Genomic DNA, 57,671 nt, shown 5'->3' with positions numbered 1-57,671 from the left:
CTTCGTCCTCGACATACGGAAGGATACGCAGAAGATTGTCGACCAGCGTCTGGTTAGGTCCCATGGCAGATACAGCAAATTAACCCGTTAAACAACGCCCGCATTCTATCTGCAAAATTCGCCAATAATAATTTTCCTCGGGAAAGATAATCAGCCGGCGGCCGCGGGAAGCATTTTTCATAAATAAATTGGGCACATTGGACACACGACAATATGCAGCCGGCGCCGTCAATCGGCCACGATCTCGCTCAGCGGGACGGGCCGGCCGAACAACCAGCCCTGGCCCACGGCGGCGGGTTGGCGGGCCAGCAGGTAGCTGGCCTGCTCCTCGGTTTCGATGCCTTCGATGATCAGGCTGATGCCCAGTTCCCGCGATATGTTGATGACGTGGTCGACGATCAGCGTGCCCGCGTCTTCGGCGCCGATGGCGCCCGTGAAGCTGCGGTCCAGCTTGATCGCGTCCGCCTGCAGTTCGGCCAGGTAATTCAGGTTGGAATGGCCGGTGCCGAAATCGTCGATGAACACCTTGAAGCCTTTGCCGCGCAGCGTCTTGACCATCGAAAGGACGTGGCCGTCGGACAAGGGCGTGCCCTCGGTGATCTCCAGCGCCACGTTGGCGGGCGTCAGGCCGTGCTCGTTCACGGCGTCCATCAGGAAGTTGCGGTAGCCCGCGTCCTTGAGGTCCGCCGCCGACACGTTGATGCTGATGTAGAGCTCGGGGTTGTCGCGCAGGCGCTGGTGCAGGTCGCGCAAGGCCTGCGAGGTCACCCGCCGCGACAGCGCGCGGCCCAGGCCCATGGCCTCGGCCAGCGGCACGAACAGGCTGGGCGACACGTCCCGGCCACGCGCTCGCCAGCGGGCCAGGGCCTCGAAACCTGCCAGGCGCCGCGTGGCGAGCTGGCGCAGCGGCTGGTAGTGGACCTGGATGTCGCCGCCCAGGATCGCCTTGCGCAGCTCGGTCTTGGCGCTGCCCGCATGCAGGCGCCACAGGACGCACAGGCCCGCCAGGAAAGCCAGGGCCAGCGCGCCGGCCACCGACAGGACCCTCGCCGGAAACTGGAACCAGGCGTCGGAACGCAGCCGCGACACGACGCAGATATCCGGGCCACCCTCGGGCGCGCATGCCCAGGCCCGACGCTCCGGCGCAAAGCCCTGGTCTGCGCTGGCCTCCCGCGCCAGGTCCAGGTCCAGGTCGTTGGCGCGGCCAAAGAGCCGGTAGACGTGCACGCCGTCCCGCGTCAAGAGCTTGGCATCGATGCCCGAGCCCGGCTCCGGAAAGCCGTCGAACGCGTCGGGCGCGGTGAACACGATGAGATCGCGGTACGCCGCCATGTCGCCGACGATGCGGCTGTCGACAATGTTGGTGGCGCCTACCCAGAGCTGGCGCCCGTTCGCCAGCGTGAACGCGGGCGGCGGCAGCAGCAGGGGCTGCGGCAGTCTGCCCCAGGCCGCGGAGCAGCGCAGCATGCCGCCCAGCGTGCGGCCGATGTCTCGGATGTAGGTGGCATTGAAAAGCAGGACGCGCAGGGTCGCGACGTCAGCTTCCGAACACGGCACGCCCCGGTCCGCGGCCGCGGCGATCAGCCGGTTGCCCTCCTGGGCCACGCGCAGCGCGTGCGCCAGCAGCCGGGCGTTGTGCCCGGCAAGTTCGTCGTCGACCTGTCCCAGTTCGATATGGCGTCCAGCCATTACCCCCGCCAGGAATCCAAACGCCGACATCAACAACACGAAAGCCGCAATTCTGGAACGTGACATGGGGACCGGTGACACTTGAGCGGCGCGTTGCGAGGAAATTCTGCGCGTAAGGCAATGTAACCGGAACTGAAACATCCCAAAAGCGCAAAGTCGCCTGCTGAATCGTGCCAATTGTTGCTTTCCCGGTCCGCCCGTCCAGCCCCGGCCACGGGCGCGGGAAGCGCAGCGGGGCGCGATCTACGGGGAAACCCGATATAAAACTTTGCACCACGCCCATGATCCCGCGTTATGCACAGGCGCCGCCGCCAGCGTCGCCCGCGCGGGGATTGTCCATGCAGATCAGCGCCTTAGCGTCGCGGGACGCGCCGGCGCGCCGCGGCGCGCCCCGTCCGTGCCGCCATATCGGATTTGCCCCCGCCCGGGCATGCTTGCGCCTTCGGCCTGGCCTGCGCACCGCGCGCCCGGCCACGCAACATTGTTCCGCACGCGACCGGGCGGCGGCGCTGGCGCGCCGCTCGCCCGGTTCCGGCGATTCGCACTCCTGGAGACCCCTGTGACCCCTTCTTCCCCCTCCCGCAAAATGGGCCTGGCCGTCGCCCAGATGGGCGCCGTCAATCTGGCCGACTCCCGCGCCGCGGTCGTGCGCCGCCTGGTCGAGATGATGCGCGAAGCCGCCGCCCGCAAGGCCGAGTTCGTCGTGTTTCCCGAGCTGGCGCTGACGACCTTTTTTCCCCGCTACTGGATGGACAATGCCGAGGCGGTGGAGCGCTATTTCGAAAAAACCATGCCCAACGCCGACGTGCAGCCCCTGTTCGACACGGCGCGCGAACTGGGCATCGGCTTTTACCTGGGCTATGCCGAACTGACGCCGGAAGGCCGCCAGTTCAACACGGCCATCCTGGTGGACCGCAGCGCCAGGATCATCGGCAAATACCGCAAGATCCACCTGCCGGGCCATTCGGACCACAAGGTGGATGCCCCGTTCCAGCATCTGGAAAAGAAGTTCTTCGAAGTGGGCGACCTGGGCTTCGGCGTCTGGGAGACCGACGACGTCAAGATCGGCATGTGCCTGTGCAATGACCGCCGCTGGCCCGAGACCTACCGCGTCATGTCGCTGCAAAGCGCCGAGCTGATCGTGCTGGGCTACAACACGCCGTCGTTGAACATCCACTGGAACGAGCCCGCGCACCTGCGCACCACCACGCACGAAATCGTGCTGCAGGCCAGCGCCTACCAGAACGCCGTGTGGATCGGCGCGGCCGCCAAATGCGGCCACGAGGACGGCCATCACATGATCGGCAGCTCGATGATCGTGGCGCCTTCGGGCGAGATCGTGGCCCGCGCCAGCGGCGAGGAAGACGAAGTGATCACGGCGCGCATCGACCTGGGCATGGGCCAGACCTTCCGCGACCACGTCTTCAATTTCGCCAAGCACCGCAGCCCGCAGCACTACCGGCTGATCGTCGAGCGCACCGGCGCGGGCGAGCCGCTGCCCCGGCCGGACGCCGACTGATGCCGCACGCTGCCTGAATCCGCCCAGTTGCCCGCGTCGTCGCGGGCATTTTTTTGGGTGCCGCCCCCTGCGCGCTGCTAGACTGCCCGTGGCTCCCTGATTGACCACCCCGCAGTTGACCACTCCGCAGGCAACGATCCGATGCGCTTAATCGACACCGACCAGACCCGCAACGCCCTGTCCTTCGACGCCGTCATCCCCGCATTGCGGGACGCCTTCCGCGAGGGCGCCACGGTGCCCGCCCGCCACGTCCACGCCATCCAGTGCGGCAACGCCCACGGCACCTCGCTGATCATGCCCGCGTGGAGCGAGCGCGGGTACTTCGGCGTCAAGATCATCAACATCTTCCCGGACAACACCCACCAGGGCCTGCCCGGCCTGCACGCCACCTACAACCTGTACAGCGCCGCCACCGGCGTGCCGATCGCGCAGGTAGACGGCGACATCGTGACCGTGTACCGGACGGCCGGCGCAGCGGCGCTGGGCGCGGACTACCTGGCGCGCGCCGATGCCCGCACGCTGCTGATCGTCGGGTCCGGCCGCATCGCCGGACTGGTCGCGCAGGCCATGCGCACGGTGCGGCCCATCGAGCGCGTGCTGGTGTGGAATGTGCGGCCGGCGGGCGCCGAGGCGCTGGCGGCCAGCCTGCGCGAACAGGGCTTGGACGCCCGGGCCGTGACGGACCTGCAGGCCTCCGCCGGGCAGGCCGACATCGTCAGTTGCGCCACCTTGTCCACCGAACCGCTGATCCACGGCGCATGGCTGCGTCCGGGCACGCACCTGGACCTGATCGGCAGCTTCAAGCCCGAGATGCGCGAGACCGACCCCGCGTGCTTTGACGGCACCACCGTCTACGTGGACACCGACGAAGCGCCCACCAAGGCGGGCGACCTGTTGTCGGCGTTCGACGCCGGCGTGCTGACCCGTCAGGACATCCAGGGCAACCTGCACCAGCTCACCGCGGGCGAACGCCCCGGCCGCCGCGACGAGCGCGAGATCACAGTGTTCAAGGCCGTGGGCAGCGCGCTGGAAGACCTGACGCTGGCCACCCTGGTCTACGAATCGGTCAGGGACGCGGACCGGCAGCCTGGCTGACCGGCGGTGCCTGCCCCCCCACGGATCACCCGCAATCACCTGGAGACACCGCATGACGCAAGCGCGTTCCATCGTCCTGACTGAATTCGGCGGCCCGGAAGTCATGCGGCTGGCCAGTACCGATCTTGCGCCCCCGGGGCCGGGCGACGTGCAGCTGCGCCAGACGGCCATCGGCTTTAACTACATCGATATCTACCAGCGCGCCGGCAAGTATCCGCTGCCCACGCCCACCGGCCTGGGCCACGAGGCGGCGGGCGTGGTGGAGGCGCTGGGCGCGGGCGTGACGGACCTGCGCGTCGGCGACCGCGTGGTGTATATGAACGCCGGGGTCGGCGCCTACGCCGACCGGCGCAATGTCGCGGCCGCCAAGCTGGTGCGGATCCCGCCGGGCATCGCCGACGAGGAGGCCGCCGCGGTCTTCTTCAAGGCAATGACGGCGCAATACCTCGTCAAGAAAACCCACGCGGTCCAGCCCGGCGACATCGTGCTGGTGCATGCCGCCGCGGGCGGCGTCGGGCAGATCCTCTGCGGCTGGGCCAAGGCGCTCGGCGCCACCGTCATCGGCACGGCGGGTTCCGCCGCGAAATGCGACGTCGCCCGGGCGGCCGGCTGCGCGGCTGCCATCGACTACACGCAGGAAGATTGGGTGGAGCAGGTCGTCGCGGCCACCGGCGGCAAGAAGGCGCGCGTGGTCTACGACTCGGTCGCCCGCCACACGTTCATGGGCTCCCTCGATTGCGCGGCGCCGTTCGGGCTGGTGGTGCTGTTTGGCGCCGCGTCGGGCCCGGCGCCCGCCATCGACCCCGAATTGCTCAACAAAAAGGGCTGCCTGTTCCTCACGCGTCCGTCGGTGTTTCCGCACAATGCGGATCCCGCGACGTTCCGCGCCAATGCGGCCGACGTCTTCGAGGCCATGCGCAGCGGCGCGGTGCGCGCGGCCATCGGCGCGCGCTACCGCCTTGAGCAGGTCCAGGACGCGCATCGCGCCGCGCAGGACCGGACCGTCACAGGCGCCATCGTCATCATCCCCTGACCGGCTGGCCGCCCCCCGCCAGGCCGGCCTCCAGCTCGGCCGGCAGGTGTTCGCGCATGATCTCGATGAAGCGGCGCAAGCGGGCAGGCTGAAAACGCGACGGCGCATACACCAGATAGACGGGCAGGGCGTCCGCCCGCCACTGCGGCGCCAGGTGCACGAGCCGTCCGGCGGCCAGGTCCGCCTGCATGGCCCAGGCCGATCCCAGCGCCGCCCCCAGGCCCTGGATCGCCGCGTTGCGCAGCGCGTGCAGGCCGTCGGTGGACAGGCGGGGATGGATGTCAAAGCCCTGCACGTCGCCGCTTTCGCAATGCGTCAGGCTCACTTCGGTGCGGTAGAAGGTGCGCAGCGCCAGCCACGGCAGGCGCGCCAGTTCCGAGGGATCCTGCGGCACCGGCCCGCCCTGCAGCAGGTCCGGCGAGGCGACGACGATGCGCGGCACCTCGCCCAGCTTCACGGCGACCACCGACGGGTCCGTCACGGCGCCCACGCGGATGGCGCAGTCGACGTTCTCGGCGATCAGGTCCGGCATGCGGTCGTGCAACAGCCATTCCACCCGCATGTTCGGATACCGCTTCAGGTAACGGGCCAGCGGCTCGACGAACTGGTCCTGGCCGAACACGTGCGGCGCCACCACGCGCAGCATCCCGGCCGGCTCATCGCCCGCGCCCCGCACCTCGCTTTCGAATGACTGCCAGGTGGCCAGCAATTCCTTGCCCCGTTCGTAGCAGCGCTGGCCGTCTTCGGTCAGGCGGATGGCATGGGTGGACCGCTTCAGGAGCCGCACGCCCATCGTGCGTTCCAGCAATTGCAGGCGGCGGCTGACGGTGGGCTGGGTGCCGCCCATCTGGGCGGCCGCGGCGGACAGGCTGCCGGCTTCGACGATGCGCACGAAGGTCTCGATCAGCAGCATGCGGTCGGTGCCGGCCGGGGCGGGAAGGGCGGGGATGGCGGGGATGGCGCGTGTGGTCATACGACCATCGTATAACCGATGTACCCGAAGGTCGGCTACCAAAACCGCGGCGGCAAGCCCAGAATCTGCCCCGTACCTCAAGCCACCGGACACCACCATGTCATCCCCCACTTCCCACCCCTCCCTCTCGCGCGGCCTGGTCTTCCTGCTGGCCGTGGGCGCCGGCCTGGGCGTCGCCTCGCTTTACTACAGCCAGCCGATGCTCGGCGTGCTGGGCGCGGACATCCATGCCAGCGCCGAAACGCTGGGCTGGATACCCACGCTGACCCAACTGGGCTACGCCTTCGGCATCCTGCTGCTGGCGCCGCTGGGCGACCGCTACGACCGCAAGCGCATCATCCTGGTCAAGGCCGCCGTATTGAGCCTGGCGCTGCTGCTGGCCGGCGCGTCCCCGACCATCGGCCTGCTGCTGGCCGCCAGCTTTGCGATCGGCCTGTCGGCCACCCTGGCGCAGGACATCGTGCCGGCCGCCGCCCACCTGGCGCCGGCCGACCAGCGCGGCAAGATCGTCGGCACCGTCATGACGGGCCTGTTGCTGGGCATCCTGCTGTCGCGGGTGGTCAGCGGCTTCGTGGCCGAGCAGTTCGGCTGGCGCATGATGTTCGCGGCCGCCGCCGTGAGCATCCTGGGGCTGGGCGCGGCGCTGTGGCGCGGCCTGCCGCGTTTCGAGCCGACCACGCGGCTGGCGTACCGCGCGCTGCTGGGCTCGCTGCTGACCCTGTGGCGCCAGCATCCGGGCCTGCGCCGCGCCGCTACCGCGCAGGGCCTGCTGTCGCTAGGCTTCAGCGCCTTCTGGTCCACGCTGGCGGTGATGCTGCACGAGGCCCCGTTTCATCTGGGCGCGGGCGCGGCCGGCGCATTCGGACTGGCCGGCGCCGCGGGCGCCCTGGCCGCGCCGCTGGCCGGCCGGGTGGCCGATACGCGGGGGCCCCTGGCCGTCGCCAGCCTGGGCGCGGGCCTGACCATGGTGTCGTTCGCGGCCATGTTCTTCCTGCCGCTGCTGCCCGCGCACGCCGCGCTGTGGCTGATCGGCGGCGCCGCGATCGGCTTCGACCTGGGCATCCAGACCTCGCTGATCGCGCACCAGAGCATCGTCTACGGCATCGATCCGGCCGCCCGCAGCCGCCTGAATGCCATCCTGATGACGGGCGTGTTCGTCGGCATGGCCGCCGGCGGTGCGCTGGGCAGCCTAGCGCTGGCGCACTGGGGCTGGACCGGCGTGACGGTGACGGCGGCGGGCGCGGCGGCCGCGGCCCTGGCCCTGCGCCTGTGGCCGACGGCCAACCGCAACGGCGAAGCCGGCCGCTACGCGGCGTGACGCCTGGGGCCGGCGGCGCCCCCCGCCGCCGGCCTGTCCTGTCTAGCGGGACACCGGCGCCGGCACGGAAACCGTTTGCGTGTTGGTGTATTCCAGCAGTCCGTCCAGGGCGTTCTCCACGCCCACGCCGGACTGCTTGTGACCGCCAAAGGGCACGTCCGGGGACATGACGTGGATGTGGTTGATCCACACCGTGCCGGTCTCCAGCCGCCGCGCTATCGACTGCGCCAGCGCCACGTCCCGCGACCACACCGATCCGCCCAGGCCGTATTCCGTGTCGTTGGCCCGGCGGACCACCTCGTCGATGTCGCGGTACTTCAGCAGCGGCAGCACCGGGCCAAATGCCTCTTCCACCACGCTGCGCGCGTCGTCGGGCGGATTGTCCAGAATGGTGACGGGCACGAAATAGCCCTTGCCCTCCGGCACTTCGCCGCCCGTCAGAAAGCGCACGCCGGTGCGGTGCGCATCGGCGATCAGGTCCTTGACGCGTTCGAACTGCGCGCGGTTCTGGATCGGGCCGAGCCCCGTGCCGGGCTGCGACCCGTCGCCCACCACCACGCCCGCCGCCACGCCCGCCAGCGCGTCCGCGAAGGCATCGTAGATGGACTCGTGCACATACAGCCGCTTGGTCGCCAGGCAATACTGCGACGAATTGCGGAACGCGCCCCAGAACAGCCGGGCGGCCGTTTCCTTCACATCGACGTCGGGCAGCACGATGGCCGCGTCATTGCCGCCCAGCTCCAGCGTCACCCGCTTGAGCCGGCCCGAGGCGCTCTGCATGACACGCCGGCCGGTCGCGGTGGACCCGGTGAAAGCGATCTTGTCGATGCCCGGATGCTCGGTCAGCCAGGGCCCCAGCCGGTCGCCGCCGCTGATCACGTTCAGCACGCCGGGCGGCAGCAGGTCGCGAAACAGCTCGCCCATTTTCAGGGAGGTGAGCGGCGTGTAGGGGGAGGGTTTGAGCACCACCGTGTTGCCGGCCAGCAGCGCCGGCGCGATCTTCCAGATGGCGAGCGTCATTGGGAAATTCCACGGCGCGATCGCCGCCACCACGCCGATCGGCACCCGCCGCGTCTCGAACAGATGGCCCGCGCCGTCATCGTGGCGCTCCACGGGCAGGTCGCGGGCGGCGAAGGCGCGCAGCCACGTCACGCAGCGGCCAACCTCGGCCCGCGCGTCCGCATGCGGCTTGCCCTGCTCGCGCGTCAAGAGGCGCATGAAGCCGTCGGCATGCTGCTCCAGCCGCTCGGCCATGGCGCGCAGCGCCGCCTGGCGCTCGCCGATGGGCCGGCTGCGCCACGGGCCGAAGGCGGCCCGGGCCGCCGCGATGGCGGCATTCAATTGGTCCAGCGACGCGTCGGGCGCGGCCGCGATGCGTTCCTCGGTGGCGGGATTGAGCACGTCGAAGGTCTGCGGCGAGACTTCCGCCCGGCCATTCAGCGTCATCGTGTAATCGGAGTCCGGATTCAATTGCATGGTGGGGATGCCTGTTCAAGGGTGGCCGGGACGGCGCGGGAAGAAGGGTCGGCATCGGGGCCGAGGATCAGTCGCCCCACCACGCGGCCCGCCGCCAGGTCCGCCAGCGCGGACTGCGCGCCGTCCAGGCAGCGGCACGTGGTGGGAATGGCGCGGGGCTTGCGTTCGCGCACCAGCGCCATCAACGCCTTCAGTTCGTCCAGGTTGCCGATGTACGCGCCTTCGATGCTGATGGCGCGCATCGGCACGAGGGCCGGCGACAGCGACAGCTCGCCGCCAAAAAGACCCACCAGGATGAGCTGGCCGCCCTTGGTCAGCAGGTCCATGCCCCGCTGCACCGTGCTGGCGGCGCCCACGCAATCGATCACCGCCCACACCGCGCCGGCCGCCTGCCGCACCTGCGCGGCGGCGTCGGGCGCGCCGGCATCGACCGCCGCGTGCGCGCCCGCGGCCAGCGCCGCGCCGCGGCGCGCGCCATCCGGTTCCACCACGACGACATTGCCGCAGCCCAGCGCGCGCAGCAGCGTCACGCACATCAGGCCCAGCCCGCCCGCGCCGATCACCACCACCGATTCCTCGGCCAGCACGTCCTGCGGGATCCGGCAGATGGCGCTGTAGGTCGTGAGCCCCGAACACGCATACGGGGCGGCCTGTTCGGGCCGCAGGTCGCCGATGTCCACGAGATAGCGCGCATGCGGCGCCACCACGTGATCGCTGTAGCCGCCGGGCCGGAAAATGCCCAGGAAGCGCGGCGCCGCGCACAGGTTTTCGCGGCCGCGGCGGCACACCTTGCATTCGCCGCAGCCGATCCACGGATACACGAGATAACGCTGGCCGGAGCGCACGTGCTCGGGGACGTCCGGCCCAGTGGCCACGACCTCGCCCACGATCTCGTGGCCCAGCGTGAGCGGCAGCGTGACGCCGCGCTGCTGCATGCTCAGCCGCTTGTCCCCGCCCAGGTCGTACGACCCTTCCCAGGTGTGGATGTCGGTGTGGCACACGCCCGCGGCCAGCACCCGCAGCAGCACCTGCCCGCCCTCGGGCGCCGGGGTGGGGGTCTGCGCGCGCGCCAGCGGTTCGCCGAAGGCCCTGACCTGATAGCTGATCATCCCGCGCCCCCGGTCTTGGCGAGCGGGCAGCCGCCCTGGTCGAGCGGCCGGAACGCCACGTTGCCCGGGATCACCGCCACCTGCCGGTACAGGTCCCATTCGCCCTTGGAGTCCGCGGGCTTCTTCACTTCAAAGAGGTACATGTCGCGCACCACGCGCCCGTCCACGCGCAGCTTGCCGTCCCGGGTCATGAAGTCGTTGATCGGCATGGCGCGCATCTTGGCCATGACGGCATCGGCGTCCTTGGTGCCGGCGGCCTTCACCGCGTTCAGGTAATGCGTGACGGCGCCGTAGGTGCCGGCCTGCGTCATGGTGGGCTTGCGGCCGACCTTGTCCTGGAAGCGCTGCGACCACGCGCGCGTGGCGTCGTTCTGGTCCCAATAAAAGGCCTCGGTCAGCAGCAGTCCCTGGCCCAGTTGCAGGCCGATGGACTTCACGTCCGACAGGAAGGCCAGCAGCGCCACCAGCCGCTGCGGGCCGCCGGGACGGCCGATGCCGAAGTCGGCCGCCTGCTTGATGGCGCTGATGACGTCGTTGCCGCCCAGCGCCAGGCCGATGATGGCGGCCTTGGAGCTTTGCGCCTGCAACAGGTACGAGCTGAAGTCGGGCGTGTTCAGCGGCGAGCGCACCGCGCCCAGCACCTTGCCGCCATTGCGTTCGATCACCGCCGACGCATCGCCCTGCAGCGCGTAGCCGAAGGAATAATCCGCGGTCATGAAGAACCAGTTCTTGCCGCCCTGTTCCGTGACCGCCGCGCCGGTGCCGTTGGCGAGCGCGTAGGTGTCGTAGGTCCAGTGCACCGTGTAGGGCGAACACGCCTTGCCCGTCAGTTCTGACGTGGAGGCGCTGGTCACCATGATGACCCGCTTCTTTTCGCGTCCCAGTTCGCTCAGGGCCAGCGCGATCGCCGACGTGGGCAGGTCGGTCACCATATCCACGCCGTCCTGGTCGAACCAGCGGCGCGCGGCGGCGCTGGCCACGTCGACCTTGTTCTGGCCGTCCACGAAGACCAGCTCGATCGGCTTGCCCAGCACCGAGCCGCCGAAGTCCTGCACCGCCATCCGGGCGGCCTCGACCAGTCCCTTGCCGCCGATGTCGGAATACGCCGAACTCATGTCGGCCATGATGCCTATCTTCACGGGGCCCGCCGCGTTCTGGGCGTGCGCGCCGCCCGCGGCGAGGATCGCGCCCGCCAGCGCGAGCGTCAGTTTCGGGATTGCCATGGACTCGTCTCCGTTATCGGTTTACGCCGTCTTTGCGGCGGTGAGCGTATTGCTCCGGGGAGCGTCCTTTTGTATCGTAGGCACGCGTTTTCGCCGTCGTCCAAAGCGACGATTTTCCAGCGCGCCGCGGGTTTTCCCGCGCCGATCCACGCAAGACCGCACTCTTCAGACAGGCAGCTCATGCGTCATTCGTTCTCGATGGAACACGCGCTGGCCAGCGGCAAGCTCAATGCGCCCACCGCACATGGCGACCAGATCGCCCGGCAGGACCTGTGCGAGCAGATCTGCCGCCCGGACGGACCCAAGGTGGTGGTGGCGCGCGGGCCGGCCGGCTACGGCAAGACCACGCTGCTGGCGCAGTGCCAGGCAAGGCTGGAGGCGCTGCCGATGCGTACGGCCTGGCTGACGCTGGACCGCGCCGACAATGACCTCTCCCGTTTCCTGCGCTGCCTGACGGCCGCGCTGGGCGCGCTGTCCGGCCGCGCCAGCCTGCGCCCGGACGCCCATGATTCCGAGGACACGCTGGCGCTGGCGCTAGTCCAGGCCGTGGCCTCGCACGGCGCGCCCTTTGCGCTGGTGCTCGACGAATTCGAAGCCATCACGGCCCCCGCCGTGCTGGACCTGGTGCAGGACCTCATCGGCAGCCTGCCCGCGCACGGCCGGCTGCTGATCGGCTCGCGCCACACGCCGGGGCTGGCGTTGGGGCGGCTGCGCGCGGCCGGCCAGCTGCTGGAGATCGACGCCTCGCAGCTGTGCTTTTCCGTGGACGAGGCGACCCGCTTTTTCGCGCGGCGCCAACCCGCGCTGACGCCCGCCGAGGTCGAACTGCTGCATCGCAAGACCGAAGGCTGGGTCGCGGCGCTGTGCCTAGCATCCGCATCGCTCGCGCGGCAACCCAGCGCCGCGGCCTTCATCGAACGCTTCTCCGGCAGCGACCAGTCCGTCGCCGACTACCTGGCGCAGGACGTGCTGGCCAGCCAGACGCCGGCGCTGCGCCAGTTCCTGTTGCGCACCAGCATCCTCAAGCAGCTCAGCGCGCCGCTCTGCCAGGCCCTGCTGCCCGACATGGATTGCGCCGGCCTGCTGCAACAGCTGGAGAACGGCCACGTCCTGCTCACGCGCACCGCGGCCGACGAGCGCCACTACCGCTACCACAGTCTGTTCGCCAGCTACCTGCAGTCGCAGCTGCGGGCCCAGGCGCCCGGCGACGTCGCCCGCCTGCACCTGGCCGCCTCGCGCTGGTACGAAGACGAAGGCAGGCCGGTGCCCGCCATCGACCACGCCATCGACGGCGGCGACTTCGGGCGCGCGCTGGCGCTGCTGCAGGCGCACGCGGAAACGCTGCTGGCCGAAGGCCGCATGCGCCTGCTGGCGCGCTGGCTGGGCCAGTTGCCCGCGGCGGTGCTCGCCACCCGGCCGCTGCTGCAGGCCATGCAGGTGTGGGCGACGTGTTTCACGCGCGGCCCCAGCGAGGCGTCCCTGCTGATGGCGGACCTGAAGCTGGCGGGCAGTGCCGACCCCGCCGTGCGCGCCCACGTGCGGGCGCTGCAGCCGTTGCTGCTGTCGATGATGGACCGGCAGGAAGAGGCCTACGCCGCCGGCATGCCCAGCATCGCGGCGCTGGGCGATGCGCTGTCGTTCACCGACACCGCGCTCGCCAACGCCATGGCCAACATCACCGCCGTGCTGGGCCGCTACCACGAGGCGCGCGCCCTGCTGGACACCGCCCGGCGCGCGCAGAGCCGCAGCGCCAGCAGCTTCAACCTGATGTACTCCGAAGCGGTCGAGGGCATCATCGACCTGCAGGAAGGGCGCATGCGCCAGGCGGGCGCGCGCTTTCGCATGGCGGTGCGTTCCACGCGCAAGGGGGCCTATGGGCAGGCCAACGGCAATGCCTGGGCGGGCGTGCTGTACGCCGCGTGGGTCTACGAGACCGGCGACCTCGCGCTGGCCTCGCGCCTGCTCCAGGTGTACGTGCCGCTGGGCCGCGATGTCGGGCTGCCGGACCACCTGATCCTGGGCTACGTGACGCTGGCGCGCGTGGCCTTCCACGAGGGCGATCCCGAACAGACCTTCTACCTGCTGGGCGAACTGGAATATCTGGGCCACCAGCGCCGCCTGCCGCGCATCGCGGCCAGCGCCCGGGTGGAGCGCGCGCGCGTGCTGCTGATGCAGGGCCATCCGCAGGCCGCGCGCGACGAACTGGGCCGCGCCGACGATGCGGATCTCTGGCGCCGCGTGGAAGGGCTGCGCCTGCCCGCCAACGATCTGCTGACGCCGCGGCTGGGACGCCTGCGCTGGCTGGCGTATGACGGCGACCCCGCCGCCGCGCTGCGCGAGCTGGACGCCGACATCGCGCAGGCGCTGGCGGCGCGGCGCGTGCGGCGCGCGTACATGCTGCAGCTATTGCGCGCCGTCGCGCTGGCCCGCAACCGCGACGACGCTGGCGCCTGCGCGCAGCTCGCGCCGCTGCTGCACACGGCGCAATCCGAAGGACTGTGCCGTGTGCTGGCGGACGAGGGCGCGGCCGTGGCCGGGCTGCTGCAGCGCCATGCCGCCTGCGAGACCGGCCGCGCATGGCTGGCCGCGGACGGCGCGCAGGACTGGTGGCGGCGCTACATGGCGCAGGCCCGCATCGGTCCCGCATCGCCGCCGCAGGCCCCCGTCGCCGGCGACGCCGCCGGCGCGGAAGGGCTCACGCCCAAAGAGCTGCGCGTGCTGCGCCTGCTGGCCGAAGGCCATTCCAACAGCGCCATCGCGCGGCAGCTCTTTGTCTCGGAGAGCACGGTGCGCACGCACCTGCGTCACTTGAACGTCAAGCTCAGCGCCGACAGCCGCACGCAGGCCGTGGCGCGGGCCCGCAGCGCGGGCCTGCTGTGACTTATCCGGGGGTGTTGATCTGGTCGGCCGCGATGATCTCGACCACCAGCACGCGCCCCGGACCGTCCAGGTAATACTCCGCCTCGGCCGGCTCGCGCAGCTTCATGTAGGCGTCCTCGCCGATCTGCATGGTGTGCCCGGCGGCCAGTTCGGCGCCGCTTTCCAGCATGTAGCCCATGATGTTGTTGAACATCGTCGAATAGGTCTCGCCCTCGTCATGCCCCGTCGCCAGCGCGGCGAAGTCCGGCAGCCCGAAGGCATCGGCGCCATAGGTGCGCATCCACACCCCCTGCACGCCCTCGACCTCATACTTCACGAAGCCGCAATACAGCATGTTCAGCGGCAACGTGCGCAGCAGGTCCATGCTTTCCTCGCCCAGCGACTCCGCCGCGAATACGCCCGCGGGCAGCGAGGTGTGCGCATGCTCGTTCAGCACCGCCATCGCCCCAAAACCGGTCAGCGCGCCCGCCACCGCGGCCAGCGCCACGTACTGTTCCAGCGGATCCGTTTCAAAGCCCGCGTAGTACAGGAGGATATGGCTGGCGTGCCCGCGGACTTCGTCCTTCACCGTGGCGGGATAGTGCGACGGGGCCACGCAGGCCTCCAGCGCATCCTTCGGATAGGGCGCATCGAAGCCCACCAGCCGCACGACGTGCTTGTCCCAACCGGCCAGGCCCAGAAACTCCGGCATGTCCGTCGCAAGCTCCGCGCGCGCCTGCTGCATGGACGGGTGATAGGCCCGCAACGCATCGCCCAGCGCGGCCTCGGTGATCGCCAGCGGTCCCGCAAAGAGGACCTGCAGGCTCAGCGGCTGCGCGATGTCGGGGTTGGCCGACAGGGCGGCCGTGTCGGCGGAAACTTCCTTGCGGCCGAAGAAACGGGAAAAAATGCTCATGCGTGTCCGGGGGGGAAATAGTGGAAATAGTGGCAATAAAACGGGGACAGTATAAAGACGGTATCGGCCCACGCGCGGACGGGGTCGCCATTGGATACATCTTTACCCGCCGGCTATTCCTCGAATCCGCGCGGCCCCAGCGTCTCGACCACGTAGTCGATGAAGGACTTGATGCGCGACGAGATGGCCGTGTTGCGGTAGTACACCGCGTTGATCGGCTGCCTGACTTCCAGCAACTGCTTGACGAACAGCGGCTGCAGCGCGCCGCGCCGGCGGTCCTCGCGCGTCATGAAATCCGACAGGCAGACAATGCCCCCATCGTTGAGCGCAAGCTGGCGCAGCGTCTCGCCGCTGTAGGCGCGAATCCGCGGCTTGATGTGCACCGCCTGCCCGTCCGCATCCCGCAGCGGCCACTCGTTCAGCGACTCAAGCTGGCTGAAGCCCAGCAGCACGTGCGACGCCAGGTCCGCGGCGCGGCGGGGCGTGCCGTACTGCGCCAGATACCCCGGGCTGGCCAGCACGCGCACGCGGCTGGTGCCCAGCGCCACCGCGTGCAGCGACGAGTCCTTCAGCCGGCCGATGCGAAAGGCCAGGTCGGTGCGCCGCTCCAGCAGATCGATATTGCCTTCATTGCTGGTGAGCTCCAGCTCCACCTGCGGATAGCGCTTGCGATAGCCCGGCACCAGCGGCGCGATCACATGCAGCATGAACGGCGAGGCGGCGTCCACCCGCAGCAGCCCGGCGGGCTGGTTGCGGCGCAGGTTCATGAGTTCTTCGGCTTCTTCCACCGACGCGATGATGCGGCGCGCCTGCTCCAGATAGGCCTTGCCCTCTTCGGTCAGCGCCAGGCGCCGCGTCGTGCGCCGCATCAGGGTGGTCTGCAGCTTTTCCTCCAGCCGGCTCATGGTGCGGCTGGTGGCGGAAACGGTCTGCCCCAGCACATCGGCCGCCGCGGTGATCGAGCCGCTGTCCACGATGGCGATGAAGACCTGCATTTCGTCGAGGGTGGTTTTCATATTTGCATTTTTATCAAAAGTATTTCGCCCATACCTATCTTTTTCCGCAAGGATGCGGCGGCGACACTACGCCCATCCCCGGACACCGCCCGTCCGGCCAAGCCCATTCCCCAGGAGTTTTACATGAGCATTCCCGCCTTTGGCGTCGGCACCTTCCGCCTGAAGGGTCAGGCCGCCGTCGATTCCGTGCGCAACGCGCTGGACGTCGGCTACCGCGCCATCGACACCGCCCAGATCTACGAGAACGAGGCCGACGTCGGCCAGGCCATCGCCGAATCGGGCGTGGCCCGCGAAGACCTGTTCATCACCACCAAGATCTGGGTGCCCAACACCGCCCGCGACAAGCTCGTCCCCAGCCTGAAGGACAGCCTCGCCCGGTTGCGCACCGATTATGTCGACCTGACGCTGATCCACTGGCCCGCGCCGGACAACGGCGTTTCCGTCGACGAATTCATGACGGCGCTGGCCGAGGCCAAGGCGCAGGGCCTGACGCGCCAGATCGGCATTTCCAACTTTCCCATCGCGCAGACGCGGGCCGCCATTGCCGCCGTGGGCCGCGAGCAGATCGCCACCAACCAGATCGAGCTCAGCCCCTACCTGCAGAACCGCACGCTCACCGCGTTTCTGAAGGAACAGGGCATCCACGCCACCTCGTACATGACGCTGGCCTACGGCAAGGTGCTCAAGGATCCGGTCATCGGCCAGATCGCACAGCGCCGCGCGGCCACGCCCGCGCAGGTCGCGCTGGCCTGGGCGCTGCAACTGGGCTATGCCGTGATCCCGTCGTCCACCCGCCGCGACAACCTGGCCAGCAACCTGCTCGCCCAGGACCTGCGCCTGACGGACGACGACATGGCGCAGATCGCCGCGCTGGAACGCAACGGCCGTGAAGTCAGCCCGCAAGGCCTGGCGGCCGAGTGGGACTGAACCCGGCAGTCTCCGATCCGCCGCTCCCCGCGCCGGGGGTGTCGGATCTGGCAGGGGAATTCGGGATGAGCGCCTAACCAATAGGTATGGTTTCGGCCCGCCGGGCATTCCTCGGGGCGCAAACGCGCCCTACACTGCCCCATCGCAGCGCGCCGATGCTCGGGCGCGCCCACCGACGGGAGCCGACCTGGCATGCACGAACCCACGCCCGATGATCCGTCCTGGCTGCGCCCCCGGCTGTTTGCCGCGGTGGCCCTGACCGGCCTGGTCGCCGGCCTGGGCGGCATGCTGCTCGGCATGCTGCTGCACACGGTCCAGCACCTGGCCTACGGCTATGGCGGCGGGCACGTCATCAGCCACGAATCCTTCCTGATGGGTGTAGAGGCCGCCAGCGGGCCGCGCCGCGTACTCGCCCTGGTGCTGTGCGGGCTGGCGGCCGGCGCGGGCTGGTGGCTCATCCACCGCTATGGCCGTCCCCTGGTCAGCGTCGATCAGGCCGTGGCCGATCCCGACCGGCGCATGCCGTCCGCGACGACGATGGCGCACGCGGTCCTGCAGATCGTGACCGTCGGGCTGGGCTCGCCGCTGGGACGCGAGGTGGCGCCGCGCGAAGTCGGCGCGCTCGCGGGCGGCCGGCTGGCGGCGCGGCTGCGCCTGCCGCCGGAACAGTGCCGGCTCGTCATCGCCTGTGGCGCCGGCGCGGGCCTGGCCGCCGTGTACAACGTGCCGCTGGGCGCGGCGCTTTTCGTCCTGGAAGGGCTGCTGGGGTCGTTTGCCTGGCCTGCGGTCGTCGCCGCGCTGGTGGCCTGCTGCCTCGGCGCCGCGGTGGCCTGGGCCGGACTGGGCAACGAGATTCAGTATGCCGTGCCCGCCCTGCAGATCAGTCCCGGCCTGGTGGTCTGGGCCATCGCCGCGGGACCGGTGTTCGGGTGGGCCGCCCACGGCTTCCGGCGGCTGACCGGCGCGGCGCGCGCCCAGGCCGCCCGGGGCTGGCGCCTGGCGGTGTCCTGCCTGCTGAATTTCACGCTGCTCGGCCTGCTGGCGATCACCCTGCCCGCCTTGCTGGGCAATGGCAAGGGACCCGCGCAACTGGCGTTCGACAATGAACTGACCATCGCCCTGGCGGCGACGCTGGCGGTGCTGAAGACGGCCGTCGTCGCCAGCAGCCTGCGCGCGGGCGCGGCGGGCGGCCTGCTCACGCCCGCGATCGCCGTGGGCGCCTCGCTGGCGGTCGCGCTGGGCGGGCTGTGGAGCATGGCCTGGCCGGACGCGCCGCCCGGCGCATTTGCCGTCGTCGGCGCGGCCGCGTTCCTGGCCTCGTCGATGCGCATGCCGCTGACCGCCGTCGTGCTGATCCTGGAGTTCACGCGCGTGGACCCTGCCTTTCTCATCCCCATGGTCCTCGCGGTGGCGGGCTCCGTCCTGGCGAGCCGCCATTGCGCCGCCCGCGGCGCCGCCCCGCGTACCGCATCCTGAATTCCGGAGACCCTCATGACCCAACGCAAACCCACCGGCATCCACCGCTACGACGCGCCCGCGGGCGGATGGGGCGCGCTGAAGGCCACGGCGCAGGCCGTGGCCACGCAGATGCGCATCGCCGAAGCGCCCGCGCTGCTGCTGCGCACCAACAAGCCCGACGGGTTCGACTGTCCCGGCTGCGCCTGGCCCGACAAGGCGCATACCTCCACATTCCAGTTCTGCGAGAACGGCGCCAAGGCCGTCACCTGGGAAGCGACCCGTAAACGCGTGACCCCGGAGTTCTTCGCCGCGCACCCGGTTGCCGAACTGCTGACCTGGAGCGACCACGACCTGGAGAACGCAGGCCGGCTCACGCATCCGCTGGCCTACGACGCCGCCAGCGACACCTACCAGGCCATCGAATGGGACGACGCGTTCGCGCGCATCGGCCAGACGCTTGCCAGCCTGCCCGATCCGGACATGGTTGAGTTCTACACCTCGGGCCGCGCGTCCAACGAGGCCGCGTTCCTCTTCAGCCTGTACGCCCGCGAATTCGGCACGAACAATTTTCCCGACTGCTCCAACCTGTGCCACGAGGCCACCAGCGTCGGACTGCCCAAGGCCATCGGCATCGGCAAGGGCACGGTATCGCTGGACGACTTCGACGCTTGCGATCTCATCATCTCGATGGGCCACAACCCCGGCACGAACCACCCGCGCATGATGGGGACGCTGCACGAATGCGCGCGCCGCGGCGTGCCCATCATCGTGTTCAACCCACTGCGCGAACGCGCGCTGGAGCGCTTTGCCGATCCGCAGGACCCGATCGAGATGGGCACGTTCGGCGCCACGCGCATCGCCTCCACCTATTTCCAGGTCAAGGTGGGCGGCGACGCCGCCGCGCTCAAGGGCATCATGAAGGCGCTGATGGAGGCGGACCGGGACGGCCGCGCCACGCTGGAGCACGAATTCATCGCGCGCCACACGCACGGCTACGAGGCCTTCGCGCAGGACCTGGACGCCACGGCCTGGGCCGACATCGAGCAGGCCAGCGGCCTGCGCCGGCGCGACCTGGAGCAGGTAGCCCAGGCGTATGCCCGGGCCAACGCCACCATCGTCACCTATGGCATGGGCATCACGCAGCACGAAAGAGGCACGCGCAACGTGCAGCAGATCGCCGCGCTGCTGCTGATGCGCGGCAACATCGGCAAGCCGGGCGCCGGCATCTGCCCCTTGCGCGGGCACTCCAACGTGCAAGGCAACCGCACGGTCGGCATCACCGAGAAGATCGACGACGCCATGTTCGATCGCGTCGAACAGACCTTCGGCTTCCGGCCGCCGGCGCGGCCCGGCCACGACGCGGTGGACGCCATGAAGGCGATGGCCGCCGGACGCGCCAAGGCGCTGATCTGCCTGGGCGGCAATTTCGCGATCGCGCTGCCCGACGCCGAGCAATGCGAGCGCGGCATGCGGCAGCTGGACCTGGCCGTCCACCTGAACACCAAGCTGAACCGCTCGCACCTGCTGGTCGGCAAGCAGTCGATCATCCTGCCGGTGCTGGGCCGCACGGAAAGCGACGTGCAGGCAGGCGGCGCGCAATCGATCACGGTCGAGGATTCGATGTCGATGGTGCATGCCTCGCGCGGCAAGCTCCTGCCCGCCTCAAAGCAGCTGCGCTCGGAACCGGCCATCATTGCCGGCATGGCGCAGGCGACGCTGCCGCACAGCCGCGTGCCGTGGGCGCACCTGATCGAGGACTACGACCGCATCCGCGACCTGATCGAAAAGATCTATCCGGATTTCCGCGATTACAACGCGCGCATCCGCAAACCCGGCGGCTTTCGCCTGCCGCTGCCGCCCACGGAGCGCATCTGGAAGACGCCCTCGGGCAAGGCGGAGTTCATCCCGTTCGCGGGGCTGCGCGAAGATCCCGACATCGTCGAAGGCAACATCCTGCGACTCACCACGCTGCGCAGCCACGACCAGTACAACACCACCATCTATGGCCTGGACGACCGCTATCGCGGCGTGTTCGGCCGCCGCGACGTGCTGTTCATGAATGCGTCCGATCTGGCGCGCCATGGCATCGCGCACGGCGACGAGGTCGACATCGTCACCAGCCTGCCCGGCCAGGGGCACCGGCGGCTGCGGCTGACGGCGATCCGGCACGACATTGCGGCGGGGTCGGTCGGCGCCTACTACCCGGAAGCGAACAACCTGTGCCCGCTGGACTATCAGGACACGGAAAGCGGCACGCCCGGCTACAAGTCGATTCCCGTCCGGATACAAAAAGCGGCCTGAAGCCGGATCTCATCCAACAGGATGAGAACAAGCGGGGCCGAATGGTGCATAAGCACCATTGCAGATTCAAGGATTAATACTTTCGGCTACTAGCAAGGCGGATGAGGTCCGCCTATATATCGAAGCATGGGCGCAGCGTCACCGTCGTCATGTCGTCTTTCCAAGCATATCGGCGCCCGTTCCGATAAGAAGGCCAAGCTGTCCGCCGATGCGTCCCGCGCCATCGCCAGCCTGAAACTGGCCTCCTGACCCGGGCGGGAAAAAGGGGAAACGATATGGCAACCAGGAAAACGGCGGCGCGGCCGTCCAGGACATCGGCTTCTTCCAAACGGACCCCGCGCAAGAATGCGCCGGCGGCGTCGGCAGCCTCTGCGTCGGCTGCATCTGCAACTGCCACTGCGGCGGCCGCGATCGCATCGTCGGCGCCCCGCCCCAAGCCCAGCAAGCCCGGAAAGCCCAAGAAAGAAACGCCCCGCATCGCCTTCGGCCGGTCCGCCAAGCCCGACGCCTTTGACGCGCGCGACATCCTGTTCCGCCCCAATATCTCTGTCACGCCCAAGGCGGAAATGATTCCCGTGATGGGCCTGACGGTGAAGCACCAGGGCGAGACCTCGGCCTGCACGGGCTTTGCGCTGTCCACGGTGGTCGAGTACCTGCTGCGCAAATCCGAACGCGACACGCGCCCGGCGATCTCGCCCTACATGCTGTATTCGATGGCCCGGCGCTACGACGAATTCCCCGGATCGGTCGATGACAGCGGCTCCAGCCTGCGCGGCGCGCTCAAGGGCTGGTTCCGGCACGGCGCCTGCGCCCAGGCCCTGTTCCCGTCCATCGACATGCCGCCCGCGGCCCAGCGCCCGGAAGACGACTGGTGGCTGGACGCCGTCAAGCGGCCGCTCGGCGCGTACTACCGCATCGACACGCGCAGCATCGTGGAGATGCATGCGGCGCTGAATGAAGTGGGCATCCTCTACGCCAGCGCGGGCTGCCACGAGGGCTGGGACCAAGGCCACGGCGTCACGCCGCGCGAGGACGAAGCCACGCCCGTCACGCGGCCATTCTGGGTCATTCCGGGCAGCCAGGAAACCGCCGTGCTGGGCCACGCCTTCGTCATCGTGGGCTATACGCAGGACGGCTTTCTGATCCAGAACTCCTGGGGCGAGGAATGGGGCACGCACGGCATGGCCGTGCTGACCTACGACGACTGGATGCGCAACGCGATGGACTGCTGGGTCGTGCAGCTGGGCGTAGTCACGCACGAGCACGAAAGCATCTCCAACAGCATCAGCCTGCGCACCGAGGGAAAGCAGGTGACGCTTGCCGCCGGCAAGATACTGCGCGACCGCGAGCTCTCGCCCTTCATCGTCAACGTGGGCAACAACGGCAAGCTCAGCAACAGCGGCGCCTTCCGCACCACGCCGGACGACCTGCGCGCGATCGTCGACGTGCACATGGTCGCCGCGCGCGAGCGCTGGAACCTGAAGGACAAGCCGATGGACGTCTGCGTGTACAACCACGGCGGCCTGGTCGGCGAGAACGACGCCGCCGAGGCCGCCGCCGAATGGATCCCGCTGCTCTACGAGCACCAGATATTCCCCGTCTTCCTGATGTGGGAGACGGACTTCATCACCACCGTCAGGAACATCATCCAGGACGCCGCGCACGACGTGCCGCGCACCACCGGCGGCATCGGCGAACGCCTGGAACGCTGGTGGAACCAGCGGCTTGAACGCTGGCTGGCGCGTCCCGGCACGGTCATCTGGGGCGAAATGAAGCAGAACGCCGAGGCCATGAGCGAGCCGGCCACGCACGGCGAAGACGAAGCCGCCATGATCCTGCTCTACCGGCACTTCAAGTCGCACGTCGCGCGCGGCCGCGTGCGCCTGCACATCGTGGGGCATTCGGCCGGCGCGATCGTCGCCAGCCATTTCGCGCGGCGCCTGGCCGCGGACGGCGGAGAACTCGAATCGCTGAGCCTCATGGCGCCGGCCGTGACCCTGAAGACCTTCAGGGAACTGGTCGTGCCGCTGCTGGGAAACCGGATCAAGCGCTATCAGCAGTTCCACCTGTCGGATCGCGCCGAAGAGGACGACCCCACCTGCGGGCCGTACCGGCGCTCGCTGCTGTACCTGGTCAGCGAATCGTTCGAGGGCGGCACCACCACGCCGCTGCTGGGCATGGAGCGCTACTTCCGGGACGCCGGCATCCCCTGCGACGCGGTCCACGTGTCGCCGGCCGGCAGTCCTTCCGGCGCCTCCCGCGTCGTGCCCGTGGCCTCCAGCACGCACGGGGGCTTTGACAACGACAAAGGCACGCAGCAGCAGGTCATTGCCTTCATCAAGCGCTGACCGCGGGTGGAGGGTCTTGTCATGCCAGAGATACTGCCAGAACCCTACAGCGAGGCGCCGGAGCTGCCCAGGCAGCCGGCCCCGCGGCCCGACGTGCCGACGCCGGCGGCCCATGCCGGCGAGGAGGGCGCGCGCGCCGCCGTCCCCACAGCCCCCGTCGCCCCCGCGCCGCCATCGCCCCCCGCGCGCGAATTCTCCCTCTACGGCGAGGCCGACGAGGTCGCGGGGGTCCTGTCGCGCGTCGGCGTGCCCTGCCTGCTGGTGGCGGGGTCCGGCGACATCGTGGCGGCCAGCACCGTCCTGCCGCTGGCGCACGCCAGCCTTGTGGGCCGCCGCCTGAGCGAGATCTGCGGCCTCACCCGGCCCTTGCGCATGGGCGACGGCGCGGTCGACGTGGTGTACTGCGGCGACGACGGCGCCCGCGTGCCCGCGCAGCTGATCCCGCTGTGCACGCTGGACAGCGGCGAGCTCATCGTGCTGGTCAACGACGGCGCGCCCTTTCGGCAGGCCGAGTCCCGCCGGTTCGAGCGCACGCCCTACGCGGTATTCCGGCTGGACATGCAGGGCGTCATCCGCTTCGCCAATCCCGAAGCGGCCCGCACGCTGGGCCTGCCGCGCGACGCCCTGTGCGGCAGCCGGCTCGCCGCGCATTTCCGCCCCGCGGATGTCGGGCCGGTGCAGCGCGCCATCCTGCGCTGCGTGCAGGACACGGACGGCGACGCCATGGTGTCGGTCACCATCGCCATTCCCGTGCCGGACGACGCGGACCGGCAATTCGAACTGGTCATGACGCCCGACCCCGCGCCCAACGGCGAGCTCCTGGGCGTGATCGCCGTCATCCAGTCGCGCACGCTGGAATCGGCCCGCGACGAGATCCGCCGCATCGCGCTGGACCCCGCGATCGGCGGCTGGCGGCTCAAGCTGGATCGCATCCTGGAGCAGATCCGGCGCCTGGTGCCGTTCGAACACGCGGTCTTCGGCATCTATGGCAACGATGTGTCGCTGTTCCGCGCGATCGCAGTGCGGCCAGAGGGCGTGGAGCTGTGGCCCGCGCGCTGGATGGATCTGCCGCCGACGATACGCGCCTTCCTGGACTCGGGCCGCACCTGGGTCGAGGAGGTCGGCGCATTCGTCAAGGCGAACATGCCCGAACCGGGCAACGAGATCGTGCGCTGTTATCAGGACCTGGGCATACAGTCCTCCGTCACGCTGCCAGTCACGCGTCCCGGGGGCTACAGTTCGGCGCTGAGCCTGTGCTCGCGCGACCCCGGCGCCTACGATGCCCGCCATCTGGAGATTCTGCGCGCCCTGGACCTGGAACCGGTGCTGATGCGCTTCGAAAAGGAGCGCGACGATGAGCGGGCCGAGTTCGCGGACTCGCTGCGGCGCAAGGTGATGACCGCCGCGTCGCTGCGCCAGGCCGCCGACGACATCATCGCGCAGCTGGCGCAGCATTTCTCGTGGGATCACGTGGCGCTGTTTCGCGTGAACCGGCAAGAGAACCGCTTTGAAGTGGTCACGCAGCACAGCCTGGCGCCCGGCTACGCGCTGCCGGACGGTTTCCAGCAGCCGACGGGCCAGGGCATGCTGGGCGCCACGCTGTCGCTGGGCTGCCTGCTGGCGGTGGACGACATCGGCAATCCCGCCTACGCGCAGCACGGCTACACGGGCCCCAAGCGGCCGCTGCGCTCGGCCATGACCGTTCCCGTCCACCTGAACGGCCGGATACGCTGGCTGCTGGACGTGGAATCCTCGGTGTCCCACGCCTTTAAGGGCCCCGACATCGACGACCTGCTCCAGATCATCGCCTCGCTGGAGGAAGGCCTGGCCCAGCACCTGCTCAGCCAGACCAAGCAGAGCCTGATGGCGGAAACCGAACAGGCCGTCGTGTTTGTGGGACGCGAGGGCGGCGTCATCGAAATGAACCGCGTGGCCACCGACATGCTGGGCGCCGAGGTCCGGCGCACGCGCGATGGCGCCGAGGCGCCGTCGATCACGGACTACGCCATCGCGGGCGACGAGGCCACGCTGGGCGTCCTGACGTCGGCGTTCACGGTCAAGCGCGAGCGCATCGAACTGCTCGACGCCAGCGGCCAGCCGCGGTCCGTGCTGGCCACCCGCACCGACCTGGACCCGAGCCTGGACATGTCGATCTGGTTCTTCACCGACATCGCGGACCTGGATTGGGCGCGCGACCTGCGCTATCTGCGCGAAACCGTGGCCGAGGTGGCGCGGCAGACGCGCACCTCGCTGTCGCTGGCGTGCAGCCTGACGTCGCAGACCGTGCTGCTGCATGAAGACGCGCGCCAGGGCACGCCCCCGGAAGTCGTCGCGGCCCAGGCGCAGGATCTTAGCCAGCGCATCGTCGCCGAGATCGGCAAGGCCGACATCACCTTCGAGCGCCTGGCCGGCGCCAGCGAGTCGCGGCGGCGCGCCCGCGCGACGCATGGCGACGTCGAACTGGGCGCGCGCCTTCGCGACGTGATCGCCGCCTTGCCCGCGCGCGACCAGCGCCGCATCGCGTTGTCCAACCATACGGCCTCGCACGACGGCCCCACGGTGTCCGGCGACGCGCAGGCGCTGAGCGCGGCATTCCGCTCGATGATCGATTACCTCCTGCGCTGCCGCAACGCCGACGATGCGCGCGTGACCATCGACCTGGACGCCGGCCCGGACGGCTGCACCCTGCGCTTCGGCCTTAGCGAAGAACAGGTGTGGGACATGGACCCGCCGGTCCACGCGGTGCCCGACGACGCCCTGCTGAGCGCCGAGCGCGCCGCGCACGACGGCGCCAGCATCGCCATCGCCCAGATCCAGGACACGATGATCGATCACGGCGGCGCGCTCGTCACCGACCCGCCGCTCCCGGATGCGCCGCTGCTGCCGCCGCAGGCCTACGAGTCCGTCACGCCGCCGTGGCGCGCGTTCACGCTGATCCTGCCGCTGCGGGCCGGCTAGGCCATCCGGATCATGGGACAGCCATCATGGAACACGACGCCGACGGACCGAATTTCATCCTGCTGGCCAGCATGAACGACGAGCACGAGGACGACTGGGCCAACAACCTCGCCCAACTGCACCGCCACGTTCAGCAGTACCCGGCGATCGCGCCGTTCGTGGGCGCGGAGCTGCGCCGGCGCACGTCGCTGGAAAGCGCCAAGACCCAGATCGAATCCTGGGAACTGGCCACGCCGCGCATCGAGCCGCGGCTGGTCATCATCGACGCCCGGCTCGGGTCCACCGCCAGCAAGCGCGCCAAGCCCGGCGCGGCCGCGGTCGAACTGCTGGAATGGATCGCCAAGCGATCCGCCGTGCCCTTGCTGGTGCTGGCGGTCGACCCGCCGGAACTGGTGCAACGCTACGTGCTGGAACGCCCCGAAGTCTTCATGTGGACGAGCGATGCGAAGAGCGCCGGCAACAGCGGCACGGAGGTCGCCACCGTTCTCACCTGCCTCACCCCGCTGGCGCCCAAGCGCCGGCGGCGGCTGATCATCCGCGTGGGCGAGCACTCGATCACGTATCGCATCCAGATGGGACGGCACGAGTATTCGTCGCAGGACATGCCCTACAAGGAACGCGACCGGATCTCGGCCCTGGTGGGGCGCATCGAGACCTTCAGCCCTTATATGGGGGAGACGAAGGCGCCGCAGTGGCTCAAGGACCTGAGCGGGGTGGGCGAAGACGTCTTCAGCGCCATGGTCACGCACAGCCTGGGCGCGCCGATCGCCAAGCTGATCCAGCGCGCGCGCGACGAGGAGTTGTCGCCGGGGGCCGGCGCGTTCGCGGGACTGGACCTGCGCTTCGAGTTCAACCTGGCCAGCCAGGAAGTCTCGCGCCTGTTCAACCTGCCTTTCGAGATGGGGCGCGAGTTCGGCGCCGACAGCGGCCGCTATCTGTGCCTGGAACTGCCGATGGCGCGGCGGCTGCACCTGGAGGGCACCGCCCCCGCGCCGCGCTGGGAGACGGACTCGCGCGCGCCCGGCCAGCCGGTGCGGATGCTGTTCATGGATGCCAGCGCGGTATACGGCACCGTCACGTTCCGACGCGAAGACGGCGGGCCGACCCTGCCCGCGATGGAATTCGGCCCGCTGCAGTCGGTCGCCAAAGAGCGCGAGCATCTTGCCGAACTGGCCGCGCGCGCGCCCGGCCATCTCATTATCGACCACGTGCGCGGCGCGGACGAGCCCGGCCTGGTGGGCGCGGCGCTGCAGCGCCGCATCGAAGAGCGGCTCAAGACCGGCAACTACGACATCTTCCATTTCGCCGGCCACTCCGTCTCCGCGGGCGAAACCACGATGCTGGTGCTGCCGGGCGAGGACGGCGAAGCCTGGCAACTGTCCATCCGGCTGATCGGGCAGTGGATGGAGGCGGGCAAGTGCAAGCTGCTGGTGCTGTCGTCGTGCAGCGGCGCGTCGGTGCGCACGGCGCTGGAAGTCATGCGCGCGGGCGCGGCCGGCGTGCTGGCCTTCCGCTGGCAGGTCGAAGAGGAATCCTGCGCGCGCTACATCCAGCGCTTTTACGACGTGTACCTGGACGCCGCCCAGCCCAAAGGGCTGGCCGAAGCCTACCGCTACGCCTGCAAGGCCGCGCAGGGCGATGCCGGCGATCTGCCGACCTGGGCGTCGGCGGTGGCCATCGTGCGCGACTGAGCGCGCGGCCGCCGGCCCCTGTGCGCAACCTGCGCGGCGGGCGGCCGAAAACAAGGAGCTGACATGGATTCGCTAATCGGCATGTTGCGCGGCATCGGCGGGAAGGCGGCCAGCGGCGACGGCGCGGGCGCCCTGCTGCCCACCGTGCCCGCGGGCCGCAACTTCTATGCGGAGATCGAACCGCCCGGCGGCAGCCCGGCGCTGGCCGCGGGCCTGGACGGGGCCGCCTTCGTGCCCGGGCAGTGCTACTTCAGTCTCCGGCTGGTGGAGATGCGCCTGTGCGACGCCAGCAACTATCTCAGCCAGTTCCTGCCGCTGTGCACGTTCTTTCTGCGCTATGGCGCGGACGGCGCGCGGCGCGAGATCCCGTACATCGTGGGCTACGACCTCATCCAGCAGGCGCTGGGCGCCGCCGCGCCCCAGGCCGGCGCCAGCCGCGTGGCCTTTCGCGACGTCTACGTGGCGCGCAACGTGCCCTACGCCAGCGACGGACTGGAGATGTACGCCGCCCTGTGCCGGTTCGCCGACAGCAGCCTCAGCCGAGGCATCCTGGACTTTGTCTCCACCGCCGTGACGATGCTGGGCGGCCCCGTGGGCGGGGCCATCGTCAAGACGGGCGAAAGCCTGCTCACGCCCCTGGCCAAGCTGTTCGGCACCGACGGCGTCAGCGTGCGCTTCGGCGTCTATGACGGCGACGCGCTGCGCCGCAGCGGCTACCGCGTGCTGGCGGGCGCGGACTCGCAGGACCGGCTATCCGGTCTGCAGCTCGTGGACGGCGTGCTGCATCGCCAGAAAGACGGGGGCAAGCCCGAGCCGGTCAATGACGTCGACTACCTGGTCCTGGCGTTCGAGCAGCGCACGACGCTGGGCGCGGACATGTTCGCCGCGGCGACGGCGCTGCCGTTCCATCATCTGTGGAAGGACGTGTCCAAGGCCCTGATCGGCAACGACGCCACGGCCGCCAGCGCGGCCTACCAATCCCTGCTGATCGCGGTCGCCGAATCGCCGATGCTCATCGACGCGGACCGCTTCGCGCTGCTCACGGCCTATGCCGCCCAGCGCGGCGCATGGGAAGCCGCGAGCGAGCGCTCCGGCCTGCGGACGCGCAGCGGCGGCAAAAGCCTGGCGACGGCCATGACCGACCGGGTCAACGCGCGGGGCAAGACCGATCCGGTGGCCGATCTGCTCAAGGCGGCGAAAAAGCACATCACGCCGCCGCCGGGACCGGCCGGGCCGGCGCAGGCGGCGCTGGAAGACGCCGCCGTCGCCCAGACGGTGTCGGACCTGACGCGCACCCTGGGCGAGAAAGGCAGCGCGCCGCCGCCGGGCGCCTTGTCCCGCGCCACGCGCGAGCTGCTGTCCGTCATGCTCAGCGATCCGGCATAGCGGGCAGGGCAGTGCCGACTACCGCAGTTCCAGCGTCGCCCCGATGACGCGCATCGTGGGCATCAACTGGCGCCATGCATCCTTGGGCATCGACGGCGGCCGCGTCAGCTGCGCCGCCGCCGGGTCATCCAGCAAGTTGCCTTTGCAGGCGAACACGATGCTGTTGGTCATGTCGTCGTCGACCACCTCGAACATCGACGAGCCGAAGGATTCGCGCACGCGCTCCAGGTAGGTGTGGTGCATGGGGTGGTTGACGTGGAAGTTGATCACCAGGATGCCGTCATCGCGCAGGGCGCGATGGCAGTCGGCGTAGAACGCGGCGCTGCACAGCGCGTCCGGGATGCCGCCCGCCACGAATCCATCCAGGAAGATCACGTCCGCATGATCGGACAGGCCGCGCATATGCTGCGCCGCGTCCGCCTTGATCACCTGAAAGCGCTCGCCGTCCGGCGGCACCAGGAAGGCGTCGCGCAGCGCGATCACGGCCGGGTCGATCTCCACCACCGAAATCCGCGCCCCCGCCAGATAGCGGTGGCAGAACTTGGGCAGCGATCCGCCGCCCAGGCCCACCATCAGGATGTGATCGGGCGCCGGCTTGAACAGCACGAAGCCCATCATCATCCGGGTGTATTCGATCTCCAGCGCGTCCGGGTTGAGCAGCGACATGCTGCTCTGGATTTCCTGCTGCGTGAAGTGCAGGGTTCGCCGGGCGCCGGCATTCTGGATGAAAGGCCTGTGCAGGGCCGCCGGCTCGTCGGAAAGCGGCGAATCGGCGGAAGCGGGGACGTCGGACATGGGCGCAAGCGGTAGCGGTAAGCGGAGAATCCGCAGAAGATACCACTCCCGCGCCCGCACACCCGGTCAGACCAGCATCACCGGACAAGGCGCATGCGCCAGAATGCGTCCGCTCACCGACCCCCGGATCGCGTTGAGCAGCGGGCTGTGGTGATGCGAGCCGATGACGATCGCGGCCGCGCCCACCTGCTTCGCATAGTCGACGATCTTCTCCGGCGTGAAACCCACGAACTCATGGCACTCGTGGCTGACGTTGGCCGCGCTCAGGATGTCCACCGCCGATTTCATCGCCTTGCCGCTTTCTTCGTGGTGCCAGGCATCGATGTCCGACTTGGCGATGAAGGACTTCACGTCTCCGCCCACGTCCGGCTCGCAATGCACCACATGCACCACGAAATCGCGGCTCAGCAAGGGGCTTTCCACCAGGAATCGGGCCGCCGCGTCGCTGTATTTCGACCCATCGGTGGCAAGAATGATCGTGTTCATGGCAGACCTCCGTTTTGTGACTTCTTGGCCTCGGGACGCGCGGACGGGTCCGCGGCCCTTGCGGGCAACACCCAACTTGCGCCGACCGACGCCAGCAGGATCACGCCCACCACCCCAAGCGACCAGTGCACCGGCACGTGCACCCAGTGCTCGGCCAGCATCTTGGCGCCGATGATGACCAGCACCATCGCCAGGCCATACTTGAGATAGTGAAACCGCGCCACCATGTCCGCCAGCAGGAAGTACAGCGCCCGCAGGCCCATGATGGCGAAAATGTTGGACGTAAAGACGATAAAGGGGTCGGTCGTCACCGCAAAGATGGCGGGTATGCTGTCCACGGCAAACACCACGTCCGTCGCCTCGATCACCAGCAGCACCACGAACATCGGCGTCGCGTACCGCAGCCCGTCGATGCGCACGAAAAACGACTGCCCGTGATAATCCCGCGTGATCCGCATGGTCGACCGCAGGAAGACCACCAGCGGGTTGCGGGCGATGTCCGGCTGGCGGCCCGCGGTGAACAGCATCTTCAAGCCGGTGAAGATCAGGAACGCGCCCAGCACATAGAACATCCACACGAACTTGGACAGCAGCCAGACCCCAGCCAGGATCATGCCGATGCGCATCACGATGGCGCCCAGCACGCCGTATAGCAGCACCCGGCGCTGCAATTCGAGGGGCACGGCGAAATAGGTGAAGATCAGCGAGAACACGAACATGTTGTCCACGGACAGGGACAGTTCGATCAGGTAGCCGGTGTAGAACTCCAGCGTCTTCTGGTGCGCGACGGCGCGCCCCAGCGTGCCGTCCAGATACCACCACATCAGGCCGCCGAACAGCGTGGCCAGCGACATCCATGCAAGCACCCAGCACAGGGCTTCGCGCGACGAAACGCGGTGCGCCCGCCGCCCGCCGAACGCATACAGGTCCAGCGCCAGCACAAGCAGCACGAATCCCACGAACCCCACCCACATCGGCAGCGTCGCAAAGGTTTCGACCCGGTTCATCACGCGCCTCCTTCCACCGCGCCACGTGCGCCACGCGATGGACAATGCCGCCCGGCAGCAGCATGGGGCCAGTCTAGATCAGCGCGATTCCTCCAACAATTCGCATATGATGAATCGATAGTCAGATTTTTTGGATTGATCAGCCATGGTCACTCTCAACTACAAGCATCTGCGCTATTTCTGGATGGTCGCCAAGGCCGGCAGCATCGCCCGCGCCGCGCAGCAGCTCCAACGCACGCCGCAATCCATCAGCGGCCAGCTCCAGGAGCTGGAATCCACGCTGGGCACCGAACTGTTCCGGCGCGCGGGCCGCGGACTGGAACTGACCGATGTCGGCCGCCACGCGCTGCTGTACGCGGACCGCATCTTCACCATGGGCGACGAACTGCTCGACGACCTGCGCGAGCGTCCGGCGCGGCGGGCCATGGAGTTCAAGGTGGGAGTGGCCGAAGGCATGCCCAAGGCCATGGTGTACAGGATGATCGAGCCCGCGCTTCATCTGGACGAAGACGTGCGGCTCATCTGCCGCGAAGGGCGCCTGCCTTTCCTGTTGGCCGACCTGGCCGTGCACCGCTTCGACATGGTCATCGCCGATCGCCCCATGCCCAGCAACCTGAACGTACGGGGGTTCAGCCATCTGCTCGGCGAATGCGGGGTGACCTTCTTCGGATCGCCGCCGCTCTTGGCAAGCTTGCCCGGCAAGTTCCCGGCGCTGCTCGACCAGGCGCCGTTCCTCTTGCCCGGCGAGGACGCCGCCATCCGGCCGCGGTTGCTGCAATGGCTGGACGAACACAACGTGCGCCCGCGCATCGTGGGCGAATTCGACGACAGCGCGCTGATGAATTCATTCGGCCAGACCGGCACCGGCCTCTTTGTCGCGCCAACCGCGACGGCGGCCTATCTGTGCAAGCAGTATCGGGTCCGCGCCATCGGCCACGCGGCGGCCGTCAAGGAGCAGTTCTACGCCATCACCACCGAACAGCGGCTGGAGCATCCCGCCGTGGTGGCGCTGAGCCGGGCGGCGCGGGAGGATATTTTCGGGCCGGCGCGCAAGGCCTAGCGCGGCCCGGCCCCAGCCCGGCGGATTACAGGAACGACTTGGCGTGCTTGAGCACCTGGTCGCACGCCTTCTTGGTGAGCTCTTCCTTCAGCCCGCCACCGCTCAGGTCCACCGACTTGCCGTCGCTGCCATTGAGCATGCCCTGCACGCCGGCCAGATAGCCGGAATCCGACTTGGCCTGCTGGGTCGAGCCGCCGGAGATCTTGCCCATCAGCTTGTCTTTCATGGCCTGCGCGTCGCCGCCGGCGAGATAGTTGTTCTTCATGCAGAACTCAATCACGCCCGCCGCATTGCCGGCCGAGGCCGGGCTCAGCGAGGACAGGGGCAGGCTGCCGGTCAGACCCTGCATGGCGCCACTCTGGCCCGAACCGCCCATCTGCCCTTTCACGGCATCCAGCAGCTGCGCGCTGGCGGCGCCCGCGTAACACTGCGCCGCGATGAGGGCGGCGGCGCCGGCGAGGCGGCGGACATTGATTTTCATGGCTTGCTCCTGGTGCGAAATTGAACAGCGGCCATCGTAGCGGCGCGCCACAGCAGCGCGGCGCGCAGGGCCGGCGCGTAATGCGACAAATCATGTGCGTGCGGTCCACATGCGCCGTGGGGCCGTAGCAATTGCATTCGTAACGTCACCGGTCTGATACGAGCACGCAAGGCGCCCCGGCCACGACGGGCGCCGGCCGCACGCCCGCGCGCCTACGCTACTATTGCCGACTGTCCCCGGGGAGGCGGCCGCGCTGCGCCGCCGTATCCGCAGGCGTCCCGAGCCATCTATTCCGTGAGAACCCGCGATGTCGTCCGTGCAATCCCAAGATGTCTTCGTTCCCGCCGCTGGCGGCCAGCTTTTCGTGCGGCGCTGGACGCCCGACGCGCCCGGCGCGAACGACGTCCCCCTCGTGCTGATGCATGACTCGCTGGGCTGCGTGGAACTGTGGCGCGACTTTCCGCAACAGCTTGCCCTCGCGACCGGCCGCGCCGTCATCGCCTACGACCGGCTGGGCTTCGGGCGTTCCGACCCGCATTCGGGCACCTTGGGACCGGACTTCGTGGTCCGCGAAGCCATCGAAGGCTTTCGCGCCGTGCGCGAGGCCCTGGACCTGGACCAGTTCGCGGCGTTCGGCCACAGCGTGGGCGGGGGCATGGCCATTGCCAGCGCCGCCGCGTATCCGCAGTCCTGCCGCGCGCTCGTGACCGAATCCGCGCAGGTCTTCGCCGAAGACCGCACGCTGGAAGGCATCCGCCAGGCGCGCGAGTCGTTCGCGCAGCCGGGCCAGCTCGACCGCCTGAAGAAGTACCACGGCGAGAAAGCGGCCTGGGTGCTGGGCGCATGGATCGACACCTGGCTCTCGCCCGACTTCGCGGACTGGACGCTGGACGCGCAACTGGCCCAGGTGACGTGTCCCGCGCTGGCCCTGCACGGGGACAACGACGAATACGGCTCCACCGTGCACGCCGAGCGGATCGCGCAATTGGCGGGCGCGCAGCCGGTCATCTTCAAGCAATGCGGCCATGTGCCGCACCGCGAGCTGCCCGGCCAGGTGCTGGAGACGGTGGCCGCGTGGCTGAAGACGGCCGCCTGAACGGCCGGGCTTTCAGCGCCGCGGGCCGCCGCCGGCTTTCCTTGCCCGGCGCCGGGCAAGCCGCCACCGGATACACAAGGACATAAAAAATCCGCTGGCAGGGCCTGGAGGCGCCGCCGCGCGCGACTTACTATCGAATCCAGACCGGCGATCCCCTGTGCCGGGCGCGGAGTTCCATGAGCATCCCATCAAGCCCGACAGGCGCCGCGCCGGCAGCCGCCCCCACCCGCTCGCGCCATCTGCTGCCGTGGGCCGTGGTGGTGCTGGTGGCTGTGGGGCTGGCGCTGGCCGGGCCAATCGCGCAACCCGAGCACTACCATGACTTCGCGGACAAGCGGGCCTGGCTCGGCATTCCCCATGCCGCCGATGTGCTGTCCAACCTGGGTTTCGCGGTGGTGGGCTGGTATGGCCTGGCGCTGGTGCTGCAGTCGCGCCAGCGCCCCTCGCTGGACGCGATCCGTCCGGGCTATGCGCTGTTCTTCTTTGCGCTGATGCTCACCGCGTTCGGGTCCGGCTGGTATCACCTGGTGCCCGACAACGCCCGTCTCATCTGGGACCGCCTGCCGATTGCGCTGCTGTGCGCCGGCATCCTGTCGGCCGTCTGGCGCGACACGCTGGGCGATGGGCGCTGGGTCGACGTGCTGTGGACCGTTCTGGCCGTGGCCAGCGTCGGGTGGTGGTGGGTCACGGACAGTCGCGGCGCGGGCGACCTGCGGCCCTACCTTTTCGTGCAGTTCATGCCGCTGCTGCTGGTGCCATTGCTGCAATGGCGCAACGGCACGCCCCGGCGCGAACGCCTGTATTTCGCCGCCGCGATCGGCTGCTATGTGCTGGCCAAGGTTTCCGAAGTGCTGGACCACCAGATTTTCCAGCACGTCGCGTATCTCAGCGGGCACACGATCAAGCACCTTTTTTCCGTGGCCGCGGGCCTGATCGTGACGCTCAATTTCGCGCACCGCAAGCGCGAGGCCGACCGGCCGTAACGCCGGGCGCCGGTCAGCGCTTTCTCGGCGGCACCACCATGAACCCCTGCTCAAATTGCCGGACCGCTTTCGCGTCGTCCTGGCGGCTCCACATGGCAGACGCCGCGCCCGTATTGTCCGCCACCGCGATCGCGGCTTTCGGGGCTCCCGGCTGGTAGGCGGCCATGATCCGGCTCACGTAGTTGCGCGTCTCGGCATAGTCCGGCACGCGGTTGCCGGCGCGCTGCACCGCGCCTTCGCCGGCGTTGTAGGCCGCCAGCGCCAGCTCCAGGTTGCCGTCATAGCGGTCCAGCAAAGCGCGCAGATAGCGGCTGCCGGCATTGACGTTCAGGTCGAGCTTGCGCAGGTTTGCCTGCAGCGCCTCGTCCGTGCCCGGCACGCCGTACTGGCTGGCGGTGGCCGGCATGAGCTGCATCACGCCCACGGCGCCCTTGGGCGACACCGCATGCGTGTCAAAGCCCGATTCCGCCTGCGCGACCGCATGGAGGAGGGCGTAGTCCAGCCCGTGGCGTTGCGCGGCCTGTTCCAGCGCCTGACGGATTTCCGGGCTGGGCTCGACGGCGCGGCGCGCGCCGCGCGCGCCCGAGGACAGGTCGCGGAACAACAGGCGGTAGCTGTCGTCGATGGCCGTGGGCGCGAAGTGCGCCATGCCCTGATCGTCGAAGGACACATAGACGTCCGCTGCAAGACTGGCCGAGCAAGACAGCAACAAAGCCGCGCCCAGCCAGTGGCGGCTTCGAAGGAGGAAAGTGGACATGGCAAAGAGGACGTCGCGGCAGCCGCCACGTCCTTGAAGTCAGGATATAGGCCCGAATTCTACAAGAATAACAATCATTCTTATTTACAATAAGATTAAATCTTGTTAAGTTTTAGCCCGTTGCTGTTGCGATATGAATCGTGATCCCATAGGCGCCTGGCCTGAAGACGCAAGCCAGACGGCTTGCCGGGATGAATTTCTGATGCATGCGGCATGAGGGGTTCGGCGACAAACGCTGGCGGAATGAAGTGACACGCGGGCGAGGACATGCATGCGGATACTGCTAATCGAGGACGACAGCAAAGTGAGCTACTGGCTGGCCAGCAAGTTCCAGGCCAGCGGCCATCAGTGCGTGCCGGTCGATTCGGGCGAGCAGGCGCTCGTTGCGCTGGACCGGCAGGTGTTCGACATCGCCGTGCTCGACCGCATGCTGCCCGGCATCGACGGCATCGAGGTGCTGCGGCGCCTGCAAGGCCGCCCGCACCCGCCCGTCATCATCCTGTCCGCCGTCGACCAGGCGTCGGACCGCGTCGAAGGCCTGCGCGCGGGCGCGCAGGACCACATCGGCAAGCCCTTCGACTTTCTTGAACTGATGGTGCGCATGGAGCTGCTGGTGCAGCGCCATGACGCCACGCCGCCCAACACGGCGCGCCTGTGCGTGCAGGATCTGCAGATCGACCTGCTGCGCCGCAAGGTCACGCGGTCGGGCCGCGAGATCAGCCTGACCGACAAGGAATTCCTGCTGCTGCGCACGCTGGCCGAACACGCCGGCCAGACGGTGCCCCGCGGCATGCTGCTGGAAAAGGTGTGGGGCCTGCAGTTCGATCCCCAGACCAACCTGATCGACGTCCACGTCTCGAAGCTGCGCTCGAAGATCGACAAGGACTTTTCGCAACCGTTGCTCAAGACCGTGCGGGCCATGGGATACGTGCTGAGCTGACCCGATGAACACCGTGCAGTTCGACATTCCTGAGACCCTGCGGGCGCTCAGGCAGGGGCCGCTGTCCGGCCTGTTCGGCTCGTGGCAGTCGTTCTGGCGCGACGCGCGCGCGCCGTCGGCCACGGCCGTGCCCCCGCCCACGCGCACGACCAGCCATTTCCGCTACACGGCCTGCTTCGCGTTCATCTTCCTGCTCGTGACGCTGGGTTCGATTGCGTGGGGGCAGAACCTGCTCGAGCACGTCATGGTGCGCCACGTGAAGGACATGGTCGCGGCCGAAATCCGGGCGCACCAGACGCTGAGCAGCCGCGACAGCGCGTCCGAACTGGCGCGCGCGCTGAAGCTGCGCGAAGCCGCGGTGGCGCGGCGCGAGCGCGCGATCTCCGTGCAGGCCGCCGACGGACGCCTGCTGTACGGCGCGGCCGAGCTGCTCTCGCCGCTGATGTGCCAGGGCGGCCAGCAGCCTTGCCGCGGCTGGCTACGGGCATCGCTGAACACGGGCGAGGGCGCCAGCGAATGGCTGGGCCACGCCTCCCTGCTGCCCGACGGCGGCCGCTATGTCATCGCCTACGACATCCTGCCGATGCTCAACCGCATCTACCCCGTGCCGCTGGTCGTGGGCCTGAGCGTGTTCACGGCCCTGCTGCTCAGCCTGGGCGCGGGCCTGCTCTTTAGCATTGGCGCGGCCAACCGGGTCACGCGCATCCGCCAGACCATGGCGCGCTTCGCCCGCGGGGACCAGGACGCGCGCGTGGCGCTGCATGGCAGCCAGGACGAGTTCGACGAGTTGGGCCACGACGTGAACCAGGCGCTCGAACGCATCGATTTCCTGATGGAAGAGGTGCGCAACGCCACCAATCACATCGCGCACGAGCTGCGCACCCCGCTGACGCGCCTGCAGCAGCGCCTGAGCAACGCGGCCGACTCGATGCGCGACAACCCCGCGGCGGAAGCGGAGATGGCGCTGGCGGAAGAAGAAGTGCGGCGCATCCTGTACCTGTTCCGCACCGTCATGCGCATCAGCGAGATCGAGACCGGGCGCTGCCATCACGAACCCGTCGACCTCGATGCGCGGGCCCTGCTGGCCGACCTGCACGATTACTACGATGTCCTGGCCGATCAGCGCGGCGTGGTCCTGCAGATCCGCGTCGAGGACGACCTGCCCCTGATGGGCGACCGCGCGCTGCTGTTCCAGGCGCTGGTGAACCTGATCGACAACGCAATCAAATATGCGCCGCCCGGCTCGGCCATCACGCTGCTGGCGCGGCGCCGCGGCCCCTGGATCGAGCTGGGCACCGCCGACCAGGGCCCCGGCATCGACGCCGACCAGCGCAGCCAGGCCGTGCAGCGCTTTCGCCGGCTTACGCGCGACCGGACGATCTCCGGCCACGGCCTGGGCCTGGCCCTGGTGCATGCCGTGGCGGCGCTGCACGGCGGGTCGCTGGCGCTGGCCGACAACGATCCCGGCCCGCCGCAAGGCGCCGCGTCCGGCGCGCCGCGCGGCCTGCTGGCCATCCTGCGCCTGCCCTGTAAAAGCGCGGCCGGCGGACGTTCCTGAACGACTCTTAATGATTCGCAGGTTGATCGCTAGCTGCAAATGAATCCTAATATCGTCTGTGTAGTGACGGCTTTCGCAGCCTTCGTTTTTTCCCTTCACGACGATTCTTTCTTGGACCTTCCCGTGACCTCCCGCATCCAACAATTCCTTCGTGACGAAAGCGGCGTGACCGCAATTGAATACGGCATCCTCGCCGCCGCCATGGCCGCCGCGGTCGGCGTGATCTTCGGCTCCGACGGCGCCTTCATCACCGCGCTGCGCGACAAGTTCGGCGCCATCGCCAACGACATCACCGAAGCCGGCACCGACGCCCGCTCGGGCGGCTGATCCGCAGGCGTTTCGTGGCGCACTCCCTGCCCAGCATCATCCTCGTGCCGGCCCTGGCCTGGGTGGTGGTGTCCGACCTGCTGTATCGCCGCATCAGCAACCGCCTGGTGCTGGCGTTGCTGCTGGCATGGGTCGCCTATGCCGGATGGACGCTGGCGCAGGGCAATCCCGCGCTGCGCGCTTCGCTGACGACCGGCATCCTGGCCGGCGCCGGCGTGCTGGTGGCGGGATATTGCCTCTTTGCCATGCGCTGGATGGGCGCCGGTGACGCCAAGCTGATGGCCGTGCTGTGCCTGTGGCTGGGCGAACACACCTTCGTCTTTCTCATCGTCACCGCCCTGGCCGGCGGCGTCATGGCCCTGGCGCTGCCGCTCTTGCGCGCGCTGGAACGCGCCCTGGCGCTGAGCCTGATGCGCCTGAACATCTGGCTGTCCGGCCTGGTCATCCCCACGCCGCACGCGCTGCGCGACGAGCCCATGCAAGGCATTCCGTACGGACTTGCGATTGCCTGCGGCGCCGTCTTCGTGCTCTGGAGCGCCAGCTAGCTTTCGACCAGGCACGACCCCCCACGACCCAGCACCACCCGGCATGACCCAGCGCCCATGGCGCGCCATCAGGGGCTGACACTCGCCCCTGATGCAATTGAAAAGACAAATCACTCCTATTTGCTATGAAGACCCGATCATTGATCCTGCTTGCCTCGGCGATCGCGCTGGCCGCGGGAGCGGCCCTGGTGGGCCGCGCGCTCATGCGCCCGCCGCCACCCGTGACCATCGTCAAGCAGGTCGAAGCGCAGCGCGCGCCCGTGCGCCAGGTGCTGGTGGCGGCCGGGCCGCTGGTCCCCGGCGACTTCGTCGCGGGACGCGCGCTGGCATGGCGCGAACTGCCCGCCAGCGAGATCCGGGCCGACCACTACACCGCTGACACCGACGAGGAACGCCGCAAGATCGAACGCGCCGTCGCCGGGGCCACGCCCCGCCGCACGCTGCAGGACGGCCAGCCGCTGACCCGCGACGGGCTGGTGTTCAGCGGCGACCACGGCTTCGTCGCGTCGGTGCTCAAGCCCGAGATGCGCGCCGTGTCGATTCCGACCAGCGCGGTGACGAGCAACTCGGGGCTGGTGTCCGCAGGCGACCGGGTGGACGTCATCCTGCATCTGGAACGCGACAAAGACCAGCCGCCGATGCCGGGCCAGACCGCCGTCTCTTTTGCCTCGCTGGCGTCGCAGACGATCGTGCGCAACGTGCGCGTGCTGGCATTGAACGGCAATCCGGCGGGCATCGCGCCCGCCAGCAATGCCCCAACGACCCCGGGCGCCGTGGACAAGAAGGCCGTGCCCCTGCGCAATTACTACGAAAGCCTGACGCTCGAAGTCACCCCTCGCGATTCGGAGCGCCTGGCGCTCGCGCAAGAGGTCGGCCCGCTGCAACTGGCGCTGCGCAGCGTGCAGGCGGACACCGTCGAACAGCCTCACGACGCCATGCGGTCGGTGACGCGCATCAACGATGCGACGGACATGTTCAATCAGCCGGCCCGGCAGACGGTCGTCGTGCAGAAGTTCCACGGCGAGCGGCAGAGTACGCAGTCCTTCACGCAGTCCGTCAGTCAGGCGGCGGAGCCGGACGAACCCGCCTCGTCACCCTCCATCCCCTAACCGATGCGCCCCCACCGCCAGCCCGCGGCGACGTCCGCGCTTCCTCATGCCCCTTCATCCCTTCACGCCATGATTCACAAGCAGCCCCGCCGCGGCGCGGCCCTCCTGATGCCCCGGCTGTGCCTGGCCGCGCCGCTGTGCCTGGCTGGCGCAAGCGCCCTGGCCGCCCCCTCCACGGAGCCGCGCCCCCGTCCGGCGGTCGACGTCATGAACACGCCGTCGGCCTTGCCCGCCAGCCTGCAGAAGATCGCGCCCACCGGCGAGATCACGCTGCACGTGCGCGAAGGCCAGTTGCTCAAGCTGAAGTCCGATGCGGCCAAAGTGCTGGTGGCCGACCCGCGCGTGGCCAGTTTCCAGGTTCCCTCGCCCAACAACATCTTCGTCTTCGCGCAGTCCGTCGGCACGACGACGCTGTACGCGCTGGATGCGCAGGACAAGGTCATCGCCGCGATCCGCGTCGTGGCCGAGCACGACCTGTCCACGCTGCGCACGCAGATCCTGCGGTCCGTGCCCGGCGCCGACATCGAGCTGGAGCCCTCGCTGAACAACCGCATCATCGTGCGCGGCAACGTGCGCACGCCCATCGAGGCGCGCCAGATCGTCGACCAGGTGCAGGCCTATCTGGACGGCGTGTCGGCAGGCACGCAGGGCGGCGGCGCGCGCGGCGCCGGCAACACCCGCGACGGCGTGATCAACCAGCTCAAGGTGGAGCTGTCCTCGCAGATCAACATCCAGGTGCGCGTCGTCGAGGTGTCTCGCACGCTGTCGCACGAGCTGGGCTTTGACTGGGCGGCGACGCTCAATTCGGGCAGCGGCGCGTGGGGGATCATGACGGGCAGCGCGGCCGGCGGCTTCGCGCCCGCCACCGAGACCATCAATCCGTCGCTGTTCGATTCCGTCACGGGCAAGAACTTCTCCAGCCTGATACCGGGCCGCACCACGTCCACCTTCGCGGCGGGCGGCATGACCACGCGCGGCCGCTTCACCATGGGCGGCCTGATCTCGGCGCTGTCGGCGGAGGGCTTCGCCTCGGTCCTGGCCGAACCCAACCTCACCGCGATGTCGGGCGAAAGCGCGGCCTTCGCCGCGGGCGGCGAGGTGCCCATCGTCATCATCACCAACAACAACGTGCAGATCGACTTCAAGTCGTACGGCGTGATCCTGCGCATGACGCCGACCCTGCTGTCCGCCAACCGCATCAGCCTGCACATCGCGCCCGAAGTGAGCGAGCTGACGGAAGACGGCGCGGTCACGCTGCAGGGCATCTCCATCCCCGCGCTGAAGGTGCGCCGCGCCGACACCACGGTGGAACTGGCCAGCGGCCAGAGTTTTGCGCTGGCCGGCATGCTGCGGTCGACGCAGGCCCAGACCGTGTCCGGCGTGCCGGGGCTGAGCAGCATTCCGCTGCTGGGCCGGCTCTTCGAGCACGAAGTGTCCGCCAAGGACGAAACCGAGCTGGTCATCCTGGTCACCGCGAACGTGGTCGATCCGGTCGCGGCCGGCGAGCTGCAGGTGCCGGGCCAGGGCCTGGCCGGCATCGACGACCTGCTGCCGCCGCAAGCCCCCATCGGCTACCTGTACTGAACGCGGACGAGAGACACGCCATGGACTACGACAAGACCCTTACCACGCGCCGCCTGCTGCCGCTGGCCCCGCTGTTGCTGGCCCTGCTGCTGAGCGGCTGCGGCACGCAGTTGAACGACCTGCGCGCCCAGCGCTTCGGCGCCGGCGAAGCCGCCAAGGCGCCCACCGTGGCGCCGCGCGCCGTCGCGCTGGCGCTCCAGGCCGCGCCGGACGGCAACGGCCTGACGGCCGAATCGCTGAACGCGGCCAACGAGCTGCTGACGCGCCAGGGCCGCATCGACGCGCAGGTGCTGACGCTTACGCCCTTCAACGCCCGCGGCGAGGCGCTGGCGCAGCGCCTGGCGCAAGCGCTGGCCCGCAGCGGCGCCCGCGCGCCCCGGGTCGAATCGCTGCCCCGCGACGCGCAGCGCCTGCAAGAGGCGGCGCAGGCCGGCTGGGACCTGGAGCTGCAATCCGAGGCGATGACGGTGCAGGCCACGCGCTGCAGCATCGCCAAGCCGGACGACTGGACCATCCATCCCTACTACGGCGTCGGCACGCTGGGCTGCGCGAACCGCGCCAACCTGGCGCGCATGGTGAGCGATCCGCGCGACCTGGCGCGCCCGCGCACGCTGGAAGGCGCGGACGGCAAGGCGGCGGCCGGCGCCGTGGACCGCTACCAGACCGGCGAAACCCGCGACCTGATCGACATCGACTTCGACAACTGACGGCCATGAGCAACACGACACCGACCCGCAACGGCGCGCCCACCCAAGGCCCGGCCGTCTTCGCCGCCCCGGCCGACCTGCCCGTCATCGGCGAGCAGCTCGTCCGCCTGCAGCGTCCCGCCTGCGCCCTGCAGGCAGGCGGCCCCGCGGCGGCCGCCGCCTGGTGCGCCGCGAATCCGCTGCCCGGCGTGCTGCTGGCGGACATCACGGGCGAAGCCCATCCGATCGCGGCCCTGCTCGAACTGGCGGCCCTCGCGGGCCCGGCCTGCCGCATCGTGGCGCTGGGCGACAAGCAGGACGTGGACCTGTACCGCCAGCTTCTGCAAGCCGGCATCTTCGACTACCTGATCAAGCCGCCGCGCCTGGACCTGCTGGCCGACACGCTGGCCCGCGCCGACGACGACACGCCGCTTGGCCAGGGCGGCAGCGCGCGCGCCGGCCGCTCCGCGGCCATCGTGGGCGCGGCGGGCGGGCTGGGCGTCAGCACGCTGACCGCCGCGCTGGGGCTATGGCTCGCGCACGCGCGCCAGACCCCGACTGTGCTGGTGGACTTCGACCGGCGCAAGGGCGACCTGCCGCTGCTGCTGGGCCTGGAAGCCGATGCAGGCCTGGCCAGCCTGCTGTCCGCGCCCGATATCGATCCGCGCCTGCTGCAACGCACGCTGTTGGCGGCCGGTCAGGTGCCGCCGCCCGCGGGCGGCGAGCCGTCCGCCCGCCTGCAACTGCTGGCGCAGCGCCCCGGCCCGGAAACCCCCTTCGACCCCGAGCGCGCGCTGGAAATCGGCGGCGCGCTGTGCCAGTGGTTCTCGCTGTCGCTGTGGGACCTGCCGTCGCACCGGCCAGCCGGCGCCGATGAAGTGCTTGCCCATGCCGACATCCGCGTCGTGCTGACCGAACTGACGGTGCAGGGCGCGCGCAACACCCATCGCCTGCTGGCCGAGCTGGGCGAGGGCGGTCCCGGCCAGCGGCTGGTCCTGGTGGCCAGCGATGCGCGCCAGGCCCAGGGCGCCGCGCTGACCCCGGCGCAGTTCGAGGAGTTCATCGGACGGCGCATCGACCAGCACCTGCCCTACGCGGGCCAGGCGCTGGCGGCCAGCCTGTTGAAAGGGCCGCTGTCGCCGCACGCGGCGCCCGCGTATGCGCAGGCCGTCGCCCAGTTGGGCGCGCGCGTCCTGGGCCTGCCGCTGGCCGCGCCCGCCGTCCACGAGGGCCCCGTGCAGCGGCTGCGTGCCTGGCTGAACCGGTCCGCGCCCGCGCGCCGCGCGGCGCGCGCCTGATTCCACCGCGCCCCCCACCGGACGACCTCATGCTGCCCCGCCGCAAGCCCGCACCTTCCATCCCCCACGCGCCCGCTGCCCCCGCGCCGGCGCCGGTTGCCGCGCTGCCCGACGCCGCGCCCATGCCTGCCGCCGCGCCCGCGGCCCGCACGCCGCCGCCCGCACCGCGTCCCGTCGCCGCCGCCACCCCGCCCAGCGCGGAGAGCAGCGCCCAACGCCGCGTGATCCGCAACGAGCTCTTCGAACTGATCGACCCGCTCAAGGCCGCGGCCATGCCGCGCGACCGGCTGCAGGCGCAGATCGACGCGCTGATCCGCCGCATCTGCGACGAGCAGCGCCTGCAGCTTTCAGGCCAGGAAGAAGAGCTGATCGCGCGCCAGATGCTGGATGAAATGGTGGGCGTGGGTCCCATCGAGCCCCTGCTGGCCGACGACACGGTCAACGACATCCTGGTCAACGGCGCGAACCAGATCTTCGTCGAACGCTTCGGCAAGCTGGAGCTGTCGTCCATCACCTTCATCGACGAAGAGCACGTCTTCAATACCGCGCAGCGCATCGCCGCCCGCGTGGGCCGCCGCATCGACGAAGCCAACCCCATGGTCGACGCGCGCCTGCCCGACGGCAGCCGCGTCAACGTCATCACCCATCCGCTGGCGCTGGACGGCACCACGATCTCGATCCGCAAATTCATGCGGCGCGATCTGTCGCTGGAATCGCTGGCCCAGCGCGGCGCCATGTCCATGGACATGGCCGTGCTGCTGCGCCGCGCGATGGAAGCGCGACTGAACATCGTGGTGTCCGGCGGCACCGGCGCCGGCAAGACCACGCTGCTCAACGCGCTGTCGCAGAACATCAGTCCGCTCGAACGCATCATCACCATCGAGGACGCGGCCGAACTGCAATTGCAGCAGGAGCACGTCATCCGCCTGGAGACCCGGCCCGAAAGCGCCGAAGGCGGCGGCCGCGTGGACCAGCGCGACCTCATGAAGAACGCGCTGCGGATGCGCCCCGACCGCATCATCCTGGGCGAAGTGCGCGGCGGCGAGTGCTTCGACATGCTCCAGGCCATGAACACCGGCCACGACGGGTCGCTGTGCACCGTCCACGCCAACACGCCGCGCGACGCCCTGATGCGCCTGGAAAACATGGTGATGATGGCCAACATGCAGCTCCCGCTGGCCGCCATCCGCCGCCAGATCGCCAGCGCCGTCGACCTCATCGTGCAGATCGAACGCATGCGCGACGGCGCGCGGCGCGTGGTGTCGATCATGGAAATCTGCGGCATGGAAGAAGAGGTGATCCAGACGCAGGAACTGTTCATCTTCCGCTCGCGCGCCGGCTCGACGGCCACGCAGGTGCTGGGCGAACACACGGGCAGCGGCCTGCGGCCGAACTTCTACACCGAGAAGTCGCACCTGTTCGACCAGGACATCGCCTGACGGCGGCAAGGCAGCCCGGACATGCTCGATCTCTTTACCCTGCTCATCTTCCTGCTGGTGTTCGTCGGCTTTTTCGCCGTGCGCGCCAACAGCCGGCGCCAGCGCCGCGAAGACGCCATGGCGGCCCGCCTGGCGGCGCTGCGCTTGCAGATGCAGCGCGAAAGCGGCCTGGCCGCGGCCGTGCTGCAATCGCCCGACTCCATCGCGCTGCCGGGCCAGGACGACCTGATGCCGCGCTGGCCGTGGCTGGGACTGCGCCTGGCGCGCCTGCGCGACGGCCTGCGCGCCCTGGGCTGGCTGCCCACGCTGCGCCAGCGCGTCCTGGTCTCGGCCGCCGCCGCGCTGATCGGCGGCCTGGCGCTGGTGCGCATGACGGGCACGCCGATCTTCCTGGCCTTGCTGGCCGCGCCCGTGCTGTGGACCGCGCTGTGCGGCGTGCTGTATCAGCAGGCCATGACCAAGCACCTGGCGGCGCTGGCGCGCAGCCTGCCCGAAGCCATCGACGGCATCACGCGCATCTGCCGGTCCGGCGTGCCGCTGCACAGCGCGTTCGGGATCGCCGCGGACCACCTGCACGGCCCGCTCGCGCCCGAACTGCGCGAGATCGAAAACTGGCTCAAGCTCGGCGTGCCGCTCAAGCAGGCGATGCAATCGTCTGCGCAGCGCGTGCCGCTGCCCGAGTACCGCTTCTTCGCCGTCATCCTCATCATCAGCCAGGAATCGGGCGGCCGCCTGGGCGACACGCTGGAGCGCCTGTCGGCCACGCTGCGCGCGCGCGCCGAACTGGGCATGAAGGTGCAGGCCAAGACCTCCGAGGCGCGCGCCTCGGCCAAGATCGTCGCCCTGCTGGTGCCGGGCGTGCTGCTCTACATGTACCTGAATTCCCCGGAAGATTTCCGCTTCATGTTCAACGACGCGGCGGGCGTCAAAGTGATGATCTACGCCGCCGCCAGCGTTGGGCTGGGCCTGTTCATCACCCACCTGATGGTCAAGCGCATCCGCTGACCCGCCCGCGACCTAGCTGCCATGCCCCTGCTTTCCGATCCCCTGGCGCCCCTGCTGCTGCTGGCCTTCATTGCCGGCATCGCGCTGGCCGCCTGGCTGCTGCGCGCCGAAGCGCGCCGCAACCCCCTGCACGACCGGCTGGGCCGCCGCGGCCGCGGCGCCGCCCAGGCCACCGCCTCCATCGCGCTGGACGCCAGTTCGCCGCTGCCGCCGCTGGCGCAAGGCATCGCGGCCTTCGGCATGAAGCTCGCCGGCACCGAACAGGACCGGCTCGCCACCGAGCGCCTCCTGGCCCAGGCCGGATGGCGCCGGGCCGAGGCCTGCGGCCTCTTCATGGCCGCCAAGTACGGCAGCGGCGTCGTGCTGTGCGCGCTGGCGCTGTGGCTGCTGACCAGCCCGCAGACGCGCTTCGGCCTGACCGGCCTGGCGGTCGGCCTGATTTCGCTGTTCGTCGGCACCACGCTGCCGGAACTCCTGGTCAAGCTGCGCGCCGGCCGGCGCCACGAAGCCCTGGCGCGCAGCATGCCCGACGCGCTGGACCTGATGGTGATCTGCGCCGAGGCCGGCCTGCCGTTCCCGCGCATCCTGAAGGTGGTCTCGCGCGAGCTGGCCTTCAGCGCGCCCGCCATGGCCGATGAACTCGCCTTCACCAGCGCCGAGCTTCAACTGCTGCCCGACCGCTCGGCCGCGCTGCGCCACCTGGCCGACCGCACCCGCGTGCCCACGATCGAAAGCATGGTCGGCTCGCTGGTGCAGGCCGAACGCTATGGCACGCCGCTGGCGCAGGCGCTGCGCACCATCGCCGAGGAAAGCCGCAGCCGTCTCATCCTGGAACTGGAAGAGAAGGCCGGCAAGCTGCCCGCGCAGCTCAGCGTGCCCCTCATGACCCTGATCCTGCCGCCGGTGGTCGCCATCGTCGCCACGCCCGCGCTCATGCGCGTTATCCGGACCCTGATGCAATGAACGCAACCCTTCCCCTGTTCCCGCTGCCCGCCGCGCGCCTTGGCCGCGCCGGCGCCGTGTTGCTGCTGGCCCTCATGTTGAGCGCATGCAGCACCTTCACCAAGACCGACTCGGCCTCCGCGCCCAGCAGCCGCAATCTGCTGACCCAGTCCAACGCAGGCGGCGCCTCGCCCCGTCCGCTCGCCAGCAGCGACGACCCAGCGGCCGAGGGCCTGAAACTCGCGCGGCTGCTGCGCGACCAGGGCCGCTACGAAGGCGCGGCCGGCGTCTACGCCCAGCTGGAACAGCGCGGCAGCCTGAAGCCGCTGGAACTGCTGGAATACGCCAGCGTGGCCGCGCCCACCCAATCGCCGCGCGACAACCTGGCGCTCTTCGGCCGGGCGCGCCGCGCCTTGAACGAATCCGGCGTGACCCTCACTCCCGCCGCCACGGTCACCCTGTGCAACGGCCTGGGCCGCGCGCGCATGGCGCTGGGACAACGCGACGCGGCGATGCAGGATTTCGACTGCACCCTGGCCGCGGACGCCAACAACGTCGCGGCGCTCAATGCCAAGGGCGTGCTGCTCGACGCCAGCGGCGACCACGAGCAGGCGCGCAAGCTGCTCGCCCACGCCTGGGAACTGGACCCGTCGGACTTTCGCGTGCTGAACAATCTGGCGCTGTCGCACTTAGCCGGCGGCGACGCGCAGGAGGCCATCCGCCTGCTGTCGCAGGCCGACGCGGTCCAGCTTCCGACGCTCAAGCTGAACCTCGCCTTTGCCCAGGTCCTGCAGGGCGACGAGGGCGCGGCCCGCAAGACGCTGGAAGGCATCATGGCGCCGGCGCTGGTGCCGCAGGCGCTGGCCGACTTCGCGCAGCGCCGCCAGCGCATCCGCGACGGCGCACCGGTCGGCAGCGAGCTGATGGCCGCCAGCCGCCACGTGCTGCAGCTGCGCGAGAAGGAGGCCAACGGCCATGGCTGACCAGACGCCCGGCGTGCGCCGCGTCCCACGCCGCCAGCGCGGCTCCCTGTCGGTCGAAGCGGCCTATGTGCTGCCCGTCGTCATCGCCGCCGCGATGATGTTCATGGAGCTGGCCAACATCGGACTGACCATCAACATGGGCGCCAGCGCGCTGGAACGCGCCGTGCAGCAGTTCCGCCAGGACGGCGCGGCGGGGATGCAGGACGGCGGCGCCATCGAATCGCTGGTGCGCGCGCGCATGGTGGCCGCCTCGCACAACTACCTGGACGACGAGAACATCGCCACCGTCGAAGTCGAACGCTTCGCCTCGCTGGATGCGATGGGCGGCGGCGCCACCGAGGATGAGGCCGAGAACGCCGCCTTGACCCAGGTGCCGGCCTGGCGCATCGAGGTCGACGTGCGCAAGGACTTCATCACGCCCTTGCCCCGCCTGCTTGGCGTGGACAGCGGCGCCTTCCGATACCGCTATCAACAGGTGCTGGCCTATCTGCCGCAGCGCGCGGAAGGATCGCAGCCGTGACCGCCGCCCCGCGCCCGCCGCGCCGCCCCCCCGCCGCGCGCCGCCGCCAGCGGGGCGCGCTGGCCGTGGAGGCCGCCCTCGTCCTGCCCATCCTCTTGGGCGTCGGGATGATCGGCGCCGACATGCAGCGCATCCACAGCGAGCGCATCCGCGTCGAGAACGCGGCCGGCGCCATGGCCTTGAACCTGGCCGCGCAACGGTCGCTCACGGCCGGCGGCGTCGACGCGCTCGCCCGCATCGCCATGCAGGGTCACGAGGACATGCAGCAGCTCATCATCCTGCACGTCCTGCAGTCCGGCCGCATTGAATGGGCGCTGCGCCGCGGCGGCGCGGACGATCTCTGCCAGGCGCCGGCCTCGGGCGGCCGCTACACCGGCGCCTTGCCCCAGGATCCGCCCGAGGCGGCCCAAGGCGCGGCGGACAACAGCACCCTGTCGATGATCGTGGTGAAGGCCTGCCGCGGCACCGGCGACATCTCCCTGTGGGCCGGCCTGCCGCTGCCCGAGGTCCTGGAAACCGGCGCCATCTTCCGCGCCACCGCCCGAACCATCACGCTGGACGACACGCTGCGCGCGGAAAGCGTCGCAAGCGGATTGGCCTACGCCGAACCATGAACAACCGTAACGACAAGGTCTTCTCCCTGGCTCGCCAACGTGGCGCGTCCGCCGTGCTTTTGCTGCTGCTCGTGACCGCGGTGGCCGTGCTCGCCGCCTACGCCTCGGACGGCACGCGCATGACGGCCGACGCCGCGCAGATGAAGCGCGCGACCGACGCGGCGGCGCTGGCGTCCGCCGCCGCCTATGCCAAGAGCCGCGATGCCGACATCCAGGACATCGCCGAGCGCTACGTGGCGGTCAATCTCGGCATGGACCGCGCCCAGATGCGGCGCGCGCTGTCGGTCAGGGCAGAGACCATCACCAAGGACGACATGCCCGGCACGCGCGTCACCGCCACGTTCGAGGCGGCCAGCATGCTGGCCGATACGCCGGCCGAATCCGTCACGGTGGCCTCGGCCGCCGTCTCGCGCCAGCGCTCGCTGGAAGTGGCGCTGGCGCTGCCCAACACGCTGGGCGAGGACGCCGCCAACCTCGCCGCGCTGCGCCGGCTGGGCAAGTCCTTCGCCTCGCGGCTGCTGGAAGACGCGGAAAGCGCCTGGCTCGCGCTGGTGCCCTACAGCCAGGCGGTCAATGTCTACGATCCGGAGCAATCCAACCGCATCCGCCTCTGGAGCGCGCCCGGCGCGCTCAACCCGGCGGAACTGACCTCCCTGTTCCGCACGGGCTACGCCGGCCTGGCCGACCGCCGCATCCCCGACCGCCGCGCCAACCTGCTGTGCATGTACCGCGGCCTGAACCGCGGCGACAACTATTTCTGGACCGACCCGCCCGTCGGGCAATTCGGCGTGTACTACCGCCACGACCTGCCCGAGAACGGCAGCCCGGGCGCCCCGCCCATCCGCTGGATCGGCCCCAACCCCTTCTTCGGCCAGGCCACCGGCGTGAACGACACGCGCTGGATGGTGGCGGACCGCGGCTGCCCCCATGCGGCCCTGCTGCCCCTGACCAACGACCTCGGCAAGATCGGCGACCGGCTCGACCAGATGAGCACGCGCTTTAACACCAACCATGCGATCGCGATGGGCTGGGCCGCCATGGCCCTGGCCCCGGCCTTTCGCGGCGGCTCCGGCTGGGCGCTGGAGGACGAGCTGCCCAAGGACTTCGACGACGGCACGGGCGATCGCGTCAAGGCCATCGTGTTCCTGACCAATTCCACCGGACAGCGCTGGTTCGACACGGATTCCTACAACGCCTACGTCGGCCAGAAGATCGACGGCGATTCGGACGAAGGCGGCGGCGAAGCCAGCGTCGTGACCGAACGCTTTTCGCGCCTGTGCAGCAGTCTGCGCGCCCGCAACGTGAAGTTCTACCTGATCGTCACCGGCAGCGACGAGGCCACGGACGAAGACGGCCAGATCCTCAGCGCATCGGCGTTCCGGCGCATCGCCGGTCCGGGCCTGGCGGTCTGCGCCGAGAAGGGATCGGACCAGATCTACCTGTCCGGCAGGGACTTCGTGGTCTCCGAGGGCCCCATCCAGAACCGCCTTGACGACATCGTCGACGAATTGCGCCAGCTCGCCGCGCTGACCACGCTCGTCGAATAAGCCTATCCACGCACCCCCATTCGCCCAGGACTGCCATGACTTCCCGCCGAATCCCCACGCTCCGCCGCCAGGCCCTGGCCCTGGAACCCCGCTTCCTGCTCGATGCCGCCGCCGTCACGACCGCCGTCGACGTGGCCGCGCAAGCCGCGCCGCCCACCGACGCGGCGCCGGGCGTGGAAGCCACCCCCACGGAGGCGACCGTCATCGTCACCGACAGTTCGGACAGCTTTGCGCCGGTGGACCTGTTCAGCGGCGTGACCGTGCAGACCGACACGGGCGCCGCCGATGAGCTGTCCCAGCTCGTCGTCACGGTGGATCGCAGCGGCAGCGACCAGGCGCTGGTGATCGACGGCAAGACCATTGCGCTGGAAGGCGGCAGCGGCACGACGCGCACGGATGCGGATGGAAATGCGGACGGCTATTTCTACACCGTGTCCGTGAGCGGCAACACCACCACGGTCACGATCCAGCTCGACGCCTTCCAGCCCGAGCCCGCCAGCGTCCAGGCGCTGATCGACGGCATGTCGTACCAGATCCTGGACAAGTCGGTGGACGGCGGCAAGGTGTCGGTGACGCTCAAGAGCCTGACCGACGCCGGCGGCCAGTCGGCGGACCTGAGCGCCATCACGGCGACGATCGACATCGACAGCCGGATCAACGTGGCGCCGGTGCTGACAGGCGACCTGATGCAGGAAGCCGAATACTTCGGCACGGGCAGCCTGGCGGGCGCGAACGAGGTCGCGTATTCCGCCGACGGCAAGTTCGTCTACGCGGCGGGCAGCGACAGCACGCTGTCGGTCTTTTCCGTGGACGCGGCCTCGGGCCTGCTCAGCAAATCGCAGGAGATCACCGCAGCCGACCTGGGCACGGTCAATCACCTGGTGGTAAGCGCGGACGGAAAATCGGTCTACACGATTTCCAGCAATGGCAACCTGATGCAGTGGAACGTCGAGGCGAACGGCGCGCTGCGCCACGCGGCCACGCTGTCCGTGGGCCAGGGTTCCACCGGCGGACTGGCGATCTCGGACGACGGCGCCCAGGTGTACGTGGACGCGTCGAACAACTTCGGCCGCGAGGCGCGGGTCTTCAGCCGGGACGCCGCGACGGGCGCGCTGACGCAGATCCAGCGGCTGGACGCCGTGCGCAATGCCAGCATCGCCACCGCGGGCGGGTATGTCACGGTCATCCACAGCGCCGCGCTGTCGGGCGAAAGCCACACGCTGAAGCTCTATGCGCGCGGCGCCGACGGCACCCTGAGCCTGGTCGACAGCGTGCTGCTGGACCAGACCGGCCAGGCCGCCGTCGACTACGCCATCAGCATGTCCGCGGACGGCAAGCTGCTGTTCGTCGGCCAGCCCGGCGCGCGGAACATTTCCGTCTTCACGCTCGGCGCCGACAACCTGCTGACGCGCGCCGGCACGGTCGCCAGCGACAACATCGGCAGCCTGGCGCTGAACGCCGACGGCACGCTGCTGTATGCCGCCACCACGGACGGCACGATCAGCGTCTACGCCGTCGCGGCCAATGGCGGCCTGACGCTGATCGGCAACGCGCAGGGCCAGACCAGCGGCGCGGACCTCGCGCTGTCGGGCGACGGCACGTCGCTGGTCGTGGCCGGCAACGGCGTGAGCCGCTACACGACGATCCAGTCCCTGACGCTGGGCCAGGACACCGTGCTGGGCGATCGCGTGAACCTGTCCGACCCCAACCACGACCTGCTGGGCAACGGCGCCGGCAACTACCGCGGCGCCAGCGTGTCGATCACCGCCTCCGTGCCGGGCGGCGTGTTCGGGTTCGAGGACGGCAACGGGCTGTCGATGTCCAATGGCGTCATATCCCGCGGCGGCGTGCAGATCGCAACCTACGCCGTCAACGGCGACACCTTGACGGTGCGTTTCGTCGGCGACACCGCCACGGCCGTCGCCAATCAGGTGCTGCAACAGATCAGCTACGGCAATTCCGGCGTGGCGGCAGGCACCTTCATCACGCTCACCGTGCAGGCCAACGACGGCGCGCTGGACAGCGACGCCCTGGCGATCACGTTCCGGAGCAACACGGGGCCGCAGATCGATCCCGGCGTCGCGACGGACTACGCGCCCGCGCCCGTCACCACCGAGTCGGCGTACAGCGCCATCCTGCCCGAGGATCTTTTCCGCGATGCGGACGGCGACGCACTGACATGGCGGGTCACCGGCCTGCCCGCGGGGCTGGCCTTCGATCCCGACACCCGCACCATTTCCGGCAACACGGTCGCCGCCGGCCGGCACCCCATCAGCATCACCGTCACGGACGCCTACGGCGCCAACGTCACGCTGAACCTGGACCTCGTCGTGGCGCAGACGGACAACCGCGCGCCCGTCGTCAGCGCCAGCGCGCCGGCATCCTTCGGGCAGGTCACCATCGGCGCCAGCGACTTCAGCGCGTCGTTGCGCGCGGACATGTTCTCGGACCTGGACAGCCGCTACGGCGACACCCTCACCTGGAGCATCGTCGACACGCTGCCCGCGGGCCTGGTGTTCGACGCCGCCACGCGCACGCTGAGCGGAACGCCCGGCGTCGTGGGCGACTACGTCCTGACCGTGCGCGTCACCGACGCGGGCGGCCTGACCGCCGATCACACGATGACGCTGCGCGTGGTCACCGCCGCGGAAGCGGCCAACCAGCCCCCCGCATTCGACGTGGACGGCAGCGAGCTTACCTACACCGCCGACGGCCGCATCAACGGCTATGGCGACTATGTCTACAGCGTCGAGGTCTCGGACGACGGCCATACCGTCATCGTGCTGGGCAACGCCACCGGCGGCCATACCGTGTCGCCGACGGGCAACAGCACGCTCAGCGTCTACACCCGCAATCCGAACACCGGGGAACTGACGCTGGTGCAGCGCTTCGTGCAGGGCGCCGCGAACGACGGCATCGAGGCCAATGGCATCGAGATCGACGGCCTGGGCAGCGCCGCCTCGGCGGTGTATTCGGCCGACGGCAAGCACGTCTATCTAGTGGGCCAGAAGGAGGGCGGCGGCAGCTACTTCCTGACCGGGTTCAACGTCGGCGCCGACGGCACCCTCGCCCCGACCGGCCAGAGCGTCGCACTCGGCGACGTGCAGGTCAAGCAGATCGCCGTCTCGCAGGACGGCCGCCTGTACGCCATCGCCGGCAATACGCTGTACGCCTACGGCATCGGCTCGGACGGGCAGCTTGCGTCGGCGGGCGTCTATGAGAGCCAGCCCTTCAGCACGGCATCGACCCTCGCGGTGGACGCGCAAGGCCGCGTCTTCGTGGCCGGCGCCAACACCCTGACCATTTACGCCGCCAACCCGGACGGCAGCCTGACCCAACTGGTGGCGCGCACCGGCGACATCGGCAACTTCGCGCGCAGCATCGCGGTATCGGGCGACACGATCTATGTGTCGACCGGCACCACGGGCGTCCTGACGCTGCGCCTGGATCCAGCGACGAACACGGTGACCAAGGTCTCCGCCACCGGGTCCCAGCTCTGGGGCCTGGCCTTGTCGGCCGACGGCAAGACGCTCTACGCCGGCGGCCTGGTCGGCACGATCAACGTGTACAGCATCGGGGCGGACGGCGCGCCCACGTTGGTCAAGACCATTGCGCAGGACGCCTCGGCCGGCAGCTACCGCGCTTTCCGCTTCGGCCTCTCGCCGGACGGCACGTCGATGTACGTGGGCGGCTTCTACAACGCCGGCGGCCTCGGACACATCGACGTCGAAAACGCCATCCAGGGCAGCTACGCCGAAGGCCAGACCCTGCAGCCGGCCGCGGGCCTGAGTTTCTCGGATGCCGACTACGACGCGCTGGCCGCGGGCGCGGGCGACTACAACGGCGCGTCGATCACCCTGGTGCGCGAAGGCGGCGCGAACCCCGGCGACGTCTATGGCTTTGCCGACGGCAATGGCCTCACGCTCGTCGGGGCCGAGATTCGCCTGAACGGCGCCAAGATCGCCGACTTCACCAGCGCCGGCGGCCTGCTCACCATCGCCTTCACCGGCCAGGTCAGCACCGCCACCGCGAACGCCGTGCTGCAACAGGTCACCTACACGCACGCCAGCAAGGACCCCGGCGCGGCCATCCGCCTGCAAGTGCAGGTGCGCGACCAGTACGCCAGCGGCGTGGACAGCATCGTGCTCGATCTGGCCGTGGCGCAGGTGAACGATGCGCCGGTCGTCGATGCCACGCCGGTGAACGCCACCTATGACCCCGCCGAAGCAGCCATCGGCCTCTTCGACGGCACCACGATCTCCACCGTGGAAGCCGGGCAGACCATCGACGGCCTGACCCTGGTCGTGTCGCCGGTCGCCGACGGCGCCAGCGAATCGCTGACCATCGACGGCGTCGCCATTCCGCTGGCCGCCGGGCAGGGCGTCACGGCGTCGGGCCATGCCTACACCGTCACCCTGGACAACGGCACGGCCACCGTGACGATCACGCCGGCGGCCGGCATGACGGGCGCGCAGGCCGCCGCGCTGATCGACGGCATCGCCTACGCCAACCGCGCCTCGTCCCCGACGATGGGCGAGCGCAGCATCGCGCTGACCGCGGTGCGCGACAGCGGCGGCACGGACAATGGCGGCCAGGACACCGCCGAGCCGGACCTCGTCGCCCGCCTGGTTCTGCGCAACGAAGCGCCCGTCCTGGTCACGCCCACCGACTCGCTGGGGTTGGACGAACTGATCACGCAGTTGGGCGAGGACGGCGCATTCGGCGCCCTGGACGGCGTGCTGGCCGTGTCGGAGGTGGAGGGAACGCTCTATGTGCTGCGCACCACCACCCAAACCGACTGGAACACGTTCCAGGAAGTCGAACTGAACACGCTGTACGTGCTTGAGCGTAATGCGGACGGCTCGCTGCGCGTGCTCCAGACCATCGAGAACGGCGACGTGGGCGCCCTGGCGGGCGCGGCAACGCTGCGGGTGTCGGCCGACGGCAAGTCCTTGTACGTGATCGGCAGCCAGGGCGTCGCGCTGTTCTCGCGCGATGCGGGCACCGGGGCACTGACCGCGCAAGGCAGCTTCGGCGCCGACGTCGTCAACGACTACGGCATGATCCGCGATGTGCTGTCCGCCAACGGCATGGTGTACGCGACCGCGGGCGAGAATCTGCTGGTCTTCCGGCAGGACGGCGGCAGCCTCACGCTGGTCAGCACCCTCACCGACGCGGGCGATACCGGCCTGCAGCTGGACGGCGCAAACACGCTGGCGCTGTCGGCAGACGGCCGCTTCCTCTTCGTCGGCACCTCGGGCGGCGGCACGCTGGCCAGCGTGTTCGCGGTGGACCAGACAGGCGTCCCGACTTTCATCATGGCCGCGCAGGGCAAGGACCCGGCCGCCGCCGAACAGTACTACTACACACAGTCCCTGACGGTGTCGCCCGACGGCAAGACGCTCTATGTCGTCGACTTTGACGGCAACGACACCCGCCTGCACACCCTGTCCGTGGCCGCGGACGGCCAGCTCACCGCGCTCGCCACGACGTTGCCGCAGGGCGACGTCCGGCAGGTCGTGGTCTCGCCGGATGGATCGGCCGTCTTCGTCATCGGCGCGGATGCGATCGGCGTGTACCGCCGCGGCGCGGACGGCGTGCCGGTGCGGGTCGGCGAGGTCACGGGCTATGGCGATCCGTTCGGTGACGGCATCTCGTTCGGCGACATCCGCAGCGCCACGCTCAGCGAGGACGGCACCAAGCTCTATCTGGCCGGCCAGTTCCCGTTCTGGGACGGCCTGCTGGTGCTGGACCTGGAGCCCGCTTCCGTGCCCTACACAGAGGGATCCGAGCCGGTGGCGATTCTGCCGTCGGCCACGCTGGCCGACCCCCAGCTCGACGCGCTGGACAACGGCCAGGGCGACTACCAGGGCGCCAGCATCACGGTGGCGCGCGCGGACGGCGCGCACGCCGACGACCGCTATGGCTTCATCGACGGCGGCAACCTGCGGCTGGACGCCGCGAATGGCCTGATCCTGCTGAATGGCGCGGCCGTGGCAACGTTCACGCAAGCGGACGGTGTGCTGACGCTGACGTTCACCGCGTCCCTGAGCAAGGCCGACGCGCAGGACGTGCTGCGCCGCATCGCCTACCGCAATGCCAGCAACGACCCCACCCGCGACGGCGCCAGCATCGTGCTGCGCACCGAGCTGCACGACGGCGACGGCCACCGCGACGAACTGCTGACCCGCATCGAACTGGAGGGCGTCAACAACCCGCCGGAGATCGACACCACGCCGCTGGATCCCACGTTCCAGGCCGAGGGCGAGCCGGTCAAGCTGTTCGACGGCACCACCGTCGACACGGTCGAGTCCGCGGACAACGTGGCGCGCGTGATCGTGACGATCAGTCCCGCCAATGCCCAGGACGTCCTAGGCGTGGGCGGCGGAAGAATACCGCTGAACGCGGATTCCAACGGCCCGCAGACCCTGCCCACGGGCCAGCAGTACATGGTGACCATCGCCAACGGCGTCACCACGGTCACCCTCTACCTGAACGCCTCTTCGGACCGCGCCGCGCAGGTCATCGACAGCCTGACCTACGCCAACACCGGCAGCCCGCTGGACGGCACGCGCACGATCAGCCTGACCGTGCAAGAGGGGAACATCGACAAT

Annotated in this window: 44 protein-coding genes (2 of these 44 only partly in view); 31 read left to right on the top strand and 13 right to left on the bottom strand. The window is 69.5% G+C overall.

Annotated elements, in window-relative coordinates; genetic code table 11:
• Together ACZ50Q_RS01830 and ACZ50Q_RS01825 are read right to left on the bottom strand one after the other, a co-directional pair.
• Nucleotides 1-64: the 5' end (the start) of a helix-turn-helix transcriptional regulator gene (locus ACZ50Q_RS01830; protein WP_464080362.1), read on the bottom strand. It extends 989 nt beyond the left edge of the window; 64 of the gene's 1,053 nt are visible here — the first part of the coding sequence; the start codon lies at nucleotides 62-64; its stop codon lies beyond the left edge, outside the window.
• 164 nt (nucleotides 65-228) lie between these two features.
• Nucleotides 229-1,689: an EAL domain-containing protein gene (locus ACZ50Q_RS01825; RefSeq protein ID WP_464080361.1), complete on the bottom strand. Its 1,461-nt coding sequence runs from the start codon at nucleotides 1,687-1,689 to the stop codon at nucleotides 229-231.
• 586 nt (nucleotides 1,690-2,275) lie between these two features.
• Between ACZ50Q_RS01825 and ACZ50Q_RS01820 the strand changes: the two genes are divergently transcribed.
• From ACZ50Q_RS01820 to ACZ50Q_RS01810, 3 genes are all read left to right on the top strand, one after another.
• On the top strand, nucleotides 2,276-3,208 hold the full coding sequence (locus ACZ50Q_RS01820; RefSeq protein WP_092576573.1) for an N-carbamoyl-D-amino-acid hydrolase: 933 nt from the start codon (nucleotides 2,276-2,278) through the stop codon (nucleotides 3,206-3,208).
• Nucleotides 3,209-3,349: 141 nt separating this feature from the next.
• A complete protein-coding gene (gene lhpI / locus ACZ50Q_RS01815) occupies nucleotides 3,350-4,303 on the top strand; it encodes a bifunctional Delta(1)-pyrroline-2-carboxylate/Delta(1)-piperideine-2-carboxylate reductase (protein ID WP_464080360.1) in 954 nt (317 codons plus the stop codon).
• A gap of 52 nt (nucleotides 4,304-4,355) precedes the next feature.
• Complete coding sequence (locus ACZ50Q_RS01810) at nucleotides 4,356-5,336, top strand: quinone oxidoreductase family protein (protein ID WP_464080359.1); 981 nt, start codon at nucleotides 4,356-4,358, stop codon at nucleotides 5,334-5,336.
• Here the strand turns inward: ACZ50Q_RS01810 and ACZ50Q_RS01805 are convergent.
• A complete protein-coding gene (locus tag ACZ50Q_RS01805) occupies nucleotides 5,326-6,309 on the bottom strand; it encodes a LysR family transcriptional regulator (RefSeq protein WP_464080358.1) in 984 nt (327 codons plus the stop codon). The genes ACZ50Q_RS01810 and ACZ50Q_RS01805 overlap by 11 nt on opposite strands.
• 97 nt (nucleotides 6,310-6,406) lie before the next feature.
• Between ACZ50Q_RS01805 and ACZ50Q_RS01800 the strand changes: the two genes are divergently transcribed.
• Nucleotides 6,407-7,627, top strand: coding sequence for an MFS transporter (locus ACZ50Q_RS01800; RefSeq protein WP_464080357.1), 1,221 nt, complete (start codon nucleotides 6,407-6,409; stop codon nucleotides 7,625-7,627).
• A gap of 42 nt (nucleotides 7,628-7,669) precedes the next feature.
• On the opposite strand, the gene ACZ50Q_RS01795 is transcribed toward ACZ50Q_RS01800, so the two are convergent.
• The 3 genes from ACZ50Q_RS01795 to ACZ50Q_RS01785 are packed head-to-tail and all read right to left on the bottom strand — an operon-like array spanning nucleotide 7,670 to nucleotide 11,435.
• On the bottom strand, nucleotides 7,670-9,103 hold the full coding sequence (locus ACZ50Q_RS01795) for an aldehyde dehydrogenase family protein (RefSeq protein ID WP_464080356.1): 1,434 nt from the start codon (nucleotides 9,101-9,103) through the stop codon (nucleotides 7,670-7,672).
• Nucleotides 9,094-10,212, bottom strand: a complete 1,119-nt coding sequence (locus ACZ50Q_RS01790; RefSeq protein ID WP_464080355.1) for an alcohol dehydrogenase — start codon at nucleotides 10,210-10,212, stop codon at nucleotides 9,094-9,096. Before ACZ50Q_RS01790 ends, ACZ50Q_RS01795 begins: the two co-directional genes overlap by 10 nt.
• Nucleotides 10,209-11,435, bottom strand: a complete 1,227-nt coding sequence (locus ACZ50Q_RS01785) for an ABC transporter substrate-binding protein (protein ID WP_464080354.1) — start codon at nucleotides 11,433-11,435, stop codon at nucleotides 10,209-10,211. Before ACZ50Q_RS01785 ends, ACZ50Q_RS01790 begins: the two co-directional genes overlap by 4 nt.
• Nucleotides 11,436-11,615: 180 nt before the next feature.
• Here ACZ50Q_RS01785 and ACZ50Q_RS01780 point away from each other — a divergent pair, with 180 nt between their 5' ends.
• Entirely contained in the window at nucleotides 11,616-14,315 is a 2,700-nt protein-coding gene (locus ACZ50Q_RS01780) for a LuxR C-terminal-related transcriptional regulator (RefSeq protein ID WP_464080353.1), read from the top strand.
• 1 nt (nucleotide 14,316) lies between these two features.
• On the opposite strand, the gene ACZ50Q_RS01775 is transcribed toward ACZ50Q_RS01780, so the two are convergent.
• Entirely contained in the window at nucleotides 14,317-15,210 is an 894-nt protein-coding gene (locus ACZ50Q_RS01775; RefSeq protein ID WP_464080352.1) for a DUF4261 domain-containing protein, read from the bottom strand.
• A gap of 113 nt (nucleotides 15,211-15,323) precedes the next feature.
• A complete protein-coding gene (locus ACZ50Q_RS01770; RefSeq protein WP_464080351.1) occupies nucleotides 15,324-16,226 on the bottom strand; it encodes a LysR substrate-binding domain-containing protein in 903 nt (300 codons plus the stop codon).
• A gap of 123 nt (nucleotides 16,227-16,349) precedes the next feature.
• Here ACZ50Q_RS01770 and dkgB point away from each other — a divergent pair, with 123 nt between their 5' ends.
• The 7 genes from dkgB (at nucleotide 16,350) to ACZ50Q_RS01735 (ending at nucleotide 29,295) form a co-directional block, all read left to right on the top strand.
• Nucleotides 16,350-17,153, top strand: coding sequence for a 2,5-didehydrogluconate reductase DkgB (gene dkgB, locus ACZ50Q_RS01765; protein ID WP_464080350.1), 804 nt, complete (start codon nucleotides 16,350-16,352; stop codon nucleotides 17,151-17,153).
• Between the two features lie 192 nt (nucleotides 17,154-17,345).
• Nucleotides 17,346-18,629 carry a chloride channel protein gene (locus ACZ50Q_RS01760; protein ID WP_092576599.1) on the top strand — a complete coding sequence of 428 codons (1,284 nt, stop codon included), beginning with the start codon at nucleotides 17,346-17,348 and terminating at the stop codon, nucleotides 18,627-18,629.
• A 15-nt stretch (nucleotides 18,630-18,644) separates the two neighbouring features.
• Nucleotides 18,645-20,912 (top strand): FdhF/YdeP family oxidoreductase, encoded by a 2,268-nt coding sequence (locus tag ACZ50Q_RS01755; RefSeq protein ID WP_464080349.1) that lies wholly within the window; start codon nucleotides 18,645-18,647, stop codon nucleotides 20,910-20,912.
• Nucleotides 20,913-21,187: 275 nt separating this feature from the next.
• Nucleotides 21,188-23,260: a hypothetical protein gene (locus ACZ50Q_RS01750; protein ID WP_464080348.1), complete on the top strand. Its 2,073-nt coding sequence runs from the start codon at nucleotides 21,188-21,190 to the stop codon at nucleotides 23,258-23,260.
• Nucleotides 23,261-23,281: 21 nt separating this feature from the next.
• Nucleotides 23,282-26,218 (top strand): PAS domain-containing protein, encoded by a 2,937-nt coding sequence (locus tag ACZ50Q_RS01745; protein ID WP_464080347.1) that lies wholly within the window; start codon nucleotides 23,282-23,284, stop codon nucleotides 26,216-26,218.
• A gap of 26 nt (nucleotides 26,219-26,244) precedes the next feature.
• Nucleotides 26,245-27,909 (top strand): CHAT domain-containing protein, encoded by a 1,665-nt coding sequence (locus tag ACZ50Q_RS01740; RefSeq protein ID WP_464080346.1) that lies wholly within the window; start codon nucleotides 26,245-26,247, stop codon nucleotides 27,907-27,909.
• A gap of 63 nt (nucleotides 27,910-27,972) precedes the next feature.
• Nucleotides 27,973-29,295: a hypothetical protein gene (locus ACZ50Q_RS01735; protein WP_464080345.1), complete on the top strand. Its 1,323-nt coding sequence runs from the start codon at nucleotides 27,973-27,975 to the stop codon at nucleotides 29,293-29,295.
• A gap of 18 nt (nucleotides 29,296-29,313) precedes the next feature.
• Here ACZ50Q_RS01735 and ACZ50Q_RS01730 read toward each other — a convergent pair whose 3' ends face one another.
• From ACZ50Q_RS01730 to ACZ50Q_RS01720, 3 genes are all read right to left on the bottom strand, one after another.
• Nucleotides 29,314-30,090 carry a fused MFS/spermidine synthase gene (locus ACZ50Q_RS01730; protein WP_464080344.1) on the bottom strand — a complete coding sequence of 259 codons (777 nt, stop codon included), beginning with the start codon at nucleotides 30,088-30,090 and terminating at the stop codon, nucleotides 29,314-29,316.
• Nucleotides 30,091-30,156: 66 nt separating this feature from the next.
• Nucleotides 30,157-30,576 (bottom strand): universal stress protein, encoded by a 420-nt coding sequence (locus ACZ50Q_RS01725; RefSeq protein ID WP_464080343.1) that lies wholly within the window; start codon nucleotides 30,574-30,576, stop codon nucleotides 30,157-30,159.
• The gene (locus ACZ50Q_RS01720; protein WP_464080342.1) at nucleotides 30,573-31,583 is read right to left on the bottom strand and encodes a TerC family protein; all 1,011 of its coding nucleotides are present in this window, start codon (nucleotides 31,581-31,583) and stop codon (nucleotides 30,573-30,575) included. The genes ACZ50Q_RS01725 and ACZ50Q_RS01720 overlap by 4 nt, the downstream gene beginning before the upstream one ends.
• A 145-nt stretch (nucleotides 31,584-31,728) precedes the next feature.
• Here ACZ50Q_RS01720 and nhaR point away from each other — a divergent pair, with 145 nt between their 5' ends.
• Entirely contained in the window at nucleotides 31,729-32,643 is a 915-nt protein-coding gene (gene nhaR, locus ACZ50Q_RS01715; RefSeq protein WP_076517692.1) for a transcriptional activator NhaR, read from the top strand.
• A 25-nt stretch (nucleotides 32,644-32,668) separates the two neighbouring features.
• Here nhaR and ACZ50Q_RS01710 read toward each other — a convergent pair whose 3' ends face one another.
• On the bottom strand, nucleotides 32,669-33,124 hold the full coding sequence (locus ACZ50Q_RS01710) for a YjjA family protein (RefSeq protein ID WP_076517694.1): 456 nt from the start codon (nucleotides 33,122-33,124) through the stop codon (nucleotides 32,669-32,671).
• A 307-nt stretch (nucleotides 33,125-33,431) separates the two neighbouring features.
• Here ACZ50Q_RS01710 and ACZ50Q_RS01705 point away from each other — a divergent pair, with 307 nt between their 5' ends.
• Complete coding sequence (locus ACZ50Q_RS01705; RefSeq protein ID WP_464080341.1) at nucleotides 33,432-34,220, top strand: alpha/beta fold hydrolase; 789 nt, start codon at nucleotides 33,432-33,434, stop codon at nucleotides 34,218-34,220.
• 176 nt (nucleotides 34,221-34,396) lie between these two features.
• Nucleotides 34,397-35,203 carry a hypothetical protein gene (locus ACZ50Q_RS01700; protein WP_464080340.1) on the top strand — a complete coding sequence of 269 codons (807 nt, stop codon included), beginning with the start codon at nucleotides 34,397-34,399 and terminating at the stop codon, nucleotides 35,201-35,203.
• Nucleotides 35,204-35,216: 13 nt separating this feature from the next.
• Here the strand turns inward: ACZ50Q_RS01700 and ACZ50Q_RS01695 are convergent, their stop codons facing one another.
• Nucleotides 35,217-35,960: a lytic transglycosylase domain-containing protein gene (locus ACZ50Q_RS01695; protein WP_464080339.1), complete on the bottom strand. Its 744-nt coding sequence runs from the start codon at nucleotides 35,958-35,960 to the stop codon at nucleotides 35,217-35,219.
• A 271-nt stretch (nucleotides 35,961-36,231) separates the two neighbouring features.
• On the opposite strand from ACZ50Q_RS01695, the gene ACZ50Q_RS01690 reads away from it, so the two are divergent.
• The 16 genes from ACZ50Q_RS01690 to ACZ50Q_RS01615 form a co-directional block, all read left to right on the top strand.
• Nucleotides 36,232-36,900 (top strand): response regulator transcription factor, encoded by a 669-nt coding sequence (locus ACZ50Q_RS01690; protein ID WP_076517701.1) that lies wholly within the window; start codon nucleotides 36,232-36,234, stop codon nucleotides 36,898-36,900.
• 4 nt (nucleotides 36,901-36,904) lie between these two features.
• The gene (locus ACZ50Q_RS01685; RefSeq protein WP_464080338.1) at nucleotides 36,905-38,458 is read left to right on the top strand and encodes a HAMP domain-containing sensor histidine kinase; all 1,554 of its coding nucleotides are present in this window, start codon (nucleotides 36,905-36,907) and stop codon (nucleotides 38,456-38,458) included.
• A gap of 165 nt (nucleotides 38,459-38,623) precedes the next feature.
• Entirely contained in the window at nucleotides 38,624-38,785 is a 162-nt protein-coding gene (locus ACZ50Q_RS01680) for a Flp family type IVb pilin (protein WP_231952227.1), read from the top strand.
• A gap of 14 nt (nucleotides 38,786-38,799) precedes the next feature.
• On the top strand, nucleotides 38,800-39,330 hold the full coding sequence (locus ACZ50Q_RS01675; protein ID WP_076517705.1) for an A24 family peptidase: 531 nt from the start codon (nucleotides 38,800-38,802) through the stop codon (nucleotides 39,328-39,330).
• Nucleotides 39,331-39,455: 125 nt separating this feature from the next.
• Nucleotides 39,456-40,439: a Flp pilus assembly protein CpaB gene (gene cpaB / locus ACZ50Q_RS01670; protein WP_464080337.1), complete on the top strand. Its 984-nt coding sequence runs from the start codon at nucleotides 39,456-39,458 to the stop codon at nucleotides 40,437-40,439.
• Between the two features lie 69 nt (nucleotides 40,440-40,508).
• Entirely contained in the window at nucleotides 40,509-42,023 is a 1,515-nt protein-coding gene (locus ACZ50Q_RS01665; protein WP_464080336.1) for a type II and III secretion system protein family protein, read from the top strand.
• A 20-nt stretch (nucleotides 42,024-42,043) separates the two neighbouring features.
• On the top strand, nucleotides 42,044-42,730 hold the full coding sequence (locus ACZ50Q_RS01660) for a CpaD family pilus assembly lipoprotein (protein WP_092576683.1): 687 nt from the start codon (nucleotides 42,044-42,046) through the stop codon (nucleotides 42,728-42,730).
• A 5-nt stretch (nucleotides 42,731-42,735) separates the two neighbouring features.
• The gene (locus ACZ50Q_RS01655; RefSeq protein WP_464080335.1) at nucleotides 42,736-44,007 is read left to right on the top strand and encodes an AAA family ATPase; all 1,272 of its coding nucleotides are present in this window, start codon (nucleotides 42,736-42,738) and stop codon (nucleotides 44,005-44,007) included.
• Between the two features lie 29 nt (nucleotides 44,008-44,036).
• A complete protein-coding gene (locus ACZ50Q_RS01650) occupies nucleotides 44,037-45,446 on the top strand; it encodes a CpaF family protein (RefSeq protein ID WP_464080334.1) in 1,410 nt (469 codons plus the stop codon).
• Between the two features lie 21 nt (nucleotides 45,447-45,467).
• A complete protein-coding gene (locus tag ACZ50Q_RS01645) occupies nucleotides 45,468-46,451 on the top strand; it encodes a type II secretion system F family protein (RefSeq protein WP_092576691.1) in 984 nt (327 codons plus the stop codon).
• 21 nt (nucleotides 46,452-46,472) lie between these two features.
• Entirely contained in the window at nucleotides 46,473-47,414 is a 942-nt protein-coding gene (locus ACZ50Q_RS01640) for a type II secretion system F family protein (protein WP_076517718.1), read from the top strand.
• On the top strand, nucleotides 47,411-48,376 hold the full coding sequence (locus ACZ50Q_RS01635) for a tetratricopeptide repeat protein (RefSeq protein WP_092576696.1): 966 nt from the start codon (nucleotides 47,411-47,413) through the stop codon (nucleotides 48,374-48,376). The genes ACZ50Q_RS01640 and ACZ50Q_RS01635 overlap by 4 nt, the downstream gene beginning before the upstream one ends.
• Nucleotides 48,369-48,896 (top strand): hypothetical protein, encoded by a 528-nt coding sequence (locus ACZ50Q_RS01630; RefSeq protein ID WP_464080333.1) that lies wholly within the window; start codon nucleotides 48,369-48,371, stop codon nucleotides 48,894-48,896. Before ACZ50Q_RS01635 ends, ACZ50Q_RS01630 begins: the two co-directional genes overlap by 8 nt.
• On the top strand, nucleotides 48,893-49,510 hold the full coding sequence (locus tag ACZ50Q_RS01625; protein ID WP_464080332.1) for a TadE/TadG family type IV pilus assembly protein: 618 nt from the start codon (nucleotides 48,893-48,895) through the stop codon (nucleotides 49,508-49,510). The genes ACZ50Q_RS01630 and ACZ50Q_RS01625 overlap by 4 nt, the downstream gene beginning before the upstream one ends.
• The gene (locus tag ACZ50Q_RS01620; RefSeq protein ID WP_464080331.1) at nucleotides 49,507-51,057 is read left to right on the top strand and encodes a hypothetical protein; all 1,551 of its coding nucleotides are present in this window, start codon (nucleotides 49,507-49,509) and stop codon (nucleotides 51,055-51,057) included. Before ACZ50Q_RS01625 ends, ACZ50Q_RS01620 begins: the two co-directional genes overlap by 4 nt.
• A 35-nt stretch (nucleotides 51,058-51,092) precedes the next feature.
• Nucleotides 51,093-57,671, top strand: the 5' portion of a protein-coding gene (locus ACZ50Q_RS01615; RefSeq protein WP_464080330.1) for a putative Ig domain-containing protein. The gene runs 3,576 nt beyond the window's last position; 6,579 of the gene's 10,155 nt are visible here — the first part of the coding sequence; it begins with the start codon at nucleotides 51,093-51,095; its stop codon lies off the right edge, out of view.

The organism is Achromobacter sp. T5-5 (genome assembly GCF_055397965.1).
The sequence above is the reverse complement of the archived record's forward strand: the minus strand, read 5'-3'. Positions and strand labels throughout refer to the sequence as shown.

What these genes read in the sequence shown, in the direction of transcription:
- ACZ50Q_RS01640 (WP_076517718.1), top strand. Translation starts at nt 46,473, where the DNA reads ATGCCCCTGCTTTCCGATCCCCTGGCGCCCCTGCTGCTGCTGGCCTTC.
- ACZ50Q_RS01810 (WP_464080359.1), top strand. Translation starts at nt 4,356, where the DNA reads ATGACGCAAGCGCGTTCCATCGTCCTGACTGAATTCGGCGGCCCGGAA.
- ACZ50Q_RS01740 (WP_464080346.1), top strand. Translation starts at nt 26,245, where the DNA reads ATGGAACACGACGCCGACGGACCGAATTTCATCCTGCTGGCCAGCATG.
- ACZ50Q_RS01795 (WP_464080356.1), bottom strand. Translation starts at nt 9,103, where the DNA reads ATGCAATTGAATCCGGACTCCGATTACACGATGACGCTGAATGGCCGG.
- cpaB (WP_464080337.1), top strand. Translation starts at nt 39,456, where the DNA reads ATGAAGACCCGATCATTGATCCTGCTTGCCTCGGCGATCGCGCTGGCC.
- ACZ50Q_RS01720 (WP_464080342.1), bottom strand. Translation starts at nt 31,583, where the DNA reads ATGAACCGGGTCGAAACCTTTGCGACGCTGCCGATGTGGGTGGGGTTC.
- ACZ50Q_RS01710 (WP_076517694.1), bottom strand. Translation starts at nt 33,124, where the DNA reads ATGAAAATCAATGTCCGCCGCCTCGCCGGCGCCGCCGCCCTCATCGCG.
- ACZ50Q_RS01825 (WP_464080361.1), bottom strand. Translation starts at nt 1,689, where the DNA reads ATGGCTGGACGCCATATCGAACTGGGACAGGTCGACGACGAACTTGCC.
- ACZ50Q_RS01665 (WP_464080336.1), top strand. Translation starts at nt 40,509, where the DNA reads ATGATTCACAAGCAGCCCCGCCGCGGCGCGGCCCTCCTGATGCCCCGG.
- ACZ50Q_RS01780 (WP_464080353.1), top strand. Translation starts at nt 11,616, where the DNA reads ATGCGTCATTCGTTCTCGATGGAACACGCGCTGGCCAGCGGCAAGCTC.
- ACZ50Q_RS01755 (WP_464080349.1), top strand. Translation starts at nt 18,645, where the DNA reads ATGACCCAACGCAAACCCACCGGCATCCACCGCTACGACGCGCCCGCG.
- ACZ50Q_RS01820 (WP_092576573.1), top strand. Translation starts at nt 2,276, where the DNA reads ATGGGCCTGGCCGTCGCCCAGATGGGCGCCGTCAATCTGGCCGACTCC.
- ACZ50Q_RS01805 (WP_464080358.1), bottom strand. Translation starts at nt 6,309, where the DNA reads ATGACCACACGCGCCATCCCCGCCATCCCCGCCCTTCCCGCCCCGGCC.
- ACZ50Q_RS01725 (WP_464080343.1), bottom strand. Translation starts at nt 30,576, where the DNA reads ATGAACACGATCATTCTTGCCACCGATGGGTCGAAATACAGCGACGCG.
- ACZ50Q_RS01620 (WP_464080331.1), top strand. Translation starts at nt 49,507, where the DNA reads ATGAACAACCGTAACGACAAGGTCTTCTCCCTGGCTCGCCAACGTGGC.
- ACZ50Q_RS01730 (WP_464080344.1), bottom strand. Translation starts at nt 30,090, where the DNA reads ATGTCCGACGTCCCCGCTTCCGCCGATTCGCCGCTTTCCGACGAGCCG.
- ACZ50Q_RS01790 (WP_464080355.1), bottom strand. Translation starts at nt 10,212, where the DNA reads ATGATCAGCTATCAGGTCAGGGCCTTCGGCGAACCGCTGGCGCGCGCG.
- ACZ50Q_RS01745 (WP_464080347.1), top strand. Translation starts at nt 23,282, where the DNA reads ATGCCAGAGATACTGCCAGAACCCTACAGCGAGGCGCCGGAGCTGCCC.
- ACZ50Q_RS01800 (WP_464080357.1), top strand. Translation starts at nt 6,407, where the DNA reads ATGTCATCCCCCACTTCCCACCCCTCCCTCTCGCGCGGCCTGGTCTTC.
- dkgB (WP_464080350.1), top strand. Translation starts at nt 16,350, where the DNA reads ATGAGCATTCCCGCCTTTGGCGTCGGCACCTTCCGCCTGAAGGGTCAG.
- ACZ50Q_RS01650 (WP_464080334.1), top strand. Translation starts at nt 44,037, where the DNA reads ATGCTGCCCCGCCGCAAGCCCGCACCTTCCATCCCCCACGCGCCCGCT.
- ACZ50Q_RS01690 (WP_076517701.1), top strand. Translation starts at nt 36,232, where the DNA reads ATGCGGATACTGCTAATCGAGGACGACAGCAAAGTGAGCTACTGGCTG.
- ACZ50Q_RS01700 (WP_464080340.1), top strand. Translation starts at nt 34,397, where the DNA reads ATGAGCATCCCATCAAGCCCGACAGGCGCCGCGCCGGCAGCCGCCCCC.
- ACZ50Q_RS01645 (WP_092576691.1), top strand. Translation starts at nt 45,468, where the DNA reads ATGCTCGATCTCTTTACCCTGCTCATCTTCCTGCTGGTGTTCGTCGGC.
- ACZ50Q_RS01735 (WP_464080345.1), top strand. Translation starts at nt 27,973, where the DNA reads ATGGATTCGCTAATCGGCATGTTGCGCGGCATCGGCGGGAAGGCGGCC.
- ACZ50Q_RS01655 (WP_464080335.1), top strand. Translation starts at nt 42,736, where the DNA reads ATGAGCAACACGACACCGACCCGCAACGGCGCGCCCACCCAAGGCCCG.
- ACZ50Q_RS01660 (WP_092576683.1), top strand. Translation starts at nt 42,044, where the DNA reads ATGGACTACGACAAGACCCTTACCACGCGCCGCCTGCTGCCGCTGGCC.
- ACZ50Q_RS01685 (WP_464080338.1), top strand. Translation starts at nt 36,905, where the DNA reads ATGAACACCGTGCAGTTCGACATTCCTGAGACCCTGCGGGCGCTCAGG.
- ACZ50Q_RS01635 (WP_092576696.1), top strand. Translation starts at nt 47,411, where the DNA reads ATGAACGCAACCCTTCCCCTGTTCCCGCTGCCCGCCGCGCGCCTTGGC.
- ACZ50Q_RS01775 (WP_464080352.1), bottom strand. Translation starts at nt 15,210, where the DNA reads ATGAGCATTTTTTCCCGTTTCTTCGGCCGCAAGGAAGTTTCCGCCGAC.
- ACZ50Q_RS01770 (WP_464080351.1), bottom strand. Translation starts at nt 16,226, where the DNA reads ATGAAAACCACCCTCGACGAAATGCAGGTCTTCATCGCCATCGTGGAC.
- ACZ50Q_RS01695 (WP_464080339.1), bottom strand. Translation starts at nt 35,960, where the DNA reads ATGTCCACTTTCCTCCTTCGAAGCCGCCACTGGCTGGGCGCGGCTTTG.
- nhaR (WP_076517692.1), top strand. Translation starts at nt 31,729, where the DNA reads ATGGTCACTCTCAACTACAAGCATCTGCGCTATTTCTGGATGGTCGCC.
- ACZ50Q_RS01785 (WP_464080354.1), bottom strand. Translation starts at nt 11,435, where the DNA reads ATGGCAATCCCGAAACTGACGCTCGCGCTGGCGGGCGCGATCCTCGCC.
- ACZ50Q_RS01750 (WP_464080348.1), top strand. Translation starts at nt 21,188, where the DNA reads ATGGCAACCAGGAAAACGGCGGCGCGGCCGTCCAGGACATCGGCTTCT.
- lhpI (WP_464080360.1), top strand. Translation starts at nt 3,350, where the DNA reads ATGCGCTTAATCGACACCGACCAGACCCGCAACGCCCTGTCCTTCGAC.
- ACZ50Q_RS01630 (WP_464080333.1), top strand. Translation starts at nt 48,369, where the DNA reads ATGGCTGACCAGACGCCCGGCGTGCGCCGCGTCCCACGCCGCCAGCGC.
- ACZ50Q_RS01705 (WP_464080341.1), top strand. Translation starts at nt 33,432, where the DNA reads ATGTCGTCCGTGCAATCCCAAGATGTCTTCGTTCCCGCCGCTGGCGGC.
- ACZ50Q_RS01760 (WP_092576599.1), top strand. Translation starts at nt 17,346, where the DNA reads ATGCACGAACCCACGCCCGATGATCCGTCCTGGCTGCGCCCCCGGCTG.